This window comes from Planococcus sp. TJ-302 (genome assembly GCF_058268455.1).
In genome coordinates this window covers 57,014-111,669 of the sequence record NZ_JBZDOI010000003.1, presented here as the reverse complement: position 1 = coordinate 111,669, position 54,656 = coordinate 57,014, and the positions used below count along the sequence as shown (strand labels likewise).

At 47.3% G+C, this 54,656-nt stretch carries 61 protein-coding genes and 1 other annotated feature (1 of these 62 cut by a window edge); of the genes, 20 read left to right on the top strand and 41 right to left on the bottom strand.

The features are described 5' to 3' along the window. Both AC4EHB_RS13400 and AC4EHB_RS13395 read left to right on the top strand, forming a co-directional pair. Positions 1 to 166 carry the 3' portion of a bifunctional transcriptional activator/DNA repair enzyme AdaA gene (locus AC4EHB_RS13400; protein WP_490976252.1) on the top strand. Its footprint begins 434 nt before the window's first position, so only the last 166 of its 600 coding nucleotides appear in the window; its start codon lies beyond the left edge, outside the window; the stop codon is at positions 164 to 166. After that, complete coding sequence (locus tag AC4EHB_RS13395; protein ID WP_490981817.1) at positions 150 to 677, top strand: methylated-DNA--[protein]-cysteine S-methyltransferase; 528 nt, start codon at positions 150 to 152, stop codon at positions 675 to 677. The genes AC4EHB_RS13400 and AC4EHB_RS13395 overlap by 17 nt, the downstream gene beginning before the upstream one ends. Positions 678 to 703: 26 nt before the next feature. Here the strand turns inward: AC4EHB_RS13395 and AC4EHB_RS13390 are convergent, their stop codons facing one another. From AC4EHB_RS13390 to AC4EHB_RS13380, 3 genes are all read right to left on the bottom strand, one after another. After that, complete coding sequence (locus tag AC4EHB_RS13390; protein ID WP_490976254.1) at positions 704 to 1,273, bottom strand: TetR/AcrR family transcriptional regulator; 570 nt, start codon at positions 1,271 to 1,273, stop codon at positions 704 to 706. 103 nt (positions 1,274 to 1,376) lie between these two features. Continuing rightward, on the bottom strand, positions 1,377 to 1,967 hold the full coding sequence (locus AC4EHB_RS13385; protein WP_490976255.1) for a DUF4825 domain-containing protein: 591 nt from the start codon (positions 1,965 to 1,967) through the stop codon (positions 1,377 to 1,379). Positions 1,968 to 2,067: 100 nt separating this feature from the next. Further along, on the bottom strand, positions 2,068 to 2,463 hold the full coding sequence (locus AC4EHB_RS13380) for a hotdog fold thioesterase (RefSeq protein ID WP_490976256.1): 396 nt from the start codon (positions 2,461 to 2,463) through the stop codon (positions 2,068 to 2,070). Between the two features lie 399 nt (positions 2,464 to 2,862). On the opposite strand from AC4EHB_RS13380, the gene AC4EHB_RS13375 reads away from it, so the two are divergent. Further along, positions 2,863 to 4,116, top strand: a complete 1,254-nt coding sequence (locus AC4EHB_RS13375; protein ID WP_490976257.1) for a C40 family peptidase — start codon at positions 2,863 to 2,865, stop codon at positions 4,114 to 4,116. A 72-nt stretch (positions 4,117 to 4,188) separates the two neighbouring features. Here AC4EHB_RS13375 and AC4EHB_RS13370 read toward each other — a convergent pair whose 3' ends face one another. Then, complete coding sequence (locus AC4EHB_RS13370) at positions 4,189 to 5,370, bottom strand: acetyl-CoA C-acetyltransferase (protein WP_490981922.1); 1,182 nt, start codon at positions 5,368 to 5,370, stop codon at positions 4,189 to 4,191. 26 nt (positions 5,371 to 5,396) lie between these two features. Continuing rightward, on the bottom strand, positions 5,397 to 6,899 hold the full coding sequence (locus AC4EHB_RS13365; RefSeq protein ID WP_490976258.1) for a class I adenylate-forming enzyme family protein: 1,503 nt from the start codon (positions 6,897 to 6,899) through the stop codon (positions 5,397 to 5,399). Between the two features lie 314 nt (positions 6,900 to 7,213). On the opposite strand from AC4EHB_RS13365, the gene katA reads away from it, so the two are divergent. Continuing rightward, the gene (gene katA, locus AC4EHB_RS13360; protein ID WP_490976259.1) at positions 7,214 to 8,680 is read left to right on the top strand and encodes a catalase KatA; all 1,467 of its coding nucleotides are present in this window, start codon (positions 7,214 to 7,216) and stop codon (positions 8,678 to 8,680) included. Between the two features lie 100 nt (positions 8,681 to 8,780). On the opposite strand, the gene AC4EHB_RS13355 is transcribed toward katA, so the two are convergent. Next, complete coding sequence (locus AC4EHB_RS13355; protein WP_490976260.1) at positions 8,781 to 10,178, bottom strand: protoporphyrinogen oxidase; 1,398 nt, start codon at positions 10,176 to 10,178, stop codon at positions 8,781 to 8,783. 157 nt (positions 10,179 to 10,335) lie between these two features. Between AC4EHB_RS13355 and AC4EHB_RS13350 the strand changes: the two genes are divergently transcribed. After that, positions 10,336 to 10,896 (top strand): nitroreductase family protein, encoded by a 561-nt coding sequence (locus AC4EHB_RS13350; RefSeq protein WP_490976261.1) that lies wholly within the window; start codon positions 10,336 to 10,338, stop codon positions 10,894 to 10,896. 162 nt (positions 10,897 to 11,058) lie between these two features. Here the strand turns inward: AC4EHB_RS13350 and AC4EHB_RS13345 are convergent, their stop codons facing one another. The 3 genes from AC4EHB_RS13345 to coaW form a co-directional block, all read right to left on the bottom strand. Further along, on the bottom strand, positions 11,059 to 11,433 hold the full coding sequence (locus AC4EHB_RS13345; RefSeq protein ID WP_490981816.1) for a VOC family protein: 375 nt from the start codon (positions 11,431 to 11,433) through the stop codon (positions 11,059 to 11,061). A gap of 353 nt (positions 11,434 to 11,786) precedes the next feature. After that, positions 11,787 to 12,434 (bottom strand): hypothetical protein, encoded by a 648-nt coding sequence (locus AC4EHB_RS13340; protein ID WP_490981815.1) that lies wholly within the window; start codon positions 12,432 to 12,434, stop codon positions 11,787 to 11,789. 474 nt (positions 12,435 to 12,908) lie between these two features. Continuing rightward, positions 12,909 to 13,712: a type II pantothenate kinase gene (gene coaW, locus AC4EHB_RS13335; RefSeq protein WP_490976264.1), complete on the bottom strand. Its 804-nt coding sequence runs from the start codon at positions 13,710 to 13,712 to the stop codon at positions 12,909 to 12,911. Positions 13,713 to 13,992: 280 nt separating this feature from the next. Here coaW and AC4EHB_RS13330 point away from each other — a divergent pair, with 280 nt between their 5' ends. After that, on the top strand, positions 13,993 to 14,778 hold the full coding sequence (locus AC4EHB_RS13330) for an alpha/beta fold hydrolase (protein ID WP_490976265.1): 786 nt from the start codon (positions 13,993 to 13,995) through the stop codon (positions 14,776 to 14,778). A 371-nt stretch (positions 14,779 to 15,149) separates the two neighbouring features. Then, positions 15,150 to 16,358, top strand: coding sequence for a metal-dependent hydrolase family protein (locus tag AC4EHB_RS13325; protein ID WP_490976266.1), 1,209 nt, complete (start codon positions 15,150 to 15,152; stop codon positions 16,356 to 16,358). Positions 16,359 to 16,475: 117 nt separating this feature from the next. Here AC4EHB_RS13325 and AC4EHB_RS13320 read toward each other — a convergent pair whose 3' ends face one another. From AC4EHB_RS13320 to AC4EHB_RS13310, 3 genes are all read right to left on the bottom strand, one after another. Then, positions 16,476 to 18,011 (bottom strand): solute symporter family protein, encoded by a 1,536-nt coding sequence (locus tag AC4EHB_RS13320; protein ID WP_490976267.1) that lies wholly within the window; start codon positions 18,009 to 18,011, stop codon positions 16,476 to 16,478. After that, positions 18,008 to 18,412 (bottom strand): DUF485 domain-containing protein, encoded by a 405-nt coding sequence (locus AC4EHB_RS13315; protein WP_490981814.1) that lies wholly within the window; start codon positions 18,410 to 18,412, stop codon positions 18,008 to 18,010. The genes AC4EHB_RS13320 and AC4EHB_RS13315 overlap by 4 nt, the downstream gene beginning before the upstream one ends. A gap of 189 nt (positions 18,413 to 18,601) precedes the next feature. Further along, positions 18,602 to 19,597, bottom strand: a complete 996-nt coding sequence (locus AC4EHB_RS13310) for a S8 family peptidase (protein WP_490976269.1) — start codon at positions 19,595 to 19,597, stop codon at positions 18,602 to 18,604. A gap of 227 nt (positions 19,598 to 19,824) precedes the next feature. Between AC4EHB_RS13310 and AC4EHB_RS13305 the strand changes: the two genes are divergently transcribed. Next, positions 19,825 to 20,904: a saccharopine dehydrogenase family protein gene (locus AC4EHB_RS13305; RefSeq protein WP_490981813.1), complete on the top strand. Its 1,080-nt coding sequence runs from the start codon at positions 19,825 to 19,827 to the stop codon at positions 20,902 to 20,904. Positions 20,905 to 20,977: 73 nt separating this feature from the next. On the opposite strand, the gene AC4EHB_RS13300 is transcribed toward AC4EHB_RS13305, so the two are convergent. From AC4EHB_RS13300 to AC4EHB_RS13290, 3 genes are all read right to left on the bottom strand, one after another. Further along, complete coding sequence (locus AC4EHB_RS13300; protein WP_490976271.1) at positions 20,978 to 21,727, bottom strand: ABC transporter permease; 750 nt, start codon at positions 21,725 to 21,727, stop codon at positions 20,978 to 20,980. Further along, positions 21,724 to 22,455 (bottom strand): ABC transporter ATP-binding protein, encoded by a 732-nt coding sequence (locus AC4EHB_RS13295; protein WP_490981812.1) that lies wholly within the window; start codon positions 22,453 to 22,455, stop codon positions 21,724 to 21,726. Before AC4EHB_RS13295 ends, AC4EHB_RS13300 begins: the two co-directional genes overlap by 4 nt. 62 nt (positions 22,456 to 22,517) lie before the next feature. After that, positions 22,518 to 23,009, bottom strand: coding sequence for a ferritin (locus AC4EHB_RS13290; RefSeq protein WP_490976273.1), 492 nt, complete (start codon positions 23,007 to 23,009; stop codon positions 22,518 to 22,520). A 265-nt stretch (positions 23,010 to 23,274) separates the two neighbouring features. Between AC4EHB_RS13290 and AC4EHB_RS13285 the strand changes: the two genes are divergently transcribed. Genes AC4EHB_RS13285 through AC4EHB_RS13275 form a run of 3 tightly spaced genes read left to right on the top strand, consistent with a single transcriptional unit; the run spans position 23,275 to position 25,698 of the window. Further along, positions 23,275 to 24,036, top strand: coding sequence for a GTP cyclohydrolase II (locus AC4EHB_RS13285; protein WP_490976274.1), 762 nt, complete (start codon positions 23,275 to 23,277; stop codon positions 24,034 to 24,036). After that, a complete protein-coding gene (ribD, locus tag AC4EHB_RS13280) occupies positions 24,023 to 25,126 on the top strand; it encodes a bifunctional diaminohydroxyphosphoribosylaminopyrimidine deaminase/5-amino-6-(5-phosphoribosylamino)uracil reductase RibD (RefSeq protein WP_490976275.1) in 1,104 nt (367 codons plus the stop codon). The genes AC4EHB_RS13285 and ribD overlap by 14 nt, the downstream gene beginning before the upstream one ends. Then, positions 25,123 to 25,698, top strand: a complete 576-nt coding sequence (locus tag AC4EHB_RS13275; protein ID WP_490976276.1) for a 5' nucleotidase, NT5C type — start codon at positions 25,123 to 25,125, stop codon at positions 25,696 to 25,698. Before ribD ends, AC4EHB_RS13275 begins: the two co-directional genes overlap by 4 nt. A 69-nt stretch (positions 25,699 to 25,767) precedes the next feature. Here AC4EHB_RS13275 and hxlA read toward each other — a convergent pair whose 3' ends face one another. From hxlA to AC4EHB_RS13190, 17 genes are all read right to left on the bottom strand, one after another. Continuing rightward, positions 25,768 to 26,400: a 3-hexulose-6-phosphate synthase gene (gene hxlA, locus AC4EHB_RS13270; protein ID WP_490981811.1), complete on the bottom strand. Its 633-nt coding sequence runs from the start codon at positions 26,398 to 26,400 to the stop codon at positions 25,768 to 25,770. Between the two features lie 50 nt (positions 26,401 to 26,450). Beyond that, positions 26,451 to 27,287 (bottom strand): SDR family oxidoreductase, encoded by an 837-nt coding sequence (locus tag AC4EHB_RS13265; protein WP_490981810.1) that lies wholly within the window; start codon positions 27,285 to 27,287, stop codon positions 26,451 to 26,453. 11 nt (positions 27,288 to 27,298) lie between these two features. Next, the gene (gene uxuA / locus AC4EHB_RS13260; RefSeq protein WP_490981809.1) at positions 27,299 to 28,357 is read right to left on the bottom strand and encodes a mannonate dehydratase; all 1,059 of its coding nucleotides are present in this window, start codon (positions 28,355 to 28,357) and stop codon (positions 27,299 to 27,301) included. A gap of 13 nt (positions 28,358 to 28,370) precedes the next feature. After that, complete coding sequence (locus AC4EHB_RS13255; protein ID WP_490981808.1) at positions 28,371 to 28,991, bottom strand: bifunctional 2-keto-4-hydroxyglutarate aldolase/2-keto-3-deoxy-6-phosphogluconate aldolase; 621 nt, start codon at positions 28,989 to 28,991, stop codon at positions 28,371 to 28,373. 11 nt (positions 28,992 to 29,002) lie between these two features. Then, positions 29,003 to 30,022 (bottom strand): zinc-binding alcohol dehydrogenase family protein, encoded by a 1,020-nt coding sequence (locus AC4EHB_RS13250; RefSeq protein WP_490976281.1) that lies wholly within the window; start codon positions 30,020 to 30,022, stop codon positions 29,003 to 29,005. Positions 30,023 to 30,033: 11 nt separating this feature from the next. Further along, on the bottom strand, positions 30,034 to 31,305 hold the full coding sequence (locus AC4EHB_RS13245) for a TRAP transporter large permease (RefSeq protein ID WP_490976282.1): 1,272 nt from the start codon (positions 31,303 to 31,305) through the stop codon (positions 30,034 to 30,036). Next, positions 31,305 to 31,802, bottom strand: a complete 498-nt coding sequence (locus tag AC4EHB_RS13240; protein ID WP_490976283.1) for a TRAP transporter small permease — start codon at positions 31,800 to 31,802, stop codon at positions 31,305 to 31,307. The genes AC4EHB_RS13245 and AC4EHB_RS13240 overlap by 1 nt, the downstream gene beginning before the upstream one ends. A 66-nt stretch (positions 31,803 to 31,868) precedes the next feature. Next, positions 31,869 to 32,873, bottom strand: coding sequence for a TRAP transporter substrate-binding protein (locus tag AC4EHB_RS13235; protein WP_490976284.1), 1,005 nt, complete (start codon positions 32,871 to 32,873; stop codon positions 31,869 to 31,871). 35 nt (positions 32,874 to 32,908) lie between these two features. Continuing rightward, positions 32,909 to 33,934, bottom strand: a complete 1,026-nt coding sequence (allD, locus tag AC4EHB_RS13230) for an ureidoglycolate dehydrogenase (protein WP_490981807.1) — start codon at positions 33,932 to 33,934, stop codon at positions 32,909 to 32,911. A gap of 10 nt (positions 33,935 to 33,944) precedes the next feature. Then, complete coding sequence (gene hxlB, locus AC4EHB_RS13225; protein WP_490981806.1) at positions 33,945 to 34,490, bottom strand: 6-phospho-3-hexuloisomerase; 546 nt, start codon at positions 34,488 to 34,490, stop codon at positions 33,945 to 33,947. A gap of 15 nt (positions 34,491 to 34,505) precedes the next feature. After that, complete coding sequence (locus AC4EHB_RS13220; protein WP_490981805.1) at positions 34,506 to 35,462, bottom strand: sugar kinase; 957 nt, start codon at positions 35,460 to 35,462, stop codon at positions 34,506 to 34,508. Between the two features lie 22 nt (positions 35,463 to 35,484). Then, positions 35,485 to 36,489, bottom strand: a complete 1,005-nt coding sequence (locus AC4EHB_RS13215; RefSeq protein ID WP_490976287.1) for a LacI family DNA-binding transcriptional regulator — start codon at positions 36,487 to 36,489, stop codon at positions 35,485 to 35,487. A 340-nt stretch (positions 36,490 to 36,829) separates the two neighbouring features. Continuing rightward, positions 36,830 to 37,195 (bottom strand): nuclear transport factor 2 family protein, encoded by a 366-nt coding sequence (locus AC4EHB_RS13210; protein ID WP_490981804.1) that lies wholly within the window; start codon positions 37,193 to 37,195, stop codon positions 36,830 to 36,832. A 114-nt stretch (positions 37,196 to 37,309) separates the two neighbouring features. Continuing rightward, complete coding sequence (locus tag AC4EHB_RS13205) at positions 37,310 to 37,609, bottom strand: hypothetical protein (protein WP_490981803.1); 300 nt, start codon at positions 37,607 to 37,609, stop codon at positions 37,310 to 37,312. 86 nt (positions 37,610 to 37,695) lie between these two features. Continuing rightward, complete coding sequence (locus AC4EHB_RS13200) at positions 37,696 to 38,625, bottom strand: NAD(P)/FAD-dependent oxidoreductase (RefSeq protein WP_490981802.1); 930 nt, start codon at positions 38,623 to 38,625, stop codon at positions 37,696 to 37,698. Between the two features lie 126 nt (positions 38,626 to 38,751). Further along, positions 38,752 to 39,861: a histidinol-phosphate transaminase gene (gene hisC / locus AC4EHB_RS13195; RefSeq protein ID WP_490976291.1), complete on the bottom strand. Its 1,110-nt coding sequence runs from the start codon at positions 39,859 to 39,861 to the stop codon at positions 38,752 to 38,754. A gap of 117 nt (positions 39,862 to 39,978) precedes the next feature. Then, the gene (locus AC4EHB_RS13190; RefSeq protein WP_490981801.1) at positions 39,979 to 40,863 is read right to left on the bottom strand and encodes a DMT family transporter; all 885 of its coding nucleotides are present in this window, start codon (positions 40,861 to 40,863) and stop codon (positions 39,979 to 39,981) included. Between the two features lie 148 nt (positions 40,864 to 41,011). On the opposite strand from AC4EHB_RS13190, the gene AC4EHB_RS13185 reads away from it, so the two are divergent. Then, on the top strand, positions 41,012 to 41,740 hold the full coding sequence (locus AC4EHB_RS13185) for a SurA N-terminal domain-containing protein (protein ID WP_490976293.1): 729 nt from the start codon (positions 41,012 to 41,014) through the stop codon (positions 41,738 to 41,740). A 50-nt stretch (positions 41,741 to 41,790) separates the two neighbouring features. On the opposite strand, the gene AC4EHB_RS13180 is transcribed toward AC4EHB_RS13185, so the two are convergent. Then, the gene (locus AC4EHB_RS13180) at positions 41,791 to 42,069 is read right to left on the bottom strand and encodes a DUF6509 family protein (protein WP_490976294.1); all 279 of its coding nucleotides are present in this window, start codon (positions 42,067 to 42,069) and stop codon (positions 41,791 to 41,793) included. A 167-nt stretch (positions 42,070 to 42,236) separates the two neighbouring features. Between AC4EHB_RS13180 and AC4EHB_RS13175 the strand changes: the two genes are divergently transcribed. Together AC4EHB_RS13175 and AC4EHB_RS13170 are read left to right on the top strand one after the other, a co-directional pair. After that, the gene (locus AC4EHB_RS13175; RefSeq protein ID WP_490976295.1) at positions 42,237 to 42,884 is read left to right on the top strand and encodes an SDR family oxidoreductase; all 648 of its coding nucleotides are present in this window, start codon (positions 42,237 to 42,239) and stop codon (positions 42,882 to 42,884) included. 93 nt (positions 42,885 to 42,977) lie between these two features. Continuing rightward, positions 42,978 to 43,358 carry a nucleotide excision repair endonuclease gene (locus tag AC4EHB_RS13170; RefSeq protein WP_490981800.1) on the top strand — a complete coding sequence of 127 codons (381 nt, stop codon included), beginning with the start codon at positions 42,978 to 42,980 and terminating at the stop codon, positions 43,356 to 43,358. A gap of 64 nt (positions 43,359 to 43,422) precedes the next feature. On the opposite strand, the gene AC4EHB_RS13165 is transcribed toward AC4EHB_RS13170, so the two are convergent. Then, positions 43,423 to 43,845 (bottom strand): GNAT family N-acetyltransferase, encoded by a 423-nt coding sequence (locus AC4EHB_RS13165; protein ID WP_490981799.1) that lies wholly within the window; start codon positions 43,843 to 43,845, stop codon positions 43,423 to 43,425. 121 nt (positions 43,846 to 43,966) lie between these two features. Between AC4EHB_RS13165 and AC4EHB_RS13160 the strand changes: the two genes are divergently transcribed. Next, on the top strand, positions 43,967 to 44,821 hold the full coding sequence (locus AC4EHB_RS13160; protein WP_490981798.1) for a dimethylarginine dimethylaminohydrolase family protein: 855 nt from the start codon (positions 43,967 to 43,969) through the stop codon (positions 44,819 to 44,821). 42 nt (positions 44,822 to 44,863) lie between these two features. Here AC4EHB_RS13160 and AC4EHB_RS13155 read toward each other — a convergent pair whose 3' ends face one another. Together AC4EHB_RS13155 and trpE are read right to left on the bottom strand one after the other, a co-directional pair. After that, positions 44,864 to 45,454 (bottom strand): anthranilate synthase component II, encoded by a 591-nt coding sequence (locus tag AC4EHB_RS13155; RefSeq protein WP_490976298.1) that lies wholly within the window; start codon positions 45,452 to 45,454, stop codon positions 44,864 to 44,866. Then, positions 45,451 to 46,791 (bottom strand): anthranilate synthase component I, encoded by a 1,341-nt coding sequence (trpE, locus tag AC4EHB_RS13150; RefSeq protein ID WP_490981797.1) that lies wholly within the window; start codon positions 46,789 to 46,791, stop codon positions 45,451 to 45,453. Before trpE ends, AC4EHB_RS13155 begins: the two co-directional genes overlap by 4 nt. Positions 46,792 to 46,862: 71 nt before the next feature. Next, positions 46,863 to 47,075: a binding site (T-box leader), on the bottom strand. A gap of 208 nt (positions 47,076 to 47,283) precedes the next feature. Here trpE and AC4EHB_RS13145 point away from each other — a divergent pair. From AC4EHB_RS13145 to AC4EHB_RS13135, 3 genes are read left to right on the top strand one after another with little or no spacing between them, the layout of a single operon-like run. Continuing rightward, positions 47,284 to 48,549, top strand: coding sequence for an ABC transporter substrate-binding protein (locus tag AC4EHB_RS13145; RefSeq protein WP_490976300.1), 1,266 nt, complete (start codon positions 47,284 to 47,286; stop codon positions 48,547 to 48,549). Positions 48,550 to 48,553: 4 nt separating this feature from the next. After that, positions 48,554 to 49,429, top strand: a complete 876-nt coding sequence (locus AC4EHB_RS13140) for a carbohydrate ABC transporter permease (RefSeq protein WP_490981796.1) — start codon at positions 48,554 to 48,556, stop codon at positions 49,427 to 49,429. A gap of 18 nt (positions 49,430 to 49,447) precedes the next feature. Beyond that, complete coding sequence (locus AC4EHB_RS13135; RefSeq protein ID WP_490981795.1) at positions 49,448 to 50,257, top strand: carbohydrate ABC transporter permease; 810 nt, start codon at positions 49,448 to 49,450, stop codon at positions 50,255 to 50,257. 69 nt (positions 50,258 to 50,326) lie between these two features. Here the strand turns inward: AC4EHB_RS13135 and AC4EHB_RS13130 are convergent, their stop codons facing one another. From AC4EHB_RS13130 to AC4EHB_RS13120, 3 genes are all read right to left on the bottom strand, one after another. Then, positions 50,327 to 50,758, bottom strand: a complete 432-nt coding sequence (locus tag AC4EHB_RS13130) for a DUF2269 family protein (RefSeq protein WP_490976303.1) — start codon at positions 50,756 to 50,758, stop codon at positions 50,327 to 50,329. Positions 50,759 to 50,763: 5 nt separating this feature from the next. Further along, positions 50,764 to 51,111: an ASCH domain-containing protein gene (locus tag AC4EHB_RS13125; RefSeq protein WP_490976304.1), complete on the bottom strand. Its 348-nt coding sequence runs from the start codon at positions 51,109 to 51,111 to the stop codon at positions 50,764 to 50,766. 165 nt (positions 51,112 to 51,276) lie between these two features. Further along, positions 51,277 to 51,900: a cell wall hydrolase gene (locus AC4EHB_RS13120; protein WP_490981794.1), complete on the bottom strand. Its 624-nt coding sequence runs from the start codon at positions 51,898 to 51,900 to the stop codon at positions 51,277 to 51,279. Between the two features lie 270 nt (positions 51,901 to 52,170). On the opposite strand from AC4EHB_RS13120, the gene AC4EHB_RS13115 reads away from it, so the two are divergent. After that, on the top strand, positions 52,171 to 52,542 hold the full coding sequence (locus AC4EHB_RS13115) for a PaaI family thioesterase (RefSeq protein ID WP_490976306.1): 372 nt from the start codon (positions 52,171 to 52,173) through the stop codon (positions 52,540 to 52,542). Positions 52,543 to 52,584: 42 nt separating this feature from the next. Here AC4EHB_RS13115 and AC4EHB_RS13110 read toward each other — a convergent pair whose 3' ends face one another. Then, a complete protein-coding gene (locus AC4EHB_RS13110; RefSeq protein WP_490981793.1) occupies positions 52,585 to 53,115 on the bottom strand; it encodes a dihydrofolate reductase family protein in 531 nt (176 codons plus the stop codon). A 133-nt stretch (positions 53,116 to 53,248) separates the two neighbouring features. Between AC4EHB_RS13110 and AC4EHB_RS13105 the strand changes: the two genes are divergently transcribed. Continuing rightward, positions 53,249 to 53,749: a metallophosphoesterase family protein gene (locus tag AC4EHB_RS13105; protein ID WP_490976308.1), complete on the top strand. Its 501-nt coding sequence runs from the start codon at positions 53,249 to 53,251 to the stop codon at positions 53,747 to 53,749. 34 nt (positions 53,750 to 53,783) lie between these two features. Here AC4EHB_RS13105 and AC4EHB_RS13100 read toward each other — a convergent pair whose 3' ends face one another. Next, positions 53,784 to 54,638, bottom strand: a complete 855-nt coding sequence (locus AC4EHB_RS13100) for a GAF domain-containing protein (protein WP_490976309.1) — start codon at positions 54,636 to 54,638, stop codon at positions 53,784 to 53,786. Positions 54,639 to 54,656 lie beyond the last annotated feature (18 nt).

Sequence of the window (54,656 nt, the reverse complement as noted above, 5' to 3'; positions counted from 1 at the left end):
GCAGGCCAGCGATTTGCCGATCGCAGAAATCGCGAGCACCGCTGGATTCGGCAGCACCGCTTACTTTATTACCTTTTTCAAGAAAAAGACCGGGCTTACGCCAGCCCGGTACCGGAAATCATTTCATATAACAGAAAGGGACATGCCCAATGGACACTCTGATTGAATGGTCAATGCTTGAAAGCCGCCACTGGACACTTTATATCGCCAAAACCCGCGACGGGCTTTGCTATGTTGGGTCGCCAGGAGAATCTTTTGAACATTTCAGCGAGTATTTAAAAAAACGCTTCCCCGGCTGCCACTTAGAAGAGAGCGGGCAAGCATTGGAACCCTACCGCAAGCAATTGCTTGACTGCATCAGCGGTGCCGAATCTTCTTTCACCTTGCCGATTGATGCCAAAGGCACACCCTTTCAGCGCGACGTCTGGAAGGTATTGCAGCAGATCCCTTTCGGACGGACCGTTCCATATTCCGAAATCGCCGGGCTCGTTGGCAGACCAACTGCCATACGGGCTGTCGGTACAGCAATCGGCGCGAATCCTGTGCTCATTGCCGTGCCATGCCACCGGGTCATCGGCAAGAACGGTGCCATTTCAGGATACCGTGGAGGTTTGGAGCTGAAACGATTTTTGCTTGAACTTGAAGCCGGAAAAAACCCCTCAAATCCTTTGATTTGAGGGGTTTCCATTAGCGCTGGACACAGTCATTTCTTCTCAGCGAGCATGCCATTCAAGATAAAGTCTGTATGCATAAATGCAAGCTCAGTCACAGACAGCGTACCTGAAGGATTAAACCATTGATAGCTCCAGTTGGTGACGCCAAGTATTGCGAAAGTCGCCATTTTCGGCTCCAGCCCGATGCGGAATTCACCGCTCTTAATCCCTTCTTTGACAACCGCCTCGATCTTGTTCCGGAACTCAGCGCGTTGGTGCCTGATAATAGCTGCATTCTCTGGAGACAAATGGCGAATTTCACGGTAATAGACTTTGCCTATTTCACCTTGCTCCTCGATATCCCGGATAAGCAGTTCCACAACCTTCACCAGTTTGCCTTTCGCATTTTGCCCGCTTTCCAGAATCTGATTCTGCCTTCTGAGCAAGTCGGCGATATAAGAAGACTGGATATGCATCAACAGCCCTTCTTTGCTTTTAAAATGATAATAGAATGACCCCTTTGTCACTCCGACCCTGTCCACAATGTCCTGGATAGACGTCGCACTAAACCCTTTTTCCACAAAGAGGCTGATGCTTGCCTGGATTAGTTCCGCTTTCATAACACCACACTGCCTTTCTCTGAATCCCGCTGCATATTTTATCCCATTACCTATCGGAGTACCCTCTTAGGCAACAAAAAAACCGCCTGACAGACAGGCGGTTTCAGTTTGAAATATAAATGACCGGATGCTCAGAGAAAATTTTTTTGCGCACTGCGCCGGATTCGACCCATCCCTCAATCTCTCTGCGATTGTCTTCAATGAAAACTTCCACCACTTCCTGGTCCCAGGCCTCGTCGCCTGCTGGGAAATCCAGGAACTCTTCGGACAGGATTTCCACCATTTCTTCTCTCTCAATGGCGAAAGAAAAATCGTCGATGCGGAATGAGTATGAACTGGAATTTGGCACAAGAAGCGTTAGGTAGACTGTATTGTATAGGAAGTTTTTCTCCATGCCTTTATTGTCATCGAACCAATAAGCCAAGATATCGCCTTGCGGCAGCGAACCTTTTTTAGTGCCGTATGTAATTCGGACCTTTTCACCTTGCAAATTCAATTCCTTCAGCGTTTCGGCACCGGGTAATTCCTGGACAATGCCCAAGACCCGTGAGTTATCCCCTACATAAGTTGCGCTCAACTCCGCCAGGTCATTTTCTTTCACAGTTTCAATTGTGGTGATTTCGGTTCCCGCTTCCGCTGAACACGCTGACAGCATGAATGCCGCAAGTATTGCTATCCCTTTTGCCCATCGCATTTCCCGTACCCCCTGTCGCACACTCTCTTACTTTAACTATACGTGCGACTTCCAGAAAAGTTCCAAAAAATTTCAGAGAATTCGGCGAAAGAAAAATCCCTTACCGGTTTTTTAGCATAATAGCGACTGTGCAACGGGAAACGCAGATCAATTTTTCTTCTTCATCCACGATTTTAATATCCCACACCATCGTACTCCGCCCTTTATGGAGCGGTGTGCCTATTGCTGTTACGACTCCAGAAGCTTTCCCCCGGATGTGGTTGGCGTTGATTTCCAGCCCTACAGCAATTTCACTTTCCTGATCGATTAAATTCCACGTTCCGACACTCGCCACTGATTCTGCCAGTACGACAGATGCCCCGCCGTGAAGCAACCCGAACGGTTGATGCGTTGATGCATTTACCGGCATTGTTGCAATTACACGTTCTGCGGAAGTCTCAGTGAATTCTATTCCCAGCGTGCCAATGATTGTTTGTTCATAAGGTTTCAATTCCATGCCTAACACCCTTCCTTTTTATGGTTATTCTCAAAATACCATACCGATGCTCATTTTCCCAGGAGTGAATTTTATATAATAAAAAAACAAATATTTAATAATATGATAAAAAAGAGGACTTTTTGTTCATTTTTGTTTTTCTCACGTCTTTTTTTCGATCCGTTTGATATCCAATTAGAATATCTGTGATTTATTTTCTACTATAAATAACGAATTACATTTAAAGACCTTTAAATTTGTATTTTTTTTACTTTAAACCCCTATTATCTATTTGTAACACAATTGTAATATTAAATCATATTGCCTATTTCTTCTTATAAATATACAATGAACTAGACTATTAGATGCTCGTATATTTTACTATTTTCTGAAACTAAGATGATGGAATGGGGAGAATTAATGAAGAAAATTGCTTTTTCAGTGCTTGCTACAGGTTCTTTAGCCTTATTTTTAGGTGTTACAGATGCAGATGCCAGCTCTTACACGATTAAACCTGGAGACAGCCTTTGGAAAATCGCTTCTTCCAACAAGGTAACTGTAGCAGATTTGAAAAAATGGAACGGCTTAAGTTCTGATGCAATATACGCTAATCAAGTGTTGAAATTAGCACCTGCAGCAACGGCTGCTTTTTCAAACAGCCCGGCCACAGCCCAGAAGCCCCAAACAGCATCGAGTTCCGAATACATAGTAAAATCCGGGGATACACTTTCCCGAATCGCAACTCTACATAAAACGAAAGTCAGCGACATCCAGAAATTAAATGGCCTTACTACACATTTAATTTTTCCAGGACAAAAGCTGAAAATAGCCGGGGCAGCTGCAACCTCTGCTAAACCTGCAACTCCGGCTCCGACTCCAGCAATTGCGCAAGCTCCAGTTGCTTCTTCGGCTTCTTACAAAGTTGTTAAAGGCGATACGTTGTCAGGCATAGCGAGCCGCCACAAAGTTTCCGTTTCTCAGTTGATGAGCTGGAACAGCCTTTCTTCAAGCACGATCCGGATCGGCCAAGTTCTTAAGCTCCAAACGGCTGCTGCGGCAGTCAAACCTGCGCCAGCAGTTGCTGCCCCAGCTCCGGCTCCAGTGGCTTCAGCCGGAACATACACGGTCGCTAAAGGAGATACGTTGACGGGCATCGCCATCCGCCATGGCATTTCAGTGACACAGATCATGAACTGGAACAGCTTGACGTCGAGCACAATCCGAGTCGGCCAAAAACTGAATGTCCAAAATACAGTAGTCGCTACACAACCGACGCCAAAACCTGTTTCCAATCCTGCACCGGCGCCTTCTGGCACTGCCGGGAATCTGATTTCAATCGCCACTTCCCAATTAGGCACACCATATGTTTGGGGTGGAGCATCCGTAGGCGGCTTTGATTGCAGCGGCTACATCTATTACGTATTCAACAAAGCAGGCATCAAAATTCCACGCACCAATACAACAGGCTACGATGCGCGTTCATATGATATCAGCAATCCGCAAGTGGGCGATTTGGTGTTCTTCGCCAATACATACAAACCAGGAATTTCCCATATGGGCATTTATATTGGCAATAACAACTTTATCCATGCCGGTGGGGACCGCGTCCAAATCACCAGCCTGAGCGATTCCTATTGGGGCAAAAAATTCGACAGCTTTAAACGCTTCTATTAAATAAAACCATAAAAAAATCCGATGCCGCTTCCTAAAAGCGGCATCGGATTTTTTAGTTTATCGAATGGCAGATCAAGTACTTTCAATCACGACAGCAATGCCTTGTCCGCCGCCTATGCACAAGCTCGCTACCGCGTATTTCGCTCCGCGGCGCTTAAGTTCGTAAGCAGCCGATAACAGGATGCGAGTGCCGCTCGTGCCCACCGGATGGCCAAGTGCCACCGCGCCGCCGTTGACATTGACTTTATCACGGGAAAGCCCAAGCTCTTTTTCGACCGCCAAATATTGGGCGGCGAATGCTTCATTGATTTCGAACAAATCGATGTCCTCAAGAGACAAGCCGGCACGTTCGAGTGCTTGTTTGATGGCAGGGACCGGACCGATTCCCATAATGGTCGGATCGACTCCTGCCACTCCCCAAGAAACGATGCGCGCAATCGGCTCCAGGCCGTGGCGATCGACAGCTGTTTGCCCGGCAACAACGACTGAAGCTGCTCCGTCGTTGATGCCTGAGGCATTGCCCGCTGTGACGGTGCCATCTTTTTTAAATGCCGGACGCAGCTTCGCAAGCGTTTCTGTGCTTGCCTCGGGTTTGATGTGTTCATCTTTATCAACCACAACGGTTCCTTTGCGGGTCTTTACTTCGACTCCGACGATTTCTTCTGCAAATACGCCATTCTTTGTGGCGAGCGCAGCCCGCTGGTGTGATTCGACTGCAAAAGCATCTTGTTCTTCGCGTGAAATAGAGTATTGCTCCGCCAATTTTTCGGCCGTCATCCCCATTCCGGCGCCGGTGTATTGGTCTGTCAGCGTAGCCGTCAGCATATCCTCGAATTGCATATTGCCCATTTTCGGGCCATTAAAGCGCTGGTTGAAATTGGCATAAGGCGACATCGACATATTTTCGGCGCCTCCGGCAAGGACCATATCGGCCTCGCCGAGCAGAATATTTTGAGCCGCTGTTACGACAGCTTGTGCACCCGAACCGCATAGGCGGTTTAGTGTCAATGCCGGAACTTCTTTCGGAATGCCCGCTTTTAGGCCGATATGGCGCGCCAAGTAAGCAGCGTTGACGCTTGAATGGATGACGTTGCCGTATACGACGTGGTCGATGTCTTCTGCTTTTACATTGGAGCGTTTCAGCGCTTCTATTGCTGTTGCCGTACCCAGCTCCGTGGCGCTGACATTGGCGAACGATCCTCCAAACCCTCCGAATGCGGTTCGTGCTCCGTTTACCAAATATATATTTCCCATCATTTCATTTCCCCTTCCCAATCCACTCATTTTGTTTGTTCCGCCGGTTTGCGCAACGTATGTTTCAGTACTTTTCCTGAAGCGTTTCTTGGCAATTCATCCATAAACTCCACTTCCAGCGGCACTTTGTATTTTGCCAACTGGGCGCCGCAATACGCTTTGACTTCTTCTTCGCTGATTGCCTGTCCTGCTTTTACAACGGCATAGGCTTTCGGCACTTCGCCGTAAACTTCATGCGGTACTCCGACAACCGCCGCCTCCAGCAGCTGTGGAATCTGATAAAGCACTTCTTCCACTTCCACCGGGTAAACGTTCTCACCGCCGCGGATGATCATGTCTTTCTTGCGGTCCACTATATACAATAAACCCTCCTCATCGAATTTCCCTAAATCCCCGCTGTAAAGCCAGCCGTTTTTAATGGCTTGGCGAGTCGCTTCTTCGTTGCGCAAATAGCCTTTCATCACTTGAGGGCCTTTAACCGTTATTTCACCCACTTGCCCTGCAGGGAGCGATTCTCCGAACTCGTCGACCACCCTGATTTCTGTCAGCGGCAGTGCTTCTCCCACCGAACCGATTTTTTCCAATGCCAAATGGTCTTTCAGCGATGAAGCGGCGGGCGCATTTTCTGTTTGCCCGTAGCAATTTTGGACAGCCACTTCCGGAAACGCCTCTTTCAGCTGTTTCACAAGTTCATAGGGCATCGGTGCAGCACCGTAGCAGAACAAGCGCAGCGAAGACAATTCCCGGCTTTTAATATCCGGGCGGTTCAAAAGAATGCTGTACATCGCCGGTACTCCGAAGAACATTGTCGGCTGCTCTGATTCCAGCGTTTGCAAAGTTTGGTCCGGCGAAAACGCTTCTTCGATGACGAGCGAACCGCCTTTTGCCGTAACCGGTGCTACGAATACGTGGCTAGCCGCGCAGTGGAACAAAGGCGTTGAGATTAGCATGCGGTCATCGGCGGTGACGGACAGCGCCTCCGCCCAAATGTCTGCGGTAGCGCCGAGATTGGCATTGGTCAGCATGACCCCTTTCGGTTTCCCGGTAGTGCCTGACGTGTACATGACCACCGCTGTATCATCTCCAGCCAGTTTGACAGGTTTGAATTCTGGCTGCTCACCCGCCATTAAGCGATCGAACGGACCGCCTGCGCCGATTTTCAGCACATCTTGGAATTTGTGTTCGCTCTTTTTGATCACTTCTTCGATTTTCTCTTCGTAAATTAGCGCTTTCGCCTGCGAGTTCGAAAAGATATACTCCACTTCTGGAACGGCCAGTTTTGTATTGATCGGCATGGCGGTAAAACCGCCCAATTGGATGCCGAAATAGCACACGAGAAAGAAATCCGAATTCAACGCATACAAAGCGATGATGTCTTCTTTTTCATAGCCTTTTTGCTGGAAATAAGCCGCCACGCCTTCGGCTTTCCGGTAAAATTCACGATACCTCATTTCTCTGCCTTGGAAAGAGGTATAAACTTTGTCCGGCTGCGTTTTTGCGTATTCAGCAATGCTTTCTGTAATGAACATGCGCTTCATCCCCTTTGGAATCGAATAGCCGCTTCCTCTGCGTTTTGCGGCGGCGGACCAATTGTAAGTGCTTACAAAATATAGTTTTCTGAAAACTCTTTCTATCCTAATCTTATCGGCTTTTATTTTGGATTGCAACGAGATGCTTACCCTGCAGTTTAAAATTCAAATCTTCGTTTAAAAATTTATTTCATTCCATTTCTAGTCACACATTATTTATAATGATTATCATTAAGGATTGATTTTAATGTAGAAACTGTTATCATTGATAAGGTAGTGTTTAATACAAATCCAGAGAACGAGGTGTTCGATTCATGAGTCAAGACAAACAAGGTCTTACAACTAACTGGGGCGCCCCAGTCGGAGATAACCAAAACTCACAGACAGCCGGACAACGCGGACCTGTCCTATTGCAAGATGTTCACCTTCTTGAAAAATTAGCCCATTTTAACCGTGAACGTGTTCCTGAGCGCGTCGTCCACGCCAAAGGTGCAGGCGCACATGGTTATTTCGAAGTGACGAATGACATCACCAAATATACGAAAGCCTCTTTCTTGTCGGAAGTCGGCAAAAAGACGGAAATGTTCGCACGCTTTTCCACAGTAGCCGGTGAAAACGGTTCTGCGGACACCGTGCGCGATCCGCGCGGATTCTCTTTGAAATTCTACACGGAAGAAGGAAACTACGATTTAGTTGGAAACAACACGCCGATTTTCTTCATCCGCGATGCAATCAAATTCCCGGATTTCATCCATACTCAAAAACGCCATCCACAAACCCATCTAAAAAACCCTGACGCAGTGTGGGACTTCTGGTCGCTATCACCGGAATCACTGCACCAAGTCACTTATTTGATGGGTGACCGCGGAATTCCTGCGACGCTTCGCCATATGCATGGATTCGGCAGCCATACGTTCAAATGGACGAACGCTGAAGGTGAATCGGTATGGGTGAAATACCATATGCTGACGGAACAAGGCATCAAAAACATCACACAAGACGTGGCAGATAAAATTGCGGGCGAAAACCCCGACTACCATACGGAAGACTTGTTCAATTCAATCGATCAAGGAGATTTCCCTGCTTGGAAGATGTACGTACAAATCATGCCTTTGGAAGAAGCCGACACGTACCGCTTCGATCCATTCGATGTGACGAAAACGTGGTCGCATAAAGATTACCCGTTAATCGAAGTCGGCCGTATGGTCTTGGACCGCAATCCAGAAAACTATTTTGCGGAAGTTGAACAGGCGACATTCTCACCTGGCACATTGGTACCGGGGATCGATGTATCACCTGACAAAATGCTGCAAGGCCGTTTGTTCGCCTACCACGATGCACATCGCTACCGTGTAGGCGCCAACCACCAGATGCTGCCGATCAATGCGCCGAAAAACCAAGTCAATAATTATCAGCGCGACGGCCAGATGAACTTTGGCAAGAATGGCGGAGCTTCTGTCTATTACGAGCCGAACAGCTTCAGCGGCCCCCAAGAAACAGCTGCTGTTAAACCTGCTCCGCTTGCTGTTGAAGGATTCACTGATTCTGTCACTTATTTGCAAGACGATTTCTATACACAGCCTGGCGACCTGTACCGCCTGCAAAGCCCTGAAGAACAAGACCGGTTGGTCGCTACGTTCGTCGGCGGTTTAAGCGCTGTAACGTTAGAAGAAATCAAAATCCGCCAAATCAGCCATCTTTACAAAGCTGACGCTGAATTCGGCGCTCGTGTTGCTGAAGGATTAGGCCTTAAAGTGCCTGCCTTCTCTGAAACGTTATAATCAATTAGCCCAACCATTCTCAATTAACTGCCGCTCCTCATGGATGCGGCAGTTTTTCTATACAAAAAAGGAAGCGGCTTTTTAAAGGCCGTTTCCTTTTTTAATTTTGCTGCTGCAAACTATTTGCGATAGCTTGCGCCAAGTCTTTGCCGTTTTGGATGCACGCCCCGATGCCGACTCCGTAATACGAAGAACCTGCCAAATGGACATTCGGAACCACGGCTGCCATCTTCATTTCCAATGCATCGACCGCGGCTTTATGGGCCATATGGTAATTGGGCATAAGCCCTTTCCAATCGGTCACTTCGACCGTTGTCGGCTGCGCTTCGATATCCAGGCTTTTTTGGATATCGGACAATGCCACTTTCACTAGTTCTGCATCGGACAATGCTGTCAATCCTTCGTATGCCGGATTCGAACTCTTATAAAAGAGCCTGACAAGCAGGTGGTGGCCGCGTGAAGTATGGCTCCATTTCCGGCTGGTCCACGTACAGGCGTTGCATAAGATGTCACTGCCTTCCGATACGATAAAACCGGTGCCGTCTTTAGGCAGGTTTTCATCCGCAATATCAAATCCCAGGTAGACGCTGATCAGCGAAGAATTCGTCAATTTCTGGAATTCCTCGTCCAGCTCCTCAAGCCCCAACACTTGCTGGGCCACTTGGTGCGGTGTTGCCAAGACAACAAAGTCAGCTCCGATGACGTTTCCTCCTGCGAGCTCAATTACATACCCGTCACCTTGTTTGACAATAGCGGAGACCGGGTCCTCTTTCACGATTTTCGTATCATGAAGCGTTTCTTCAAGCCGATCAATCAATACCGCCATTCCTCCATCAAAAGAAATGAATTTCTTGTTTGCTGCTCCCTGGAAATGGGCTTTATTGGCTTCAAATCCTTTGATGATGCTGCCGTAGTCATTTTTGTAATCCACCAGATAAGGCAAGGTCGTGGCCAGCGTCAAATCGTCCAAGCTGCCGGAATACACGCCAGACAATACAGGGGCGATCTGCTTCTCTACCAGTTCCTCGCCTAGAAACGCCTTCAGGAATTCCCCGAGTGAACTATTGCGTGTGAACGTCTCGTTTGTGCTTTCAAAATCTTTCAGCGCTTCCAGCTTGCCCTGTTCCGACACAAGCGTAGAACTGAACAACGCTTCTTTGTCCATGGGAATCCCGAAGACACTGTCTGCTGGAATTGCATGCAATTTGTTATTGGCATATAGATAAGAAATCCCCGTGCCGTTGTAGACGACTCTTTCCTGCAGCCCCAATTCTCCTACAAGCTGCAGAACACTTGCATGGCGGGCGACGATCGAATCCGCTCCCGTTTCCATGATGAACTCGCCATTGTCCACAGTGCGTATTTTGCCGCCCAGCTGGGCCTCTCCTTCAATCAGCACAAGATCCAATTCAAGGTTCTGGTCCTGCTTCAGCTTTTCCAAATAATGCGCGGCTGATAATCCGGTAATGCCGCCGCCGATGATTGCCACTGTCGCCATATCCAATCCACTCCTTACTATGGTTTCTATTCTATCAACAATTCCCTTTTGCCGCAGGAGATATTTTGTCTTTTTTAACACGCTTTTATTGCGTTTCCTTCTGCAGACTGGTTTGATTAAGATAGAAACATTTAAGTGGACAGAGGAGGACGCACTCATGATAAATGCTATAGACCAAAACATTATCGGACGCCGGTCAATAAAGAAATTCAAGCCGGACCCGATTGATCCTGAAGAAATCATCGACTTGCTGAATGTCGCCAGATGGGCACCGAACCATATGCTCAATGAACCTTGGCGTTTTCAATTATATACCGGAGCGGGCAAAGAGAAATTCGTCCAGGCTTTCCTGGATGCCATGACCCAAAAAGATGGCACCATTCCGCAGACAGCGCTGAACAAAGCGCAGTATTTCCGCTCTATACCGGTGCACGTCGTGGCCATTATGCCAGTCGATCCGCGGCAGCGCCGTTGGGATGAAGATTACGGCGCAATTTCTTCGCTGCTGCAGAATTTCCAGCTTGCAGCCTGGGAACGCGGCATCGGCATGATCTGGCGCTCGAACGACTGGGTCTACAATCCGGTATTCCGTAATGCAATTGGGATTGCGCCAGCTGAAAAAATAGTGGCCACGATGATGATCGGCTATCCGCAGCACGTGCCGGAACAAGGCCAACGCACCGACATCCGCAACAAGCTGACGATTATAGACAAATAAAAGATGGCGTTCAGACGCCATCCCAGACTAGAGACTAAAGAGGTTTTGGGATGAATTTTCCAAAAGCCTCTTTTTTCCATATAAAAAAGACCATAAACGCCTCGCATCGATCGAGTTTGTCTACAGCCTGAAAGAGTTCCACGAGTCCTTGTTGCGTTGAATCTATTTTTCCATTACCGCAAAATAATTATCTTCATTGTCCGCAAAGTTGAACACTTTGCCTGAAGGCATTTCTACAATTTCTCCGACTGTAATGTTCTTACCGGTAAACTCCTTGAACAGCTTTTCGGCATCTTCCGTGAAAAACATCAAAGAAGGAGTGCCTAAATTTAATCCAGGCGACATTTTTGCGACTGTTTCTTTGTTATGCAGAACGATGCTCGTTTCAGCACCCTCTGACGGAGCTATTTCAATCCATCTTATTCCTTGGCTGTTCTCATCAGCGACTACAGCAAACCCCAATTTTTTTGACCAAAAATCCACTGCTTCGTCTTGATTGTTGACGTACAACATAACCTGGCCAACTTTACTGATCATTTCTTCAGCTCCTTTAAGTGTCATGGACTCGTATTTATTTTATCTTAGTCTATGTTTCAGAACATTTAAATAGTCTTTAGCTTTTTCCTGGATATTGACATGGTCGTACTTATCATAAAAAAACTTTCAAAGCAAAGGTAACCCGTTCAGATGAGAGAAGCAAAACCTTCTATTAGCATTTAAAATCGCAACAATTCCCCCTACAAATAAACACCTTATAATAACTCAAAAAAGTATTCTAATTCGTAAGGTTTTCAAAACCTGAAATCTGCGAAACTACGCGCCATTTTTTCTTATGCAGTAACTTCATATCGTTCATCTTAAATGAAACAAACGCCGTCTAAAGGTGGCGTTCAGTTAGTCTTTTTTTGTTCATTGTTTGTTAGCACTTGATGCAGCCCATCCTCATACCCATCCAAATATTCGATCTTCCCGATTTTTCCTTTTTCAGGGGCAATTGCATCCCCCTCGAAATTGAATTGACTAGATTCTCCATTCTCATCTGTATATTCTACTTGGAAAGTGAAGGCGTATAGCGTTGGTCCGTGTTCGCTTTGAGCTATTTCAATATTAGAAGCGTTCAACTCATAATCTTGATCAAAACCAGAATACATAAAAGCAGGAACTGCATTTATGAAGTTATCATACCCGTTCTCTGTAAAGTAGGATGCATAGGTTTCTTCCATATAGCTCATTAATGCTTGATATTCGGCTGATTCCAGATAGGCTTCATAATCATCCATATATTCTTCTGAAATTTGCGCTTCCATCGCGGCATCCAATAATTCTTTATATTTCTCATCTTGCCCATCGAATTCCTCTTCGATAACAGCCCGAATCGCTTGTTCATTTTTATCGGCCGTCTCTTCCGCTTCTGCTCCATTTCCCTTTGCTGGACCATTGGCTGAACAACCCATAATCAATAAACTGGTGAAAATCAAAAAAAGAATGCCGAGAGCTTTTTTCATAGATGAGTGTTCGTTGTTTCTTAAAAAATCCATAAAATGACCTCCTCATAAATTTAGTAAAATAACTCCAATTTTTCTTCAAACAAATGTGTTCATAGTAGTAATACGGATGAAACTTTAAACAGTTTCTCTTTCCTTACAATTAAATTCCATTTATAGATTTCTATGAAAAAAATAAACTTTCTCTTTTTCAAATTAGGGTTAACAACTGAATTGGCAGTCATTTCAGGAAGGTTTTAACACCTTACAATAAATATTGTATGTCAATTGAAAGTACGGTTAATTCAATTGTTTAAAAGGGTGCGATTTAATATGGAACGCTTTAGATGACAGCAAAGAAAAGACCGCTAATTCAGTTGCGAATTAACGGTCTAATAGCTGCTTTAGTTTTGATTTTGCGCCTCTCAACTGAACGGATTAAAGCAAATTTTCATGGTCTTTATTGGAGAAAAAGCATTGTGGCAGCGAAATGAAAAGAGCTGTCGAGAGACACTCGACAGCCATTTTTCAGATTAAACTCTTCATCGCTCCGACTGCTCCGGAAAATTCACCGTTCTCCAGGAACAGCGGTATAGAGCCCCTTAAAATCGTATAGCTTTCCACTACTTGTTTGAGCAGCGCATTTTCAATAAACGACGACCCAATATAAATAATAGTTGAGCTGCTGCATTGGCGCGCCGCTTGGACGCTGACAGTGCTGACCGTTTCCCCGACAAGTCCGATGACCGTTGCCAGCAATTCCTCGACCGACAATTCGCTGGATATCGAAAAAAGATCTTGGCCAAAATTGCTGGCTGTCAATTCGCCGGATATCGGCGGTTCTTTGCCTTCATAGATATGCTTTACTTTTAAATCAATCCGCTCTCTGGATCCTTTGCTTGCCAGCCGCACAATTTCATCGAAATCGGTCAAGCCTGTCAGCAAATGGCTCAGGCCAATCAACGTGCCGCCGCCGACTCCCGTCCCACCTAGCCGTTCATGGGTATTGTTCTGAATGCAATGGATAGAAGTCCCGGTGCCTACATTTGTCACCAAATACGCGTCATCGTTGCGCCCCATCTTTTCAAGAAGAAATTGGACGCCTAAATGCGTCGCTTCGAATTCGACCATTTCATTTGTTTCTTTCGTTAAAAAAGAACGCAAAACGCCTGATTTTCCCCCAGTTACACAAATATCCGCTTGGCCCAGCCCATTTATCCAATCAGCCACCTGTTCCATTTCCGCAATCGGATATTTCGCAAAGTGAATTCCCCCCGCTTCCGCATAAGCCACTTTGATCAGCGTCCCGCCTGCATCAATTCCAACTATCATTTTTGCACCTGCTCCTTCTGGAAACTCCAGCTAATGTGAATTATATCTCAAGAAATTTTACCACAATAATGGTATTCGCGAAATTTTTTTGCCGGATAACGATTGGGCCAGTAACTTGCAGAAAATCCTCATACCAGCTTTTACACGAGGTTTTTGTTTTACATCACTGGCAGTCAGGGTATAGAGGTGAAACTGCAAAGAAAGCCGCGGCTTTTTCAATCTTGTATCCCGTTTGCCTCAATCACTCAATTTATCACCTCATTAAAAAAGGAGCTTGCCAATGCCATATGCTGTTATCGATGATTCCGTCTCTTTGTATTACGAGATAAAAGGGCAAGGCCAGCCAATTGTCTTTGTCCATCCGCCTGTCATGGGCCACCAGGTGTTCATGCATCAGGAAATATTGTCCCATCATTACCAGACCATCTTTTACGATCTCCGGGGCCACGGCCGTAGTTCCATCGGCAAAGATCCGCTATCGATTCTCTTGCTGGCCAACGATTTGAAAAAACTGTTGGATTCTATTGGAATTGAAAAGGCGGTTATTTGTGGATTTTCGAATGGAGGTACCATAGCGCAGGAATTCGCTTTGCTTTATCCGGAACGGACAGCCGCTTTGATTCTTACCAGCGCTTATCCAAAAGTGGACCATTTAGGCTTGAAAAGCTTGATTGTTTTCGGAATGGCCATGTCCAAACTTCACCAGATTCCGCTGCTCGCCAAAATGCAGGCCAAGACGCATAAGTATTACCAAAGCGACGAAAAGAAGTTTTTCGATTATGCCAAAAAGGCCAATGCCAAAAGCGTATACGAATTTTGCAAAGAGGGATTGAAGTATGATTCCACCCATTCGCTTTACCGGTTGACCATGCCGGTGCTGATGATCTATGGTTCTCAGGAAAAACCGATGCACCATCATCAAGACGCTTTTCTGCGATCAGTGCAACACGTGGAAGTAGTCTATATAAAAGGTGTCTCTCACGAAACACCACCAAAGAAATTTCCGGAATTCAATGAAATCGTCCATCGATTCCTGCAAAATCTAAACAAGCCGTCTGTCCTTTAATAAAAAGGAGACGGCTTGTTTTATGTTCTTTTCATCTTTTGGCTGTCTGAATCGGCCGTGTTCACGTGGACATTGGCTTCGGAGAAATTTTTCTCGCTGGCTTCTTTTACAATAAGGTGAGGAGAAACCTCTTAACAGCTTAATTCATCTCGCTTCAGAGGGAATATAAAACTATAAAATAATCATTTTTATAGCTCAAAACTTCTTTTGAGGCCACCCCTAACTTATTCCGTGTCTTTTTGTGCCCTCTTCTATATAGTAGAAGAGGTAAAAATGAAAATATTTCAATAATTCAAATTACAAAGAAAGACATATTGCTGCTTGGCTCCGCAGGAAACATCGCTTGACCATAAAATGAAGGAGGAATTCCATTGTCTTTGAAAATTGAAAATGCCACGATTTATACAGGAAGAGGCGAGAAGCTGTTACAGTCAGCCATCGTCATTGAAGAAAACAAGATTGTTGCTGTCGGTGAAGAGGCGGCCAAAAGAAGCGCAGAAACCGTTATCGACGCACAGGGAAAAACCATTTTACCGGGCTTTTTCGATATGCACATTCACCTTGGCATGGATGGCATAGCTGATCCATTCGCTCAAATTGCTACTGACAGCCAGGCTACTTCTGCCTATCGCCACCAAGCCAATGCGCAAAAACAGCTGAAATCAGGAGTCACCAGTGTCCGTAACCTGGGTTCTAAGTGGCATATTGATCTGGCGTACCGCGATGCAGTCAATGCAGGTCTTATATCGGGCCCGACTGTTTACGGTTCTGGCCAGCCAATCGTCATGACTGGAGGCCACGGCTACCCTCTCGCTTCTGAAGCTGATGGCGAAGACGAAGTCCGCAAAGCGGCTCGCCAAACATTGAAGCAAGGCGCTGACGTGCTGAAACTGATGGCGACTGGCGGGGTTATGACGCCTGGAGTTGACCCGGGTTCGCCGCAGTTGTCTGAAAAAGAAATGCGGGCAGCTGTTGAAGAAGCACTCCACGCTGGAAAGACCACCGCTTCACATGCCCAAGGTACTGTAGGTATTCAGAATGCCGTACGTGCCGGAATTACAACCATTGAGCATGGCATCTTCCTAGACGATGAAACCATTGAATTGATGATCAAATATGGAACTGTGCTTGTTCCTACCCTTGCCGCACCTTATTATATTGTGAAAAATGCCGATTCCGGAGCGATACCTCCGCATGCCGTCAAAAAGGCTATTTATTGCTATGAGGCCCATAAAGAAAGTTTCCGAAAAGCAGTCCAAGCCGGAGTGAAAATTGCTGCCGGCACAGACGCTGGCACTCCTTTCAACTTGCACGGCGACTTTGCCAAAGAGCTTGAATTGATGCATGAAGGCGGGATGAATATCCGTGACATCATCGCTTCCGCTACTTATGATGCGGCCTCAGTCCTGAATGTCCAAAACGAATTCGGTTCACTGGAAAAAGGAAAAATAGCTGATTTCATCATCTTGTCCGAAGATCCAGAAGAAACCCTTTCTGCTTTCCGTGCAGTCGAGACGGTTTATAAAGGAGGAGCAGTTGTGCATGGCAATCACCACAGAGAAACCATCCCGACTAAATAAAAGACGTGGTCAGCCAAAAAATTGAATATAGTGTTTGCCTATAAACTTTCGTGAATTTCTTACTTTAGCTAAAACAAGCCGCCTTCCTAAATTACAGGAAGGCGGCTTGTTTTGATCCTATAACTGTCTGAAGCCGCCTGTGTTTGCGCGGACATTGACTTCGGAGAATTTCTTCTCGTTGGCTTCTTTCGATAACAAGGTCCCGACGACTCCACCGAGGAATCCAAGCGGAATGGAAACGATGGCGGGATTGGTCAGCGGGAAGAGCGGAGTGCCTGTAATAATGGCTGCCCCGGCTTCCGGGTTCATGACGCTCGGGCCAATTGACACCAGAACAAGCGCGGACACCAGTCCAGTAATGATGGCCGAAACTGCTCCGGTCGTATTGAATTTCTTCCAGAAAATCGTGTAAACGATAACCGGTAAATTGGCGCTAGCTGCGATACAGAACGCCAGCGACACCAGGAACGCCACGTTCAGGCTCTGGGCAAAAATGGCCAGGATAATCGAGAACACGGATACCCCGACAGACGCGTAGCGGGCCGCAAGCATTTGCTGCCGTTCTGTTGCTTGTCCTTTTTTGATGATCTGGCCGTAAATATCATGGGCAAACGCGGATGCCCCGGTCAGCACCAGGCCGGCCACAACGGCAAGGATCGTAGCAAAGGCTACTGCGGAAATGAACGACATCAGGATATCTCCGCCCAAAGCTTGCGCAAGGAGTGGTGCCGCCATATTGCCGGCAGGGTTGGTATTGATGATGGTTTCAGAGCCCACGAATGCCGCAGCACCAAAACCAAGGAAAATGGTCATAACGTAGAAAATGCCTACTATCCACGTTGCCCACATAACAGAACTCCGCGCCGTTTTTGCGTCACGCACCGTGAAGAAGCGCATAAGGATGTGCGGCAGACCAGCTGTACCGAGGACGAGTGCCAGCATTAGCGAAATGGTATCCAAAGGTATTTTGTATTTTACACCAGGATTGAGGAACGCTTCTCCGTGCGGTGTCGCCGTTTTTACTTGTGCGAACATCTCCAGGATGCTGAAGTCGAAACGCTGCAAGACCAGGAACGACAAGATGACTGTACCGATCATCAGCAGCACTGCTTTGATAATCTGCACCCAGCTCGTCGCGGTCATACCGCCAAACAGGACATAGATCGTCATCATAATCCCGACCAGCAAGACAGCCCATAAATAATCGATACCGAATAATAATTGGATCAACGCGCCGGCACCGACGAGCTGGGCAATCATATAGAAGATGACAATTGTGATAGAGCTGAGCGCCGCAGCGCCGCGCACTTTCTTCGCGTTAAAACGCGCATTGATCATATCCGCCAGCGTGTATTTCCCCAAATTGCGCAGGGGTTCCGCTACGACGAATAAGACTACCAGATAGGCCACTAAGTAACCGATTGAAAACAGGAAGCCATCAAAGCCAAATAACGCAATCGACCCGGCGATTCCTAAGAATGATGCCGCAGACAGATAATCCCCGGCAATCGCCAGACCGTTTTGCCAGCCGGTCAATCCGCCTCCTGCTGTGTAGAAATCACTCGCTGAATTGGTGCGTTTCGCTGCAAAATACGTTATGACGAGAGTCATCGCAACGATGACTAAAAAAATGATAATGACAGTTGCGTTCATCGGTTTTCCTCCTCGTCATAATTGAATTCTTTTAATGTATCGTGCGCCATTTCATCAAATTTCGCTGCGCGTTTCATGTATACGGTGACAAGAATCCACGTCATGGCGAAAAGGCCGAAAGCAAATACCCACACCCATGAAATATCGCCGATGAAAGGCGCACTTAGCCAATCGGTATAGGAAATGATGAGGTTGAATAATAGATACAAGCCTAAAAATAAGATCGTCGTCGAAATCAAAAATGCCTTTTTCTTCTTCATCAATTCCCGGAAACTGGCAGATGCCTCGATTGCTTCGAAATCCGGGACATGCCCCGCCTCTCTTCTATTCCCTGCCATCTTCGCCTTGTCCTGGCCCTTTGCAGGAACTGAAGCGTTATTCCCCGTTGCCGTTTTCGCCATAATCAACACCCCTTTTTTACTTATACTTTCAGAACATACAAACTATTAAAACATTTAACATTTACCAAGTCAATGTGTTAAATGGTATAGATGGCATTTAATACCATTTCGATTAATGGAATACGACACGCCAAAAAGCCCCGTTGCCATTGTCAGCAACCGGGCTCTAATTTACGCTTTTGCTGCGCCTTAATTTTCGCGCTGGTTTTCTTGGCCGAACGAGGAATTGAACAGTTTGAACAATTGTTCAAATTTGCTCAGGATGTCCAATGCCAGCAAGCCGTTTCCTTCCGCTGTCTTCGGATAGCCGAGCGGCACTGTGCGGCGTACGAGCTGAGCGTATAATTCCGCTTCCGTCAGCTCACGCGCAAATTCCATTTCTGCAATGTTCTTGATCAAGACCAATGCGCCAGAAATATGGGGCGTCGCCATCGAAGTCCCTGATAATGTCGCATATTGGCTGCCAGGATAAGCAGAGTAGATGTTGATGCCCGGTGCAACAATATCGATTTCGTTGTTCGTATTGCTGAAAGGAGCTATTTTTCGGCTGAAGTCGACTGCCCCGACTTGAATGACTTCGCCATAGGCACCGGGATAAGCGAATTCATCGGTCGAGTGGCTATCGTCTCCTTCGTTGCCAGCGGCACAGACAATTGGAATGCCATTGTCGACCGCTCTTTTCACAGCATCGTGAAGTTCTGGGACGTTATCTGGTCCACCAAGCGACATCGAAATGACCGTTGTTTTTTCGCCATTCGGTCCGCGCCAGTCAATAGCATAATGGATGCCGCTGATGATGCCTGCGTAATCCCCTGACCCTTCACCATTCAGCACTTTAAGAATCAGCAGCTGTGTTTCCGGGGCAACTCCCACGATTTTTCCATTAGGGCTCAAGGATGCGGCAACTGTACCTGCTACGTGGGTTCCGTGGCCATTATTATCAGAAAAGTCATTAACATCGCTATTAAAGTCAGCAGTGAAGTTCCGGCCGCTGATGATCCTTCCCTGAAGATCGGGATGGTCCGGTTGGCATCCCGTGTCCAATATCGCTACAACCGTACCTTTGCCGTGCTTGGCCTGTTCCCAAACCGCAGGTGCTTGGATCATCCGCACACCTTCTGGAATTTGCGGGGCTGCTGAAACGATTGCTTCCACCCGAAAAGGGATCAAATGAATATCATGCATAAAAGCGCCTCCTTTTTCATTCATTCTAATGCTGCTACCTGTCCGCCTGTCCGCTGCTTCTAAATCTACTTTCTCTTGCTCTTAGTTCTGTTCTATTTTTCCTTGAAATCCCCTTTTTATTTCCCGGGAAACATTTCTGCAGTATTTTTGCAGGCTGCATAGACAGGCTGCCAAAAAGGTTTTTTAGCCCCTCGGAAAGAATAGTTAAAGAAAGAGGGGGTTTTAAAATGAATGGAAAATGGCTGATTTATGGTGCATATGGCTACACAGGCGAGCTGATTGTGCAGGAAGCGGTGCGCCGGGGGCTGCATCCCGTGATTGCTGGGCGCAATGCTGAAAAACTGGTAGCATTGGCTGCACAATTCCAGTTGGAAACACGAACCTTCCCTTTGGACGGCAGTGCCCATGAACATTTGCAGAACATCGATCTCGTGCTGCATTGTGCAGGGCCTTTCAGCGAAACGAGCAAACCGATGATCGAAGCTTGTCTGGCGTCAGGCGCTCATTACTTGGATATTACCGGGGAAATCCCCGTCTTTGAACATACACATGCCCAACACGAACGGGCCATTGCTGCTGGCGTCATCCTTTGTTCCGGGGTTGGCTTCGATGTCATCCCGACAGACTGCACCGCTTTGAAACTGAAAGAAATCCTGCCGGACGCCACGCAGCTGGCACTGGGCTTCGACTCGGATTCCGGCATATCTCCAGGCACCTATAAAACCGCCGTCCGGGGCCTTGGTTCTGGCAGCGCTGTGCGCCGGAACGGACGTCTTACCGCTGTGCCTCTTGGCAGCCAGCATCGCCGGATCGACTTTGGAAGGGGCACCAAGTCTGCCATTGGGATTCCTTGGGGCGATGTCGCCACAGCCTTTTATACAACCGGAATCCCAGATATTTCGACATGGATTCCAATGCCGCGGGCAGCCGTTTTCGGCGCACGCCTGTCAAACGTCTTGCGCCCTGTACTCGCATCAGGTCCGGTGCAGCAAAAACTCAGCGCTTGGGTTGAACAAAACGTCAGCGGCCCTGACGAAACGCTGCGCAAAAATTCGCCCGCTTTTATATGGGGCGAAGCATCCAATGCGGCAGGCATCCGGAAATCCGTGCGCATCCAAGTAGCGAATGTTTATGACCTGACCGTCTATGGCGCTTTAGAAACGGCGGGACGCCTATTGAACGGCAACTTCCCTGCCGGCAGCTCGACTCCAGCCCGCTTATTCGGCTCGCAGCTCATAGAAGCTCTTCCCGGTTCTGGGAAATTTGAGATTGATACGTTCTACCCTTCTCCAACAAATAAAAACTGATGTGCACAAAAAACAGACCATAGGCGATGCCCAAGTTTAAGGGCACGCCTATGGTCTGTTCGGCTTTGTATGATCAGCTTTTTAAAATCTGCATTCGTTTATTGAATAATGTCGGATAAGACAGGAAACCAAGCATGATGCTTGTCACGGATGCGGTCGTCAACAATAAGAACATAATCAATAGCTGGAATTGGACGGCTTGAATCGGATCTGCCCCTGCAATGATTTGCCCGCTCATCATTCCGGGCAGCTGGACGAGCCCGACAGTCTTTTGGCTTTCAATCGTCGGGATCATGCTGGCTTTGATCGATCGGATCAACTGCCTGTGGATCGCCTGTTTCGGCGTTCCGCCAAGTGACAGGATTAATTCTGTCTGGTCTTGATGCGATTCCACTTCTGCCGTAAAGCGGTTAAGGAAGAGAATCGACAGCACCATCGAGTTCCCGATGACCATGCCGCTGATTGGGATAATGTACTGGGCCGTAGGCGGGGTAATATTAAAACCGATAAGGATTCCTTGCGTCAACACTTCCACAAACACTAGCGTAGCGGCAACCTTCAGCGTAATGCCTTGGATCGAAGCCCCTTTTTTCTGTGCATTATGGGTGGCTGCAACGATCATTAGCGTGACCATCAGAAAAACATAGATCAAGCTGCTAGAATCGAAGACAAATTTCAAGACATAGCCGACGGCCAGCAATTGAATGATTGAACGCACTGTGGCAACCATCGTATCTTTTTCCAAACCCAATTTAAAGGTTTTTGATAAGATCAGCGGGATCAGCACAAAAATCAGCGTTAAAGATAACGTGAAATAACTCATCTCGCTTCCCCCTTCACAAAACGCCTGACTTTTTCATTATGCGGGTCGTTCAATAATTCGCTTTCTCCGGTTTCAATGACTTCGCCGTCCATCATCACCCATGTGTAATCTCCGATTTCGAGTGCCTGTTGCAGGTTATGCGTGATCCATATGATGGTGGTGCCGTATTTATCATTTATTTTCACGATCAATTCCTCTATTTCCTTCAATGAAGTGCGGTCCAGCGATGAAGTGATTTCATCCAGCAGCAGCACCTTGGGTTTGTTGACAAGCGTTCTGGCAATCGACACTTTCTGGCGTTGTCCGCCCGATAGGTCTTTCACATTGCGGTTCAGCAAATCTTTTGCCAGCCCGACGTCTTCCAGCAACGCTTCCGCCTCCTCGACGGGCAATTTCTGGTTCTGCAAATCCAATGGCAAACTCAAATTATCGTAGACAGTGCCGCTGACCATCGGCGCACTTTGCAGCGCGATACCTACCAAGCGCCGCAAATCTACTGGATTGTACTGGTTGACCGCTTCACCTTTAATGTACAGTTCGCCTTCGTCCGGTGATAACAGGCCATTGCATAGTTTCAGCAAAGTCGTCTTTCCGGCGCCAGAAGGCCCAACCAGCGTCGTTATTTTTCCTTCAGGAAATGATCCGGTTATCCCTTTTAAAATGTGGAAATCCCCAATGCTAAATCCGACATGATTAAAATGGACAGCCGGCTGGTAGTCGATTGTCATGCAAATCACTTCCTTTTCAAAATGAAGCGGCACACAAATTGATGTGTACCGCCGCGCTGCGCTTACAATTCCCGTTCAGCGAATTCGTCGTCCATTTTCAGGAAATACTCTCCGCCTTCTTCAATATGCTTCATGCGGATGATGATGTCCCGGAAGGTTTTTTCTTCCTCCATCTGTTCTTCGATGAACCAATCCAAAAACGATAGAGACGCGTGTTCTTGAAGTTCATTTGCAAGGGTGACGAGCGCGTAAATATTGCTGGTGACGTCTTTTTCCTGTGCAAGAGAACTTTCCAATACGTCCAGTGCGTCTTCGAAATGGTTTTTAGGTTCATGCAAGGCTTGAAGGACTGGCTTTTCATCCATCGCCGTTAAATAATGGTAAAATTTCATCGCATGTTGATGTTCTTCCTGTGATTGAACTAAATAGAAATTGGCGAATCCGTGGTACCCTTTTTTCGAAAAATAAGCCGCCATGGCCGTATATGCATGCGCCGCCTGTAATTCGTTATTGAATTGGTCATTTAAAGCCAAAGTCAATTTTGCTGGTAACATGATTAATTCCTCCTCTTCCTTATTTATAATCATTCTAATATAGATAATATAACACACCCCAATCCTCTCTGCCAAGCTAATGAGAATTTATTAAGTTAAATGAGAATTTTAATCATTTAAATTGTCTTTCTTCATAATACTAACGATAATAATTATCATTTGAAGAAAAATAGAATAAAAACAACACTTATAACTTACTTTTAGTAAGTAGTTAGAGTATAATAACCGTTAGATGAAAAGAAACGTATGTAAAGGGGGAAATCCGATGACGGCGATGAAACTTGAACCGGCAGTATTTTCGGTATTAAAAGATAAAATCCAATTGATCAAAATGGACGGCGAAGCGATTTACTTGGTAGGCCCGATCCGCCTGCCTGTGAGCCTTAATGGAGCGACCGTGGAATTCCAGTGGTATAGCTGGCTAAAGCACGATGAAGTGACAGAGGATTATGGCAGTATCATTGAAAAATTATCTTCTTCGAACTTGGCTGAATATCAACAGTCGAGTGTGCTTGTCCACGGCGATTTTAAAAACAGTGAAGAGGCGCTAATACGCATGCATTCGATTTGCCACACCGGCGATATTTTCGGCAGTAAACGCTGTGACTGCGGCTTCCAGCTGAAGCAATCGATGCAGCAAATCATCGACCACGGTTCGGGTGCCTTGTTCTACCTTGCTAACCACGAAGGGCGCGGCATCGGCCTGTTCAGCAAGGCGATGGCGTATGTCCTGCAGGAGAACGGCTACGATACAGTCGAAGCGAATGAAAGCTTGGGCTTTGTCGATGATTCCCGGAATTACGAAGACGCCATTGCCGTATTAAAGCAATTGCGCACGAAAGCTGTTACCTTGATGACTAATAACCCGAAAAAAGTATCTGCGCTTGAAAATTCCGATCTGGCGATTGCTGGAAGAGTGGCTCTTTGGGGTGACAAATCGGAATACAACGAGAAATACCTGCAGACAAAAATCAACCGCTCCGGGCATTTGGAAGAACTGGAGGACGAGGCACATGCCGCAAGATGATTTTTACATGGCGCTTGCCATCAACAATGCCAAGACAATGAAAGGCCAGACAGAACCGAATCCGCTCGTCGGATCGGTCATCGTCAACGGCGGCCGGGTTGTCGGAATCGGCGCTCATCTGAAAGCGGGTGAACCGCATGCCGAAATTCATGCGCTTCGCATGGCCGGGGATGCCGCATACGGCGGCACCATCTACGTCACCTTGGAACCTTGTTCACATCACGGCCGCACCGGGCCTTGCGCGGAAGCAATCGTAAACGCCGGCTTGAAAAAAGTCGTGATTGCTACGCTGGACCCGAATCCTTTGGTTTCAGGCAACGGCGTGGAGATACTCGAAAAAGCAGGAATCAAAGTAGTCGTCGGTGTATGCGAAGAAGAAGCGCGCCAGATGAATGAAGTTTTCAATCTCTTCATCACCGAAAAAAGACCATTTGTCACATTAAAGGCTGCTTCGACCTTAGACGGCAAAATCGCTACCCGCTCGCTCGATTCAAAATGGATTACATCAGAAGAAGCGCGGCTGGATGTCCATCAGCTTCGGAGCGAAAACCAAGCGATCCTTGTCGGTGTCGGAACTGTCGTCGAAGATGATCCTGAACTGACGGCGCGCATACCGGATGGCCGCAACCCGCTCCGGATTGTCCTGGATTCGTCGCTGAGGATTTCCCTCGACTCGAAAATCATTACGGACGGACTTGCTGAGACATGGATTTTCAGTGCCCAAAAAGTCGATTCCGAGAAAAAAGCAGCATTGGAACAGCTTGGAATTTCCGTCTTTGAAACCAGCGGCGTGAAACAAGTCGACGTCCGCGATGTCGTCCGCATTCTGGGCGAAAAATCCATTTCTTCATTATTTATTGAAGGCGGCGGTACAATCAACGCGGCATTTCTTGAAGCGGGCTTAGTGGACAAGACGGTCTTCTACTTTGCACCGAAGCTAATCGGCGGCAAACAGGCGCCTACTTTCATCGAAGGCATGGGCCATGATTTGATGAAAGACGCCGTTGAATTGGAACGCGGCGAATTTGTTAAAATCGGGAAAGACTTTAAGTTTACAGGCTATCCTGTCAAAAAGGGGCAGACATCATGAAATTCGGATTTGACATAGATGATACATTGATCAATTTACGGGGGTACGCTTTCGGAATTTACCAGGAAAAACTTGGCCAGAAAGTCCAGGCATCACATTTCCATCAGCTGGATCGGGTGGAAATCCACAGCCTCTTCGGTATGACCGATGAAGAAGGGCATCATATGTGGAATAGCGTGTTGGAGGAATTGTATTATACGGAATGTCCGATTTACCCGGGAGCGATTGAACTGCTTCAAAAACTGGAACGCCAAGGGCATGAAATCTTTTACTTGACTGCCCGCCCTGGAAAACATGCAGAACGCACAAAAGCTTGGATGAAACAGCAGGGCTTTCCGGTGGCAGACGCCCGTTTTTACTGCGGAATGAAAGATGCTGAAAAAGTGCACATCATTGAAGAGCTCGAACTCGATTATTATTTTGACGACAAGCCTGCGGTTGTTGAACATTTAACGCGCGAATCGCTGACGGTAGTGATGAAGGACCAGTCTTATAATCGCCACTTGGAACATCCGCGCATTAAAGAGTGGAATGAATTTGAACAATTGATTGAAAGCAAAACGAAATCGTAAAGCGTTCAAGAATCAATAAGACCAGCCGGAAGATTTTCCGGCTGGTCTTATTTTTTGAATGGCTCAACGTCATGTTGCAGAATCAACGATCTCCCGGATCTGTCGAGCCGCTTCTCTCGGATTCTCGCTGCCAGTGATGGCCCTGCCGACGATCGCTATTTCAACGGAACTGCTGAGCAGCTCCTTTACAGCATTTTTGTCCAATCCACCGGCTACAGCGATTCTGGCTAAAGGCACGCCGGACACCAGACCCAAAGACGCTGCTCCGGCAGCCCGCCCTTGTTTCTGGCTGTCTTTCCCGATGTGGACGCAAAACAAGTCGGCACCCAAATCCCTTAGCTTCTTCACTCTTGCAGGGTCTTGAATTTCCAATAAATCGATCATGACAGCTTTCCGGTACTGTTTGGCCGCTTCCAAAGCGCCGCGGACCGTTGCGTCACCGGCAAACCCCATGACGGTTACAATATCCGCTCCGGCGCTGAATGCTTGTATAGCTTCACTTTTTCCTGCATCGCAGGTTTTCATATCGGCAAGCAGCACTTTCTCCGGATATAAGTGCTTCATTTGCCGAACAATGTCCAGCCCATATTCTTTAATGACCCCTGTTCCAATTTCAATCAGATCAACAAATTCATAAGTTTCCCCGACCAGCCGAAAACATTCTTCTTTCGGCAAACGGTCCAGGGCAAGCTGGATTTTCATCTTTATCCTCCTTATAGAAAAAACCACATCCATAAGAATGTGGTTTTTTGTTATACTCCTGAATACGCCAGAAATCCACCATCTACAGGTACCGTAATGCCCGTAACGAATCCCGAGTAATTTTCATCAAGGAGCCAGAGCATGGTGCCCACCAACTCGACTGGTTTACCGAAGCGTTTCATTGGTGTACTGTTCATGATTTTCCCCGAACGCGGAGTCAGCGAGCCATCCGCATTCGTCAGCAAATCCTTATTTTGCGATGTCAGAAAAAATCCTGGCGCGATTGCATTGACCCGGAGGTTCTGCTCAGCAAAGTGGACAGCCATCCACATCGTGAAATTATTAATGGCTGATTTCGCTGCACTGTAAGCTGGAACTTTTGTCATCGGTGAATACGCACTCATCGAAGAGATATTCAAAATCACTGGAGCTTCCTGCTTCAGCAGTTCCTTGCCGAATACTTGGCTCGCGAGGAAAGTGCCTGTGAAGTTGCTGGCAAATACACCGGAGAAACCGTCTTCCTGCAAATCGAAGAACGTCTTTCCTTGTACATCTTCCTCGTGTATTTCTATATCCGTGATGGCATCTGGGTGGTTTCCACCCGCGCCGTTAATCAGGATGTCTATGCGGCCGAAGGCTTCTAGAATCTGTTCTTTCGCCTTCTCCAAAGAAGCGCGGTCGAGCACATCCGCTGCAACAGCAATCGCTTCGCCGCCACTGGCACGGATTTCCTCAGCAACAACTTGCCCTTTTTCAGCCGTCCGGTTCAAGACGGCGACTTTTACGCCTTGGGCTGCCAACTGGCGCGCCATTTCAGAACACAAGACTCCGCTGCCTCCTGTAATGACGGCTGTTCGCCCGTTGAGATTTTCATGAGAAGAAAACATAGCGTCCTCCTTTATTTTGATTGATGTGCATCCCATAACCCTAACAAATACATGATGCCTAGGGCACGGTCATAAAGCCCGTAGCCCGGCCGGCATTCTTCGTTCCAAATATGGCGTCCATGGTCAGGTCGTGCATAGCCAGTGTAGTTCTGGTCCGACAGCTGTTTGACAACGCCATTCAAGTCGATCGAGCCGTCTTGTGTATAGTGGGAAGTTTCGATGAAATCCCCGTTTTCGAATATTTTCACATTGCGCAGATGGGCAAAAGGCGAATGCTTCGCAAATTTCGAAGCCAAATCCACCATGTCGTTCTCGGGGTTTGCACCCATAGAACCCGTGCAGAACGTAATCCCATTTGACGGAGAATCCGAAATCGAAATCAGCCGTTCCCAGCTCCTCTCGCCGGTCATGATGCGTGGCAGCCCGAAGATCGACCATGGTGGGTCATCCGGATGGATCGCCATTTGAATCCCGCTTGCTTCTGCTGTAGGCAGTATCGCTTTTAGGAAATACTCGAGATTTCCCCATAATTTTTCTTCATCCACGCCTTCATAGGCAGTAAACAATTCCTGGATCCGTGCCATTTTTTCCGGTTCCCAGCCTGGCAATGTCAGATCCGAGGCAGAAGCCACCGTTTCGATCAATTCGGCTGGATCTAAAGATTCGATCTTCTGCTTTTCCAAGAACAACGCTGTCGAACCGTCAGGCAGCGGATGGTAGAGAGAAGTACGCGTCCAGTCGAAAATCGGCATGAAATTGTAGCAGATGACTTTCACTCCCGCTTCTCCCAGATTGCGGATCGTTTCTTTGTAGTTTTCGATAAAGCGGTCTCTCTCAGCGTCGCCGAGTTTGATGGATTCATGCACATTGACGCTTTCGACGACATCTGCGTGGAAGCCGAATGATTTGATGTACTCGATTTCGGATTGAATTTCTTCTTTGCTCCATACTTCTCCAGCGGGTTTATGGTGGAGTGCCCATACAATCCCTTTGGTTCCTGGAATTTGCTTGATTTGCTCTAATTGGACACTGTCATTGCCGCGTCCATACCAGCGGAACGTCATATTCATAGAAATCCTCCTTTTATGCTAATTTTCCGAGATAGTCTTTAACCAACTGAACCACTGCTTCTTTGCCGGAAGAACGGTAGGCTTTTGTCAAATCGCTGCCGATTCCGACAGCCACCGCCCCAGCATCAAGCCAGGCATTCATATTGTTGATATTGATGCCGCCAGTCGGCATAATCCGCACATTCGGCAATGGCCCGTTGACAGAGCCGATGAACGAAGGTTCAAACCCGTTGGCCGGGAACAGTTTCAAAATATCGCAACCTGCTTCTGAAGCTTGTACCATCTCTTTGATGGTCATGCACCCCGGAAGGTACGGTACATTATAGCGGTTGCATGTGGCGGCAATATCCGCATCGAAGTGTGGGCTGACGACGAATTTCGCACCGTGCAATAAAGCATGGCGTGCTGTTTCGGCGTCTAAAACAGTTCCGGCGCCGACAAGCGCTTGTGAATTGCTTAATTGTTCGAACACTTTGGCGACATTCGGCGTGGTGTAGGTCAATTCAACCGCCCGCAACCCTCCTGCAACTGCAGCTTCTGCAACTGCAATCGCTTCTTCTGCATCTTTCCCGCGGATCACTGCCACTACTTTCGAATCGAGCAATTGCTGATAAATCTCCATTTTTGGAATCATGTCACTGCTCCTCATTCAAAGACAATTAATGCTTTACGCACTTTGTCCGGATTGTTTTCAACGAAACTGAAAGCTTCCTGCACATCATCCAACGCAAATTTGTGAGTAATGAGGCCATCGGATTGAAGCGCTCCACTATTCAGCAAATCCACTATTTTGCCAAACTGGTTTGTTTGGAGTCTTGAACCGACAATCGTGATTTCCTTTTTCGTAATGGGCAATTGCGGAATAGAAGATGGCCGTTCATCAAAACCGAGAACGACTACATACCCTGCAGGGGAAACCAAGTCAATGCTTAACTCCACTGTTGCCGGCATGCCTACTGCATCAATGACCACATTCGGGCCTTCTCCATTCGTCAGCTCCAATATGCGGTCTTTTACAGACACTTTACCGGCGTTGATTACTTCGTCCGCGCCGCTTTTTTTAGCGAAAGCCATACGCTCTTCACTCAAATCAGTCATATAGACTTTAGCTCCGGCAATTTTTGCCAGCTTTAAAATACAAATGCCGATGGGTCCACAGCCTTGGATGAGTACAGTATCCTCCGCTTCGACATTTCCGCGCCAGACAGCCTGCGCGCCGATTGTATAGGGTTCAGCTAAAACGATTTCATCCCAACTTAAGTCTTTATTTACCGCATGGAGCTGTTTTTCCGGTAAAACTACATATTCGCGCATACCGCCGTCTTCGTGAACCCCGAAGACAGACAGTTTCTCACAGACATTCGGGCGGCCTTTACGGCAAGCATAGCACTCGCCGCAATAATTGATCGGTTCGACCACTACATGATCGCCTGGCTGAAGCCCTTTCACTGCACTGCCCACTTCCGCTACTTCGCCGGCCACTTCATGGCCGACGATGCGCGGGTATGTTGCCAAAGGATTGGTGCCGTGGTAAATATGCATATCCGAGCCGCAAATTCCGACACGTTTGATTTTTATTAAGACGTCGTCAGCTTTCTGGACCGTGGGACGTTCCTGTTCTATGATCCGTAATTCATGCGCTTTTGGTACTTGTACTGCTTTCATCATATAACCACCTATTCAAATAGACTTGGTAAGAACAATGTAATTTGTGGTACGAAGGCAACCAGCATCAAGACTATAAGACTTACACCAATGAATGGAACAAGCTCGCGCGCCGTCTTCCCGATAGAAACTTTTCCGATCTGCGAAGCGACAAAGAGACAAACGCCGACTGGCGGAGTTACAAGCCCGATGACCAAGTTCAACACCATCATAACCCCGAATTGGATTGGATCCATGCCAACTGTCAAAGCCACCGGAAGCAATACCGGGAACAAGATGACAAGCGCTGCAATCGTCTCCATGAACGTTCCGACAAACAATAACAGCAAATTGATCAACAAGATGACGATAATAGCATTTGTTGAAATGCCAAGGATGGATTCTGCCACCAATTGTGGAATTTGTTCACGCACCATAATCCAGCCGAATAAATTCGCGAATCCAACAAGAAGCATGATCGAAGCTGTTGCTGTCATCGAGGACAGCATGATTTCCGGAATTTTTTTGATCGGCAGCTCTTTATAAACGAAAATGCCGATGACAAAAGCGTAAAGCACTGCAATAATGGAAGCTTCTGTCGGCGTAAAGAAGCCGCCTAAAATTCCGTATAGGATGATGACTGTCATCAGAAGTGCCCAAAAAGCGCCAACGAAACTTTTCCCAATCGCTTTTGCTGATTGGCGTTCACCTTTTGGATAGTTCCGTTTAACGGAAATGATATACGTTGGAATCATTAGCCCAAGACCTAGAAGAATTCCCGGGACCGCTCCTGCCAAAAACAAATCTCCAATTGATAACGAAGCAAGTGTTCCGACAATAATCATCGGCAAAGAAGGCGGGATAATCGGTCCTACAGTAGATGAAGAAGCAGTAACCGCTGCGGAAAACCCAGCGCCGTACCCTTCTTTTTTCATCGCTGGGATTAATATCGATCCGATGCTTGCTGTATCAGCTAAAGCCGTTCCTGAAATCCCTGCAAAACCCATGGAAGCTCCGACGTTTGCGAGCCCTAATCCTCCACGGATATGGCCAAACAAATCGTTGGCAAATTTAATGATGCGTTCGGTGATACCGCCTGCATTCATCAAGTTCCCCGCCAGGATGAAACCTGGGATACAAAGAAGAACAAATGAATTCAAACCGCCGAACATTCTTTGCGGAATGATATTGAGCGGAATTTCGGCAAGGAAAAGGTAAAGCAACGATGCAAGCCCCAAGCTAAACGCAACTGGAACCCCTAAAAAGATAAGTACTATAAACGATACAAATAACAGAGTAGCCATTAGTAATCATCGCCTCCGTAGTTCTGGCTGTAATCTTGCTTGTTTTTCACCAGATCGATAATTTTCAACACTGCATAGAACACTAAAAATACAGACATAATTAGCAGCGATGCATGGATTACCGACATTTGGAATGGCATAGTTGCCGACCGTTGGTTTTGCCCAAGCATCGTGAAACTGTATCCCTCTTTCACCATGATTAAGCTTAATAGGATAATCGTTAAATAAATCGCCACTTCATAATACCTTCGGAAGTTATCCGACATTTTATTAAGAATCATATCCACATTGATGAATTCGTTTCGCATCAAAGCCAACGGTGCACCAAAAGCAATGCCGTATAGGAATAAATAACGCGTCAACTCTTCTGTCCAAATAAATGAAAATGGAGCGAAACGTGAAATGATTTGAACAGTAACAATTATGATGACCCCCGCGAAGCTGGCTATTGTTAAAAAAGCAAGCGTTCCATCGATTAATTTTCGAAACATCGACATCCGATTCATCCTTCCCTAATGGAAAGGCACATTTAGCCAGATGGCTAAAAGTGCCTTATGCCCATGTTATTCTGCAGCTAGGATCTGTTCGTACAACTCCAATTGTTCAGGTGTTAAAGAAGATTCAACCGCAGGCGTCATCGCTTCACGGAACGCATCTTGGTCAACATCTACGAACTCCATACCTGCATCCACCAATTCCTGCTCAATTGTGGAAATTTCAGATTCATACAATTCCTCGCCCAAAGCCTGCGCTTCTGTAGCGGCATCTTGTACGACTTGTTTCAAGTCATCAGAAAGTGCATTGTATTGCTCGTTGCCCACCAGAATGTAAATCCATGAATATACGTGCTCTGTGCGATTCACGTAATCCTGAACTTCCGCCAATCCACCGCTTTGGATCAAGTCAACTGGATTTTCCTGTCCGTCGATTACCCCTTGCTGCAAGCCAGTGAATACTTCATTAAAGTCCATTACCTGTGGAGACGCGCCTGCTGCTTGCCAAACATCCAAGAACAATGGAACGTTTGGTACCCGCATGCTGAATCCTTTTAGGTCTTCTGGAGTTTTGATCGGTTCACTTGAAGTTAAGTTCCGCGGCGCACGTGTGTGGTAGTAAAGCGCCGTCAAGCCTGCTTCATCGCTGATTTCTTGTTTGATCTGCTCTCCGATTTCACCTTCTACAACAGTTTGGACGTGTTCAAGATCCCGGAATGCATAAGGCACAGCCATCAAAGCCGCATTCGGTGCCCAATTTTGCAAGGTTTCACCTGAAATTACCATATCGGCAGTTCCTGCTTGAATCGAGTTGATCGTATCTGTTTCTCCGCCCAACGAGTTGTTCGGATAAATCGTGATTTCCATCTGCCCATCGGAATTTTCTTCTACTAGTTCTTCGAATTTCTGTGCAGTTTTGTGCCAGATGTGGTTTTCATCTGCCAAGTGACCAAATCGCCATTCAATTGTTTCGCCTGAAGCTGATTCGCCTCCGCCTTCGCTTGCATTATCTGAACTGCATGCACCCAAAACTAAAACCGATGCGCAAATTCCTGTTAACCATTTTTTCTTCATGTTATTCTCCCCTTTGAATGTAATATTTTGTTTTATCATTTCTTGGAAGCCGGAGCCTTCAAGTAATCATACGTTGTCGCAGCAATACTGATGCCTTCAGCCAAATTCCGTTCTTCGTTCTTCTGTTCGATTTCTCCAGGCACCAGAACTCCAGAAAACCCTTCTGCCGCCGGAACTTCCCGGACTTCTTTCATCATTCGATCCATTTGCTCCAAAAACTGGTCTGGGTCAGTGAAAAAGGACGGGTTGATGGCACAGAAATAATGCCCCAGCTTTCTTTTTTTATCCAGATCCCCATACATTTGGTTGATGTGAGGGCCGAAAGCCATACCGGCCAGCAAGCCGGAGAAGATATCAACAATCATGGCTAATCCATAGCCTTTGGGCCCGCCGAATGGCGAAAGGGAAATCACTTTGGAAGGATCCGCCACACTTTCCCCCGTCTCATCGACGCCCCATCCTTCGGGGATGCTTTTACCTTCTTCTTTATGCTGCAAGATTTTGCCTAAAGCGACAGTCGATGTTGCCATATCCAGGATGAACGGCTTTTCGGTTTTTGCCGGGACGCCGTAAGCGATCGGGTTGGTGCCGAGAAACGCCTCTTTTCCGCCGAAAGGAACCATGATTTTGTCGGTATGTGTCATGGCAATACCGATCAGGCCATGCTGCGCCGCTTCCTGGACAAAATAACTGAGCGCTCCGCAATGGCTGCTGTTCATCGCAGTGACCATGCCAACTCCGTTCTCCTTGGCCATTTCGATTGCATACCCCATGGCGACATCGCCTACCAAGTGGCCGAATCCGTCATCCCCATCTACTACGCCAGTGACAGGGCCCGTCGCTTTAAACGAAATTGCCGGATCCGGCTTGATGCCCCCGGCTTGTAGGCGGCTCACGTAATGCTCAGTTCGGAGCGCTCCGTGGGAATTGACCCCTCTTAGATCGGCATGGATCAGAACTTCAGCTATTTTAGCAGCGTGTGCTTGCTGTACGCCCGCAGAAACTAATTTGCTTTGGATAAGTTCTTCAACTTCTTGATGGGGAACCGTTACAGTCGCCATTCTGTCCCTCCTACTCTAGGTTTGTGTGGTTCTTGATGACATTGTCATTTGCAAGGACCGCATAAGGGCCGTCGATGATTGCAGCATCGAGTACCAAATGGACCGCTTGGTCGAATTGATTGCCTAAGGGTTGGATGGTAGAAGGTTCTTCTGCTCTCCGCTGTTTGGTGGCAGCAGGTATTAAGAGTCCACTGCTGCACCAATCCTCTTGCATTTTCATTTTAGTTGCCGTAACCAGTGCGATATGGGCGCCTTGTTTCAATGCGCTTTGGCAAAGGCCGTTCAGGTGAGCGGAACTGCCAGATCCTGAAATGAGCAGAAGCACGTCCTCTTTTTGAATCGATGGCGTAATGGTTTCACCCACAACGTAGACGGTTTTGCCGCAATGCATCAGCCTCATCGCAATCGCTTTCCCGATCAATCCCGAACGCCCTTCACCGAAAATGAAAAAACGGGAATCCCTCGAGAGCAATTGAACCAAAGAAGCATATTGCGTTGCATCGATCCCTTTCAGAACTTGCTCCATTTCATCCAGAACCGTAAAAGGTGTTTTCATCGCCCAAGCCCTCCCTTACCGTTCGACGGCTTTTTTATTGGCTACAAAATTTTGTACATCCTCTAAATAAGGCAATCCTTCGTTGTCTCCGGAAACCGTCGTCACAAGTGCTCCGACCCCATTGGCGAATTGCAGCAGCGCTGTTGTATCCAACCCTTTTAAAACCCCATAAATGTAGCCCGCATCAAAACCGTCTCCCGCTCCAACTGTGTCCACCGGATTGACTGAAAATCCTGAAGCGGTAATCCAATTGCCGTCCCGGTAAAGCAAGGAACCATTCTCGCCATTTTTAATGACTAAATCTTTTATGTTAAAAATTTCGCTATAGCGTGCCAAGTCTTCGAGCGACTCTTTTCCGGAGATCATCTGTATTTCATCAAGGCCTGTCAGGAGGATATCGATATCCGGGAATATCGCTTCATAAGCGGTACGGGCTTCTTCAATGCTCCAGAGTTTCAGACGGATGTTCGGGTCGAACGCTATCAGAATGCCTTTTCGTTTAGCGATCTCAATCACTTTTTTAGCTACTGAAAGATGCTGCTTGTTGATGGCCAAGTAGACGCCTGTCAGGTGGACTGCCTGTATGCCTTCAAAAAGTTCTTCTGTGATGTCTTCAGGTGTAATGGCAGTAACTGGCGATGGCTCCCGGTAGTAATACGTCTTTCCGGCTCCGCCTTCATGGATTTCTTTAAAGTTCAACGAAGTCGGTATGCCTTCGACAAATTCCACCGCTGTCACATCCACTCCCTCGCCGCGTGCAAAATTGAAGATCACTTTTCCGAAATCATCTTTGCCTAAGCGGCTGATCCATCTGCTCTTAAGGCCTAACCGGGCACAGCCGATTGCAAAATTCAGTTCCGCCCCTCCGACTTTCCGTTCAAAATGAGTGACATACCTCAATGGCCCGGTTGATGTGGGGTTCATCGTAATCATGGCATCTCCTATTGTTAATACTCCAAATTCACTAGACACTTTGCTACACTCCTTACTTGCTTTAAATGGATTCTCTTTCAACTAAAATCGGAGAATACCGCCGTTCTTCATATTCCTTTTCAAACACTTTGCTCTCAATAAGCTTTAAAAGCGTCTCTGCCGCATCCTTGCCGATTTCAAATGTCGGCTGTTTGATGACAGTTATCGGAGTGGCAACAATCTCCAAGAACGGTGAATCATCTATTGTCACAATGCCCACATCTTCTGGAATCGACAACTGATTCTTTTTCACAAATTTCAGCAGTTCAATCAACGCCAAATCATTTGTTGCAAAAAAGGCTTCCGGCCGGTCTTTCGAATTCCATACTTCTTGCAATTTTTCACCAATTTGATTGCGCTCTTCAGCGATAATCCAATCCTCTCTAAGAATAAGGCCGAGTTCTTTAACCGTTTTCTTAAACCCACTGATGCGTTCCACTCGTGGCGTCACTTTACTAGCAATCGAAGTAGAAACGAGGCCGATTTTTTTATAACCTTTCTTTACAATTTGCGAAACCGCTATCTGTGAAGCGCTTTCATTGTCTAGGAGAAGCATCGGGAAAATTGGCTGGTTGATCTTTCTGTCCACAAAAACGATTGGAAAACCCGCTTTTTTCAGCTGCTCGTACAAATCGTCGTTGCCGTTTGTCGGGAAAATAATTAGTCCATCGACTTGCTTAGCTATTAGCATATCGATATAGGCTCTTTCTTTTTTTGGCTGATCATCTGCATTGCATACAAATAAATGAAAGCCGCTTTTTTCGCAAAAATCTTCAATGGCTCGAATGATTTCAGTAGAAAATGTGTGAAGAATATTTGCTACAATAACACCGATTGTGCCGGACTTTTTCTGTTTCAAACTTTTTGCTGCATAATTCGGAATGTAATCCAGCTCTTTAATAGCTTGTTCGACCCGCAATTTTGTTGGTGCTGCCATAAACTCAAATCGGTTATTTATATACTGGGACACAGTGCTCTTTGAGACTCCGGCTTTTTCAGCCACATCTTGCATCGTTATTTTTTTCACCAGTTCACCTCGCTACTAAACCGGTTTAGTAAATCGGTTTAGTGAAAGTATAAATGAAAGCCCTTCCAAAATCAACCCCCTTATTCAGAAAATTTAAAGTTTATAAACAACCCCTTTTTCCACAGCTTGCACCTGGGTTCAGCGCAATGAAAAAGCTACAAAAATTTTTTCTTCTTAGTGAATTAGCTGATCACTCACCGTAGTCATGTGGGACTAATCTTTTACCTGCCACGTGGAGTTGTCGCGCATCAAACATTGGGATAAGTTGGAGTCCATCCTTGCCGAAAGCCGAAACTGAAGAAAAAAATCCCTCGCCTGATTTCTTTCAGGCGAGGGATTTTCAAATTTTATCTTCCTCGCTTAAGCCACTGCTGCCAAAAGCATCATCAAGTGTATCGTAGCGCGCTATTTCGCATACTTTATTGTTTTTTACCTCCATATAGGTATAGATGACCACTTCTCCCCGTTTGTCATCCCACGTGCCTACCTGCTCATAAATTACTTTGTCCTTTTTTGCGTAACGGTTTTGGGTCGCCAAGTGGATGTGAGAGTTTTCCACCCATTGCTTAAGCGTATCATGCCCGACTACGCTGCCTGCTGGGCCGATCATTTCTATATTGTGGTCGGAAACCGCCAATACGCCGGCGACATCTTTGGCATTCACCCGTTCAACCCATTGGTCAGCCGTTTCAATGATGTTCTCCATGCCTTGTCTCCTCCATCCCATTTTCCGATACTATTTTCTGAATTTTAACACAAATTTGTGTTTTTGGCAGTAAAATATTGAGCCAAAACAAAAAGCCCAAAATTTCTTCAGGCTTCAATAATAACTGTTCTTCAATTTTTTAAAGGTTTTTATGAAATGATCCGGATCTTCATGAACCCTATAAGTAATGACCCCTCTATGCGTATGCAGATACAGCAAATTGGCATCTTGCGAAAACGATTTATAAGAAACATCCCAGACGTTCAGCAACTTGAAAACGGATGCTGAAGCGACCACTTCATCTTCAAATAATTGAAGACTGTATTCATTCTGGACAATTCGCATTTTGCCAGCTTCGATGAATCGTTCCGTATCGATGTAAACGATCGATGACAATACCCCTGCTTGAGACATGCTAAGCCGCCTCCCCGGTTGCTCTTTTTATAAAGTTTATCGCACCCTTTACGCAATGCGCAATCAAGTCGGGCCGGCAAACTGGATTACTCATCGTCTTCTTCAGGGAAATCGGTGTCGAAGTATTCATTTGTCAGATCTCCATTTATACCGATTGCTGCGGCGCTTCCTTCCCCTGCCGCAATGATGAGCTGTGACGGGACAATCAATGACGCATCACCCGCGGAATAGACGTTCCAAACGTTGGTACGGCCATAACCGTCCGTCAGAATGCCGCCGTGGGCATTCAATCTGCAGCCGAGCTTTTTGGCAAAAGGAGTTGCATGGCTCCAGTGCGGCGTGACAAATCCGCCGCTTCGGTCAATTAAGGTGCCGTCTTCAAGGCGGACGCTGCGCAACTGCCCATCTTCCCCTTCAAGGCCGTTGATGGCTTCTTCGTATACAAGGATCCCTTTTGCTTCCAGCTTATCGCGGTCTTCCAATTCCAGCCGCCCTACCCCATCCGTGAAAACCACCAAATCCTTGCTCCACGTAAAGACTTTCTTCGCCAATTCAAATACATTCCTATCCGCTATGACCGCAAGAGGCCCGTCCCGAAGCTCCCAGCCGTCGCAATAAGGGCAACTGAACAAGCTGGTGCCATAATAATTTTCAATATCGGGTATATTGGGCAGCTCTTCTTTCAGCCCCGTTGCGAGCAGAACTTTGATGCTGTGATAGACTTCCCCTTTTGCTGACGTCAATACATAATGGGTGTCTGTCACATGTTCGATATCGGCAATCCGGTCTTTCTTTAGCTCGACACAATCATATTTGGCTATTTCTTCATATGCCAGCTGTTTAAATTCCGATGGCTGGATGCCGTCCCGGGTGATAAATCCATGGGACGCCCGGGTCACCAGGTTGCGGCCGTGATTGTCATCGAAAATCAATGTCTTCCTCCTCGATCTTCCAAGCACCAAAGCGGCGTTCAAGCCTGCGGGCCCGCCTCCAATTATTACACAATCGTATCGCATGTCAGCCATCCTCCATAACTTGCTTTATCCTATAAATTTTCCCGGTTTCGGCTGCTGATAAACAAAATGGAACGACGCCAGGCATAAAAAAAGCGCTGAATCCAAAATGGATTCAGCGCCGCTATTTTATGCCTGTTTGGCCAATAAGCCATTCAATACTTCAATGAAGAATCTGTTTTCTTCCGGTGTACCGACCGAAACACGGATAAATTCAGGCAAGCCCCACGTTTTGCCGTAGCGGACAATGACACCTTGCGCCATGAGGGCTTTATATATTTCCTCGCCGTTCGGGCCGACTTCCACCAAAACGAAGTTCGCTTCGCTTTCCGTATACTTCAGACCCAGTTCTTTAAACGTTTTATAAAAGAGCTCGCGCCCTGCTTTATTAGCTTCACGGGACGCGTTCACGTGTTCCGTATCCGTAATTGCAGCTGTAGCGGCTGTTTGCGCTAAAGCATTGACGTTAAACGGCTCTTTCACTTTCAGGACCGATTGGATGATTTCTTCCGGCGCGATGCCGAAGCCCACGCGCAGTCCCGCAATGCCGTAAATTTTCGAGAAAGTCTGCAGTACGATGACTGGGTAACCAGCTTTGGCGAATTCAACGCCTTCTGTGTATTCCGGCACATCAGCAAAGTGGCTGTAAGCCCCGTCAATAACAACTAAGATATCATTCACTGCGTCGAGCACTTTTTCAATATCCGCTTTGGCCATGATTGTGCCAGTCGGATTGTTCGGCGTACAGATATAAATGATTTTGGTTTTATTCGTAACGGCAGCCAAAATGGCATCAACGTCAAACTCAAAGTTCTCCGCGAATGGCACCGGCACCACTTTTGCCCCCATGATGTGCGCGCCAAAATCGTATTCACTGAATGAAGGCGACGGCACGATGATTTCGTCCCCTTGTTCCAAGAATGCTTCCGAAACGAGCGTGATCAATTCGTCCGCACCGTTTGTCGGGATGATTTGCGACGTTGTTACACCGTATTGCTCGGCGATGGCTGTTTTTAAAGCCGTTGCATCAGCATCGGGGTAGCGGTTCAATTCCGCCAAACTCTTTTTGATGGCTTCTACTGCCTTCGGAGATGGGCCTAGCGGATTTTCATTTGATGCCAATTTGATGACGCGGTCCAAGCCCAATTCTTTCTGTACTTCCCAAATTGGTTTACCCGGTGAATAAGGCTGGATTGTATCCAAAGTTTTACGCGGTAAGATGTTTTTTCTGATTTCCATATGAGCGCCTCCCGATGATGGTTTCCATTGTTTGAATGTTTATTTAAATACAATTATAACTATACCAGTCATTGGGCATTTGCGGCACCTGAAATTACCTGCATTCCATTCAGCAGGCTACGGCAGCCCTTGCCTGCGGGGGCGCTTATTGACCAAGTAGATGCTGAGAATGATTAAACAAAGCCCCAATGCCAGTGTATTGGTAACTTCTTCATCCATAAACACAGCACCAGCCAGCACGGCAATAAGCGGCACCAAAAATGTGAAGGCCGCTACCTTGCTGGCCTCGCCATTATTCATCAAGTGAAAATAGATGACAAAGGCAATCGGCACTCCCAATGTCGCACCGAACCCAAGGCCGATGAAATAAGGCAGGTTCCAGATGATATCAGAACCCTCCTCAAAAAAGCTTCCTACAGCGAGCAGCACTGCACCGCCAATCAGAAATTGCATTGACACCATCCACATCGAATCAACCCGCTTGCCCACCTTTTTCACATATATGACGCCCAGCGCCCAACTGAGCGCCGCCGACAGCGCCATGATTATGCCGACCACTGAAATGGCGCCTGTTAAGCTGTCCGCGCTAATTGCCAATATGCCGAAAAAGCCGACCAGAAGTCCCGAGAATTTCAAAATGGTCATGTTTTCGCCCAACCACAGCCAAGCAAAAACACCAATCAGGACTGGCTGGCAGTAGACCACAACCGAAAACAGTCCACCTGGCAAGTATTCCAGCCCTGCGGTTTGCAATCCGTAGAAGAGCACCGCATTGAACAATGCTGAAATGCAATATGCCGGCCAATTTTCCCGCCACCTTATGCGTTTCCATGCAGGCAGCAAGACAATAGCCAAAAGCAGCCCGCCTAAAAACGAGCGTGCTCCAGCAAATAAAATCGGCGGGGTGTAGTCGAGCGCCATTTTGTAAATCGACCAGCTGACGCCCCAAATGAGCACCAGAAAAACCAATAAAGCGGTGGCGCGGGTGAAGTATCTACTCAATTCACTATCCCCAATCAACTGTTTTCTAGCGCTGCTTCCATTATACAGAATTGGCCGTTCCTCTTGGCGGCAGTACCGAACTATTTGTAACCTGCTGTTAAATATGGTTAACTGTAACGAGACAAAGTGAAGAGGAGTTTTTCCTAATATGATCAAGAAAATGAAATTCGTATTTGCGCCCCTGCTGCTAGCAGCCGTGCTTGGCGCATGTTCAGATAATGAAGAAACTGCACCGAAAGAAGATACAGCAAAAGCCACAGAAGAACAGGCTGCTGCTGAGCAGAAGACAGAGCTTGAACTGCCGGCCGAAGAAGATGTAGTGGTTGTAGTCAACGACGAAGAAGTATTGGGCAATGTCTATAATAGCGTGGCGCGCCAATTAGAAACTTCAATGGCCACGCAAGGCACAGACATGAAAGAAGAAGAAAATGCCACAATGGTGAAAGACCAAGCGATCGATGTCATTGTTGGCAATAAACTGATTTTGCAGGATGCCGCCGATAAAGGGCATAAAGCAGATGATGCTGTAGTAAAAGAACGCCTTGAAGAGCTTAAGGGACAGTTTGAAAGCGAAGATGCCATGAATAAGGCACTTAAAGAAAGCGGTTATACGCTCGAAGACATTGAAAAGCAGCTCAGCGAACAGATTACGTATGAAGCATATGTTGCCAAAGAATTGAAAACCGAAGAAATCACGGATGAGGAATTGACAGCGGCTTACGACCAATTCAAATCGACATCAGAAGAGGAAGCTCCGCCTTTCGAAGAAATGGAGCCAATGATCCGCCAGTCGCTTGAACAGGAAAAATCTCAGGAAGCTGTTGCGAAACGCATTGATGAATTGAAAAAAGATGCAAAAATTGACGTGAAAATCTAATGATCAAGCCCCCCGGCCAAATTGGCCGGGGGGCTTTTTATTGTGTTTTTTTATAGTTTTTCCTGGCAGAACGCGAGGACTTCTTGCTCTTCGTCTTCTTCAAGTCCGAATTCCAAAATTTCTTTGGAAAGTTTATCCACAAAATTATAATGCGCGATTCGAGCGCCATTGTCGTCAACTGCTAAGATCACACGCAGCTCAAGGCCGCCAGCCGTGTAAAGCTCGTCATCTTCATCAACTTCAACATCCACCAAAAATTCATAACGGCTCCCTACCATGATGCCGGTCGGGTCTTGTATTGCGTGAAAACTAAAATTTGCAAAATCCATTGTAACACCTCCATTCCCTTATTTTAGCCTGTCTGCAGTTTTTTGGATAGCGTAAGCCGAAAAAAATGGGAAGGCGCATTTCACTATCCTTCACAAAACGTCCGTTTACCTTAAGTCGTCGAGGGAATACTTCTAGAAGACACAGATTACAGAAGGAGTGAAAATACATGAAAGTATTGGTAATTGGAGCAAACGGCCAAGTAGGCCGGCACATTGTAAAAGAACTATCCGATTCTTCGCATGAAGCCATTGCGCTTGTTCGAAAAGAAGAGCAAGCTGCGCACCTGAAGGAATTGGGAGCAGCTGACGTGGTCATCGGCGATTTGGAAAAAGATTTCAGTTCGGCATTCGACAACGCGGACGCCGTCATCTTTGCTGCAGGGTCCGGCCCTTCCACAGGAGCGGACAAAACACTTACAATCGATTTATGGGGTGCCGCGAAAGCAGCAAAATACGCAGAGGATAAGGGCGTGAAGCGCTTTGTTCAGCTCGGCTCGATGGGTTCGGCAGATCCGGATTCCGGCGGCGAAGAAATGAAGCCCTATCTGGTGGCTAAACGCACCGCAGACGATCTTCTCCAGGCAACCGGCCTGGACTACACAATCGTCCGCCCAGGTGCCCTTTCCAATGAAGAAAAAACAGCACATATTGAAGTCTCCGCTGGCGGATTCACGTCAATCGGCGACCGCTCGATTCCGCGTGCCGACGTTGCGCACATTCTCGTGGAAGTGCTGGATCGTCCCAACACATACCGGAAAACATTCGAAGTACTGCAAGGCAGCAATGAAGCAGGCGCAGAACTCGATTCCCTCTAAACATATGCCAGTACAGGCGCAGAAAAGAGCCCATGGATTTCTGCGCCTTCTTGTGGTACTATAAGCATTACGATAATAGAGGACGTGATAAGTATGATTAATATTCAACCACCAAAAGCGGATGTGACAATCACACAACGCAAACAGGAAATCATCGGCGACGAGGCTGTCGTCAAACCGCTTTACGGGTTTATCGACCTGCATGAGATTCCGCGCGACAAGGGCGGTATCATCCAGTTCTTCAACCATAGCGGCGATTTATTGTTTGTTGGGAAGGCCCGCAAACTTCGCCAGCGCGTTAAAAAGCATTTTGAAGACAGCGTATCACCATTGAAAAACCACCGCGATGAAGTTTACCGCATCACGGTATCGGTCGTTGAAGACCCGATGGAGCGCGACATTTACGAAACATATTTGATCAACACCCAAAAAGCGAAATACAACGTCGACAAAGTGTTTTACCAAGAGCAATAGCATGTTTTAACCCCCAGCATCGAATCGATGCTGGGGGTTGTTTTTTTCTGTAGAAAAACTCTTCCTAGTCCGCCAGCCGCTTCTCGAAATAATACTGGCTGTGCCCTTCTGGATGGTCATGGAGCACGCCGAACTCCCGGAATCCTTGTTTCTTGTAGAACTCCGGCGCCTGAAAACTGAAAGTATCGACTACCAGCAGCCGGTACTGGCGCTCACGGGAATATTGCTCGATGGCCTGCATCAATTGTTCGGCAATCCGCTGGCCGCGGCATTGCGGGTCCACCCATAAGAAATCGATGTGCATATGTCCCCAATACGCTGTTCCGGTTATGCCGCCGAGGATTTCACCCCCGCTGCCGCGGACAACAAACCCGATTGGCCCGCCAAGTGCACGCGCATTTTCGCCCAGCTTTTGCATATTATGCTCAATTACTTTCGAGCGGATAAAGTCCCGTTCCTCTTGCCCATTCGACTGAATGATTTCCATTTTCAATTCCCCCTGATTGCCCTTTATAGATTCCCTTCCATTATATCGCTGATTAATGTTTTAAGCTTTATTTCATTAGGGAATGGTACCTTATCAAAGAGCTTTTTGGGAGGAACCCGTTATGTCATCTCATCCAAAAGAAACCCCTTCTGCCTCGTGCAGAAGCGAATATGATCCGCTGCGCCTCGTACTGCTTTGTCCGCCTAAATACATGGAAATCAAGGAAATCATCAACGATGTGCAAAAGCGTTATCAGCAGGAGAACATAGACGTCGCAACGGCGATGTTCCAGCACCGCCAGTTTGTTGCGGCGCTGCAGGAATACGGAGTGGAAACTGCAATGCTCGAGCCTTCTGACCATTTTCCTGAACAAGTTTTCACACGCGACATCGGGTTTACGATAGAAGATACAGTATTCATCGGTGATATGGCCGCATCTATCCGCCAAGGTGAAGAAGAAGAATTGCAGAAATGGCTGGCCAAGCGCCAGATCCGTTTCCAATCTCTTGGCAGCCACCGCGTTGAAGGCGGCGATGTCCTCATCGACCAAGATACGATTTTTGTCGGCATCAGCAGCCGAACCTCAGAAAAGGCGATTCAGGAGCTTGAACAAAAGCTTCCTTCGTTCCAGGTCATTCCTGTCCATTTTGACGAACGTTATTTGCATTTGGATTGTGTCTTCAATATCTTGTCGCCGACTGAGGCGCTGATTTTTCCAGAAGCGTTGAGCAGCGAGACCGTCTCCATGCTCGCCGAACGCTACACCTTGATCCCCGTCAACCGCGAAGAACAGTTTGCGCTTGGCACGAATGTTTTGTCGATTGGCGGCCGCCGTGTTTTCAGCCAGCCGCAGAACAGCGAAGTAAACGCCCAATTGCGGCAGCACGGCTTTCACGTTATCGAAAACGATTTTTCCGAAATCATCAAATCCGGCGGTGCGTTCCGCTGCTGCACCATGCCTGTCATCCGAAAATAAATAAAAGGCGGCCCGTGAAATCTCCCGGGCCGCCTTTTTGCTTTATTGACTAGCTGTTTTTTCTGCAATCAGTGCCAAAAACGCTTTTACTAAGTCCGCACCGGCTGGTGTGCCGATTGACTCTGGATGAAATTGAAATCCGTAAACCGGATGGTTTTTATGCTTGACCGCCATGATAGAGCCGTCGTCAAGAGCGGTCGCTTGCACCTCCAGGCAGTCCGGCACCGTTTCTGCGCTCAATGCCAGCGAATGATAGCGCATCACAGGAAGCGGCTCTGGAAGACCGCTGAAGAGGCCCCTTCCGTTATGTTCAATGTCGGACACTTTTCCGTGCCTGATTGCCGGCGCCTCAGCGACTTCTCCGCCAAAAGCGGCTCCGATCAGCTGATGGCCCAGGCACACGCCTAGAATCGGTATGGAATCGCAGGCCGCATGGATAAGCCGGATCGATTCCGGCAAAGCGTCCGGGTGGCCAGGCCCGGGCGACAAGATAATCGCGGATGGCTGTTTGGCGATGATCTCTTCTGCACTGAGCACGCCATAGCGCACCACTTCGACCTCGTGGCCTGCTTCAGCCACTGCCTGATAAATGTTATAAGTAAACGAATCAAAATGATCAATCAACAAAATCATCCGAACACCTCCGTCAAGGAACGCGCTTTATGAAGCGTTTCTTCGTATTCCGATTGCGGATCCGAATCATGGACGATGCCGGCACCCGCTTGTACATGGACCTGTTCGTCTTTGACGACGAATGTGCGGATTGCGAGCGCCACATCCAAATTCCCGTTGAAACCGATATAACCGACCGCTCCGCCGTAAACGCCTCTGCGCTCCGTTTCAAATTGCTGGATCAATTGCATCGCCCGGACTTTCGGAGCTCCGGATACCGTGCCTGCAGGCAGACAGGAGACGAGTGCGTCAAGCGGATGCATCGCTTTACTGAGTTCTCCAGTGACTTCTGAAACAAGATGCATAACGTGCTGATAGCGTTCAATAGCCATGTATTTCGGAATTTTCACTGATCCGATCGCCGCTACCTTGCCGACGTCATTGCGGCTGAGGTCTACGAGCATCCTATGCTCCGCCTGCTCTTTTTCATCATTGGCCAGCTCTTCAGCAAGCGCAGCGTCTTCCGCTTCCGTACGGCCGCGTTTGCGCGTCCCTGCAATCGGGTTCGTAATCATATGGCCGCCTCGGACTGTCAGCAAGCTTTCCGGTGAAGCACCGACGACCGCATAGCCGTCGAAATCAATAAAGAATTGGTAAGGCGACGGATTCTGCTTGCGCAGCTTGCGGTATAGCTGGAAGGCATCTCCCGCGTAGGCCGCAGACAAGCGCTGCGACAGCACCACTTGAAAGATATCGCCTTTCCGGATATGCATTTTCGCCTGCTCCACCTGCTTGCGGAATGCTTCGGCGTCAATTTTCGAACTGAAAGCCAACGGCGGCTGATGCATTTCCGCTCTCTCCGTTTCCAGCTCGCGCAACTGCGCTTCAATCTCTTCGACTTTACCTTCAAATGAAATAATCGTAGCATCATGCTTTACATGGTCGAAAACGATGATTGTTTCGTAGAGCTGGAGATGGATATCGGGCATCTGCAAGCTATTCTCTACGGCTGCCTCGACCGGTTCGTAGACGCCAATTGCGTCGTAGCCGATATAGCCGAGCGCGCCTCCCGTAAACGGCAGCCCTTCGACAACTGCTTCCCGCACCGGCATCAGCCTTTTTAAAAGTTCAAGTGGTTTTCCAGTATGCAAAGTTTCCTTGCCAGACCTGAAATCCATTTCCCTCAATGTTTCCCCTTCTCCGATATAAGCCTTAGAAGGGTCTGCCCCAATGAAAGAATAGCGGCCTGTAGCCGTTGTTTTCAGCGAACTTTCCAGCAGGCATTTGCGAGGTCCTGCTAAACGGTTGAACACCGCAATCGGCGTCAATGAATCTCCTTCGATCTTTTTCATTTTCATCTCTGCTCATCTCCTCTGCTTGTCGATCTTCTTGGCTAAAACAAAAAAGCCCCCAGCAAAGGATATCCCTTGCTGAGGGCGGATTTAACCGCGGTGCCACCTCATGTCAAAGCTGAACCAGCTTTTCCTCTGACCCCAGTAACGCGGGGGAAACGGGCCTCCCTACTCCAACTTCAAGGGGCCACTCATAAGTCCATTCACATGTGCGCCCCGCCAGTTTCCACCTGACACTGGCTCTCTTTGAGAGGCTTTCACATGCTACTCTTCTTATTCGGCGATTTGCTCAACTATGCTCAACTCAGCTGTACATCGGCGGTGCCCATCCGGCACCTTCTGCCTTAATCCGTACAAAAAGGTTGACCTCATCTTATGAAATCCAGCCGATTTTGTCAACTGAAAGCAAAATAATATGATAATTCTGTTTCTGCAAGCCATTTTAAGGTAATCTAATACTAAGCGAGTCCATTAACTAAATGAGGGGGCAACAAAAAGATGAAAAAACATTGGTTTTTAGCAACCGCATTTTTAACTTTACTGCTGATCTTATCCGGATGTGCCGGAGAAAGCGGCGGGGATGGCGCCGAAAGCGGCGGAGACTCTGGCGACAAGACGAAAATCAGCTTCATTCATTGGCGCGGCGAAGATAAAGCGGTCCTTGATGAAATCATCACTGAATTTGAAAGCGCTAACCCTGACATCACGGTGGAAATGAACATCTATCCATCCGACCAATACCAAGGCACTGCCCAGCGGATGCTTGCAGACGGTGCGACAGGAGATGTCTTTACCTCATTCCCTGGCGCACAGTTCGAATCGATTCAAAGCGCCGGCCTGTTTGAAGATTTGAGCGGCGAGGAGTTCATCGCTAACTTTGATGAAAACCTTATTGCAGTCGGACAAAAAGACGGCAAGCAATACGCGGTCCCTTATCAGCTCGTTTTCAATATGCCCGTCTACAACAAAGGCATGTTCGATGAGCTAGGATTGGAACCTCCGAAAAGCTGGACAGAGTTCCAGGAGATGGCTGATACCTTGCTTGAAAATGGCATCACGCCGATTGCCTTCCCTGGCGCGGACATCGGACCGAACCAATTTATGAACAGCATGATGATGAACAATGCCCCTGATGAGGAAATTTTCGCCAAATTGCAAAGTGGCGAAGAGTCTTTGACAAACGAATGGTGGGTTAAAACTCTGGAAGACTTCAAATTATTGGCTGACAAAGGCTATATTCAGGAGAATGCCTTAGGCACCAATGCAGATGCTGCAATGTCGATGGTAGCCAATGAAGAAGCTGCCATGATTGCGACTGGTTCTTACCATATGGCTTCCCTCTTGAAACTGAATCCCGACTTGCAATTGGATTTGCTGGCACCGATTACAGTAGAAGAAAGTGAAGCGGTCTACGAAGGCATCAACACTGCGACTTTCATGCTCGCAGTCAACAGCAAGTCAGAGAAGAAAGAGCAAGCGAAGAAATTTATCGAGTTTTTGAGCCAGCCTGAAGTTGCATCTAAATATGCAAACGAAACTGGCCAGCATTTGACGGTTACTGACGTCACCTACGAATCAGACGCGTTGAAAAATACCGCTTATTGGATTGACGAAAAGAAAACACGATTCCAGCCGCGCTTTTTGATCACCAACGCGCAAATCGAAGCAGCCGTACTTAGCTCGATTGAAAATGTCCTGGGCGGAGAAGAACCTGCAGCTGCAGCTGAAGCTGCCCAAAAAATCGTAGACGAAAACAAGGAATGAGATTATGAGAACACCTAAATCCATCTATCTATTTTTCTTGCCTGGCCTCCTCTTATACAGCGTCTTTTTTCTGTATCCGACGGTCAGTGCATTATTCTATTCTTTCACAAATTGGGACGGCTTCAGCGATGCGTTTCAATTTGTCGGCATCGACAATTACCAGCGCGCTTTCACAGCGGATTCGATTTTCCGGAAAACCATCGGCAATAACTTGAAATTCATGTTTGTCGTTGTCATTTTTCAGACGCTTGTCGCATTGGCGTTTGCCTTAATCATGTTAAAAAATACAAAAACCACTATTTTTCTGCGTGCGTTGTATTTTTTTCCGACGATCCTGTCTTCGGTGTCTGTAGCGTTCATCTGGGCGTTCATCTACGACCCTTCCCTTGGAATCCTTAATCGCGGCCTGTCGACCATCGGCCTGGATTTCCTGGCGCAAAACTGGCTCGGAAATGCCAACATCGCCATCTACTCGCTGGCAATTACACAGGTCTGGTTCCATGCGGGCCAGATGCTCATCATTTTCGTTGCCGGCTTGCAGGCGATTCCGCAGGAAATGTATGAAGTGGCGAAAATTGAAGGGGCCAGCAAATGGCAAACGTTCCGCCAAGTCACTTGGCCGTTGCTTGCGCCTTCTGCAACCATTGTTGTGGCTTATACGACCATCCAGTCATTCAAAGCGTTCGATTTGGTGTTTGCAATGACCGGTGGCGGCCCCAATTATTCGACAGAAATCATCGCCACCTATATCTACGGCGTTGCGTTCGAAGGCTATCAATTCGGCTACGCCAGCGCCATTTCGGTCATTTTCATGATCATCATCGCCTTTATCACGTTTCTGCAATTCAAAGCATTGCGATCGGATCGGGTCTCTTATTAATGAAAGGAGGAAAACAGTGTGCTTTTCCGAAGGTTTTCCCTCATCGTCTATGCTTTGTTAATTTTGATCCCGTTGTTGGTCGTAATACTGACGTCAGTCAAAACCCTCCAGGAGACATTCGCCAATCCGCTTGGCTTTCCTGAAGGCGGCATCAAATTTGATAATTACATTGCGATTTTCCAAGAACAAACGATGGCCGGTTATTTTATGAACAGTACGATTGTGACACTTTTTTCTGTCACACTGACTTTGCTTTTCGCGTCAATGATCGCTTTTGGCATCACACGGCTCAATAGCTGGATGGGCAACGTCATGTTTATCTTGTTCACGCTTGGCATGATGGTGCCTGCGCAGGTCATCATGGTGCCGCTGTATTCGCTGATGCTCGATTTCGGGCTGACGAACAGCCTGGTGGGATTGATCTTGGTCAACATCTCATCCACGCTGCCGATAGCGGTATTCATCCTCACCGGCTTTATGAAAACTTTGCCAAAGGAATTATTTGAGGCTGCCACCATTGATGGCGCGGGCAATTGGCAAATGTACACGAAAGTCGCCATTCCGCTGTCGCTGCCGTCTTTGTCGGCCACTGCCATCTTCCTGTTTGTGATGCATTGGAACGACCTGCTTTACCCCTTGCTGTTCATCACGGACAATGCGTACAAAACCCTGCCTCTCGCATTGCTCGAGTTCCAAGGCCAGTATTCGACAAACTACCCGATGCTGTTCACCGGCGTCATCATCGCTTCTGCACCGATGGTCATCGCTTACGTCTTCCTGCAGCGTTTCTTTGTTGCCGGCATGACAGCTGGAGCAGTAAAAGGCTAATCAAAGACGACAATAGAAAAAGACAATGCCTGGTGCAAATTCGCACCAGGCATTGTCTTTTTTCGCTTCTTACCAGAAAGCGGGTTTCGCCACCATCAGCCACAGCATCAATCCCAGCAAGAGAACGTAAAGCCAAATTGATCGGTTCAGCTTACGCAGCAATGCCTTGCGGTCTGCGTTCGGCTCCTCGAATTTCCGCAGCACCGGCTTAAATGCCCGCGCCAGAAAGAAAATGGAACCGACCATTACAGCGAGCGTCAAGGCGATCCAGGAATCCGCCCATGCCCAGCCGCTTTGCCAGATGAGCAAGGCGCCGGTGGCCACCAGCACATGCCCGGCATGTTTGACGAGCCGGACAGCTGATCTAAAAGTGGCAATCTGCGATTTTAGGACAACCTCTTCCACGCCCTCCATCCGCTTCACCAGCGGAAGCAACACAAAAAACGGACCAATCGATAAAATCGCACTGAATATGTGGAGATATAAAATCACGGTATACATATTATCTATTTCTGTATCTCTTTAAATTCATGGACCCAGACGCCCATTTCAGGAAGCCACGGCATCCCCGGGTGGAATTTCAAAATCGATTGCTTGTAACCCTCAACGCTATCAAAGCCTTCTTGGCGCGCTTTCTCCTCGTTCAAATCTCCAAGTGTTTCCGCATATACCCGCTCTACGGTGAATTCGCGCCCTTCCAGCACCATCACTTCTCCGATATCTGCGTAGCGGCCATTGCGCCGCGTAGCTGTTTTCAAGCCAGCCAGCACTTTTTGCACATCTTTTTCATTTGTTACTAAACGTTCAATGGTGCAGGTTTTTGGCGGCAGCCCGCCTTTTGTATGATCAGCCATCTTTTATTCCACCTTCCATTCGTTCTGTCTCCATTATATACATTCCAACCATGCAAAAGTCATTCCCACACAGAACATCCCTTGTGTCAGAATGAAAAAGCATAAAAAAGCCACCGGTTTTCCCGGCAGCTTGCCAGCTGGAACTTCCAGCCCTTCTACTTTTTATTAATTTGCAAAGTAATGCTTGCCGATTTTCTTAATGACCGAACGTGAATAAATCCATGAATCTGTAACACCGGCAGGGTTGTAATAATACGTCGCGCCGCCTGACGGATCTGATCCCAACATCGCAGCCCGCGCCGCTTTATAAGCTGTTGAGTTCGGGTTCATTCGATATTGGCCATCGCTTACTGCGGTAAACGCATTAGGCTGAAAAATGACATTGTATGTAGAGTTCGGGAACTTACTTGAAGACACGCGGTTCAAAACAACAGCTGCCACAGCCACTTGGCCGGTATAGCTTTCCCCACGCGCTTCTCCGTAGACAGTACGCGCCAACATCTCCACTTCTTTCATTTCACTGCGTGTCATCGGGCCGGTAAAGCCGGTCGCCGGAACGCCAAAATCACGTTGAAAACGAATGACCGCGTTTTTAGTAATGGAACCATAGTACCCGGTCGGATTAGTATCGAAATAACCAAGTTTCTTCAACTGGCTTTGCAAGGCAGACACTTCATGGCCGCTGACCCCCGTATGCAAATCGGGTGCATGGGCTTGCGCGTCCGTTTGAGAAAAACTTAAAAAGAATAAAGTCATTGATAAAAATGCAAGCTTCTTGAAAATCTTCATGTTTTTGCTCCCTTCTATTTAGGGAATAGTTAGACAATCCCTTCCATTCAGTATAAAGATTGACAGTAAAGGAAGAAACCCGACAGACCTACTTGATTTCAAACATATGGAACGTTCTAAAGTCGTATGCTTTCTTGGAAAGGGACAATTTTCCATCATTTTTGCAATATTTATATGAGAAAAGCCTTAAGTGAGGCTTTATTAAAAAGGAATCCCTTAGCTTTAAAGCGAATACCTTATCACACACGAATGTCCCAAGGAGGTAATGCCATGTTCATTCCACAGCCTTTTGATGAATTCCTTGAAGTGAAATACGAACGGATCACCGACACGAGCGTTAAATTGACGTTGCCCATAAAGCCGGTTTTTACTGCCAGTTCCGGATTCATACACGGCGGCATCATTTCTACGCTCGCTGACGCAGCGCTCCGCAACGCCGTTTCGCCCGATGAAAACGGCCGGCCGAAAGTCGTCGCCATCGATTTGAATGTGACGTTTTTAAAGAAATCAAAATCCGGGACCCTGATCGCGCGCGCATTTGCCGTAAAAGAAGGTGCGAACCTCACACACGCAGACTGCATTATCCACGATGACCACGACCACGTCATCGCAAAAGCGAAAGCGATTTTGTTTAATCAATAAAAAGATCCGAAAGCGCGATGCTTTCGGATTTTCAGTAATGCATTATTTCCTTATAAGGTGCAGCTGGGCGAATTGGCCGGTTTGTTTTGCGCTCAATAACGTAAACTCCGTCTCCATGTCCATCGGCTGAAACAGCGGAATGCCGGCTCCGATTAGCACCGGGGCATACGAGATGATCAGTTCATCGATAAGCCGCTCTTTCAGAAAAGCGTGCAGCAATTGGCTGCCGCCAATGACCCAGATGCCTTTTCCGGGTTCTTTCCGGAGCCGCTCCACAAAATCGGGAATCGCTTCATCGGTAAAAGTGACATGCTCATCAGCGCCAGATGCCGATTTGGAAAATACATATGATTTTTTATCGGGATACGGATACTTGCCGTTCTCATGTTCCATCACCCAATCATACGTGCGGCGCCCCATAACGACAGTATCAATCGTTTCCATATAGTCGGCATACCCTGCGTCCCCGTCCATTTCCACTTTGAACAGCCAGTCCAATGAATCACTTTTTGTCGCAATAAAACCGTCCAGGCTTGCCGCAATGTAACAGCTGACTTTCCGCTTACTTGTCATCTCGTTGCCTCCTTATTTTTGTTCAATTTCAATCACCTGCTTCTATTTTGCCGTTTTCCTTTTTTATAATCAATGGCTTCCGCTTTGCTCTTTTGGTAAAGTGTAAGAAATCCACTCTGAGGGAGGCTCTCACATGAAAAAGATCGTCATTGTATCGGATACGCACATTCCCATCCGCGCTAAAAAGCTGCCGCAGGTGTTGGTTGCTGAATGCCAAAAGGCTGACTTCATCATTCATGCCGGAGACTGGCAGACGATGGATGTCTTTTACGAATTATCGGCCTACGCGGAAACGGACGGAGTCACTGGCAATGTCGACCCTTGGGACATTCTCGACAGGTTCGGCAAGAAGAAGATTTTCGAGATTGAAGGCTTAAAAATTGGCGTTATCCACGGCGACGGCATTCGCAATACGACGGAACAGCGGGCGTTTGAAGCATTCGCTGACGACAATGTCGACATCATCGTATTCGGCCATTCCCATATCCCCGTTATGCGCGATGCAGGCGGCGTGACGCTTTTCAATCCTGGTTCCCCTACGGACAAGCGGCGCCAGCCCCAGTACTCGTTCGGTCTGCTGGAAATCAGCGACTCCTGGCAACTCCGCCATGTATTTTTTGACAAAGAACAATAAAAAAAGTGGATCGGGCATCGCCCAATCCACTTTTTTATTGTTCTTTTCTTTTCAGCACGAAGCCGAGCTTGCTTAACGCGGTTTCAAGATTCGCTTCAATGATCTCACCTTTTAAAGCCTCTGCGAAATGTGGCACTTTTAATGCCATGAATGGCTGTATGCCGGTAATGACCGGTGTGACACCTATGATTTTCAACGCACTGACAAGCATCAGTAAATACTTGCCCACTTCCGAGTTGAGTTGTGTGACGCCAGAAACATCTATGATCAAATAATCCATTTCTACGCCGCATTTCTCCAGCACATCCTCAATAATCGCCTGTGCACGCCGTGGCGTGATATGCCCGATTACTGGCAGGATGGAGACGCCTTTCGTAACAGGCACAAGCGGAGAGGAAAGCGACTGGATTTGTTCGTTTGCTTTCTCGAGCTCCAATACATACGTCAAAAGCGCTGACATCATTTCAAACGCTTGCTGATGTTCTTCTGTAAAGTCGAAGGGCTGGTTATCCAGTCCGCAAATCGTGCCATAGATGTCGCCATTTTCATAATAAACCGGAATTCCCATGAAAGAGCCGTTATTGAATTGCGAAGCGATCTTGAGCTTTCCAGCATCTCCGCTTTTTGAGATATCGTCAATCTTCAATGGCTCATCGCCATAATTGACGCTCAGGCTGCAAAAAGTCTGTTCAAAAGGCGTGGAGCTGCCTTCTTGCACCAACTCTTCTCTGGTGTTGACCGCTTTGATGATTTTATTGGTGATGCCGTCGTTTTTCGCAATAAATAAGGTATTGATGTTCATTTGCTTGCTGAGCATATGCAAGATGTGTTCAGCAGCCTCGTCAAAATTCTGGAAGCTCCTCAGCTTTTTCATATCTTTCAAAGACATTTTCTCTTCCTCCTTCAT

What these genes read in the sequence shown, in the direction of transcription:
- AC4EHB_RS13395 (WP_490981817.1), top strand. Translation starts at nt 150, where the DNA reads ATGGACACTCTGATTGAATGGTCAATGCTTGAAAGCCGCCACTGGACA.
- AC4EHB_RS13390 (WP_490976254.1), bottom strand. Translation starts at nt 1,273, where the DNA reads ATGAAAGCGGAACTAATCCAGGCAAGCATCAGCCTCTTTGTGGAAAAA.
- AC4EHB_RS13385 (WP_490976255.1), bottom strand. Translation starts at nt 1,967, where the DNA reads ATGCGATGGGCAAAAGGGATAGCAATACTTGCGGCATTCATGCTGTCA.
- AC4EHB_RS13380 (WP_490976256.1), bottom strand. Translation starts at nt 2,463, where the DNA reads ATGGAATTGAAACCTTATGAACAAACAATCATTGGCACGCTGGGAATA.
- AC4EHB_RS13375 (WP_490976257.1), top strand. Translation starts at nt 2,863, where the DNA reads ATGAAGAAAATTGCTTTTTCAGTGCTTGCTACAGGTTCTTTAGCCTTA.
- AC4EHB_RS13370 (WP_490981922.1), bottom strand. Translation starts at nt 5,370, where the DNA reads ATGGGAAATATATATTTGGTAAACGGAGCACGAACCGCATTCGGAGGG.
- AC4EHB_RS13365 (WP_490976258.1), bottom strand. Translation starts at nt 6,899, where the DNA reads ATGTTCATTACAGAAAGCATTGCTGAATACGCAAAAACGCAGCCGGAC.
- katA (WP_490976259.1), top strand. Translation starts at nt 7,214, where the DNA reads ATGAGTCAAGACAAACAAGGTCTTACAACTAACTGGGGCGCCCCAGTC.
- AC4EHB_RS13355 (WP_490976260.1), bottom strand. Translation starts at nt 10,178, where the DNA reads ATGGCGACAGTGGCAATCATCGGCGGCGGCATTACCGGATTATCAGCC.
- AC4EHB_RS13350 (WP_490976261.1), top strand. Translation starts at nt 10,336, where the DNA reads ATGATAAATGCTATAGACCAAAACATTATCGGACGCCGGTCAATAAAG.
- AC4EHB_RS13345 (WP_490981816.1), bottom strand. Translation starts at nt 11,433, where the DNA reads ATGATCAGTAAAGTTGGCCAGGTTATGTTGTACGTCAACAATCAAGAC.
- AC4EHB_RS13340 (WP_490981815.1), bottom strand. Translation starts at nt 12,434, where the DNA reads ATGGATTTTTTAAGAAACAACGAACACTCATCTATGAAAAAAGCTCTC.
- coaW (WP_490976264.1), bottom strand. Translation starts at nt 13,712, where the DNA reads ATGATAGTTGGAATTGATGCAGGCGGGACGCTGATCAAAGTGGCTTAT.
- AC4EHB_RS13330 (WP_490976265.1), top strand. Translation starts at nt 13,993, where the DNA reads ATGCCATATGCTGTTATCGATGATTCCGTCTCTTTGTATTACGAGATA.
- AC4EHB_RS13320 (WP_490976267.1), bottom strand. Translation starts at nt 18,011, where the DNA reads ATGAACGCAACTGTCATTATCATTTTTTTAGTCATCGTTGCGATGACT.
- AC4EHB_RS13315 (WP_490981814.1), bottom strand. Translation starts at nt 18,412, where the DNA reads ATGGCGAAAACGGCAACGGGGAATAACGCTTCAGTTCCTGCAAAGGGC.
- AC4EHB_RS13310 (WP_490976269.1), bottom strand. Translation starts at nt 19,597, where the DNA reads ATGCATGATATTCATTTGATCCCTTTTCGGGTGGAAGCAATCGTTTCA.
- AC4EHB_RS13305 (WP_490981813.1), top strand. Translation starts at nt 19,825, where the DNA reads ATGAATGGAAAATGGCTGATTTATGGTGCATATGGCTACACAGGCGAG.
- AC4EHB_RS13300 (WP_490976271.1), bottom strand. Translation starts at nt 21,727, where the DNA reads ATGAGTTATTTCACGTTATCTTTAACGCTGATTTTTGTGCTGATCCCG.
- AC4EHB_RS13295 (WP_490981812.1), bottom strand. Translation starts at nt 22,455, where the DNA reads ATGACAATCGACTACCAGCCGGCTGTCCATTTTAATCATGTCGGATTT.
- AC4EHB_RS13290 (WP_490976273.1), bottom strand. Translation starts at nt 23,009, where the DNA reads ATGTTACCAGCAAAATTGACTTTGGCTTTAAATGACCAATTCAATAAC.
- AC4EHB_RS13285 (WP_490976274.1), top strand. Translation starts at nt 23,275, where the DNA reads ATGACGGCGATGAAACTTGAACCGGCAGTATTTTCGGTATTAAAAGAT.
- ribD (WP_490976275.1), top strand. Translation starts at nt 24,023, where the DNA reads ATGCCGCAAGATGATTTTTACATGGCGCTTGCCATCAACAATGCCAAG.
- AC4EHB_RS13275 (WP_490976276.1), top strand. Translation starts at nt 25,123, where the DNA reads ATGAAATTCGGATTTGACATAGATGATACATTGATCAATTTACGGGGG.
- hxlA (WP_490981811.1), bottom strand. Translation starts at nt 26,400, where the DNA reads ATGAAAATCCAGCTTGCCCTGGACCGTTTGCCGAAAGAAGAATGTTTT.
- AC4EHB_RS13265 (WP_490981810.1), bottom strand. Translation starts at nt 27,287, where the DNA reads ATGTTTTCTTCTCATGAAAATCTCAACGGGCGAACAGCCGTCATTACA.
- uxuA (WP_490981809.1), bottom strand. Translation starts at nt 28,357, where the DNA reads ATGAATATGACGTTCCGCTGGTATGGACGCGGCAATGACAGTGTCCAA.
- AC4EHB_RS13255 (WP_490981808.1), bottom strand. Translation starts at nt 28,991, where the DNA reads ATGATTCCAAAAATGGAGATTTATCAGCAATTGCTCGATTCGAAAGTA.
- AC4EHB_RS13250 (WP_490976281.1), bottom strand. Translation starts at nt 30,022, where the DNA reads ATGAAAGCAGTACAAGTACCAAAAGCGCATGAATTACGGATCATAGAA.
- AC4EHB_RS13245 (WP_490976282.1), bottom strand. Translation starts at nt 31,305, where the DNA reads ATGGCTACTCTGTTATTTGTATCGTTTATAGTACTTATCTTTTTAGGG.
- AC4EHB_RS13240 (WP_490976283.1), bottom strand. Translation starts at nt 31,802, where the DNA reads ATGTCGATGTTTCGAAAATTAATCGATGGAACGCTTGCTTTTTTAACA.
- AC4EHB_RS13235 (WP_490976284.1), bottom strand. Translation starts at nt 32,873, where the DNA reads ATGAAGAAAAAATGGTTAACAGGAATTTGCGCATCGGTTTTAGTTTTG.
- allD (WP_490981807.1), bottom strand. Translation starts at nt 33,934, where the DNA reads ATGGCGACTGTAACGGTTCCCCATCAAGAAGTTGAAGAACTTATCCAA.
- hxlB (WP_490981806.1), bottom strand. Translation starts at nt 34,490, where the DNA reads ATGAAAACACCTTTTACGGTTCTGGATGAAATGGAGCAAGTTCTGAAA.
- AC4EHB_RS13210 (WP_490981804.1), bottom strand. Translation starts at nt 37,195, where the DNA reads ATGGAGAACATCATTGAAACGGCTGACCAATGGGTTGAACGGGTGAAT.
- AC4EHB_RS13205 (WP_490981803.1), bottom strand. Translation starts at nt 37,609, where the DNA reads ATGTCTCAAGCAGGGGTATTGTCATCGATCGTTTACATCGATACGGAA.
- AC4EHB_RS13200 (WP_490981802.1), bottom strand. Translation starts at nt 38,625, where the DNA reads ATGCGATACGATTGTGTAATAATTGGAGGCGGGCCCGCAGGCTTGAAC.
- hisC (WP_490976291.1), bottom strand. Translation starts at nt 39,861, where the DNA reads ATGGAAATCAGAAAAAACATCTTACCGCGTAAAACTTTGGATACAATC.
- AC4EHB_RS13185 (WP_490976293.1), top strand. Translation starts at nt 41,012, where the DNA reads ATGATCAAGAAAATGAAATTCGTATTTGCGCCCCTGCTGCTAGCAGCC.
- AC4EHB_RS13180 (WP_490976294.1), bottom strand. Translation starts at nt 42,069, where the DNA reads ATGGATTTTGCAAATTTTAGTTTTCACGCAATACAAGACCCGACCGGC.
- AC4EHB_RS13175 (WP_490976295.1), top strand. Translation starts at nt 42,237, where the DNA reads ATGAAAGTATTGGTAATTGGAGCAAACGGCCAAGTAGGCCGGCACATT.
- AC4EHB_RS13170 (WP_490981800.1), top strand. Translation starts at nt 42,978, where the DNA reads ATGATTAATATTCAACCACCAAAAGCGGATGTGACAATCACACAACGC.
- AC4EHB_RS13165 (WP_490981799.1), bottom strand. Translation starts at nt 43,845, where the DNA reads ATGGAAATCATTCAGTCGAATGGGCAAGAGGAACGGGACTTTATCCGC.
- AC4EHB_RS13160 (WP_490981798.1), top strand. Translation starts at nt 43,967, where the DNA reads ATGTCATCTCATCCAAAAGAAACCCCTTCTGCCTCGTGCAGAAGCGAA.
- AC4EHB_RS13155 (WP_490976298.1), bottom strand. Translation starts at nt 45,454, where the DNA reads ATGATTTTGTTGATTGATCATTTTGATTCGTTTACTTATAACATTTAT.
- trpE (WP_490981797.1), bottom strand. Translation starts at nt 46,791, where the DNA reads ATGAAAATGAAAAAGATCGAAGGAGATTCATTGACGCCGATTGCGGTG.
- AC4EHB_RS13145 (WP_490976300.1), top strand. Translation starts at nt 47,284, where the DNA reads ATGAAAAAACATTGGTTTTTAGCAACCGCATTTTTAACTTTACTGCTG.
- AC4EHB_RS13140 (WP_490981796.1), top strand. Translation starts at nt 48,554, where the DNA reads ATGAGAACACCTAAATCCATCTATCTATTTTTCTTGCCTGGCCTCCTC.
- AC4EHB_RS13130 (WP_490976303.1), bottom strand. Translation starts at nt 50,758, where the DNA reads ATGTATACCGTGATTTTATATCTCCACATATTCAGTGCGATTTTATCG.
- AC4EHB_RS13125 (WP_490976304.1), bottom strand. Translation starts at nt 51,111, where the DNA reads ATGGCTGATCATACAAAAGGCGGGCTGCCGCCAAAAACCTGCACCATT.
- AC4EHB_RS13120 (WP_490981794.1), bottom strand. Translation starts at nt 51,900, where the DNA reads ATGAAGATTTTCAAGAAGCTTGCATTTTTATCAATGACTTTATTCTTT.
- AC4EHB_RS13115 (WP_490976306.1), top strand. Translation starts at nt 52,171, where the DNA reads ATGTTCATTCCACAGCCTTTTGATGAATTCCTTGAAGTGAAATACGAA.
- AC4EHB_RS13110 (WP_490981793.1), bottom strand. Translation starts at nt 53,115, where the DNA reads ATGACAAGTAAGCGGAAAGTCAGCTGTTACATTGCGGCAAGCCTGGAC.
- AC4EHB_RS13105 (WP_490976308.1), top strand. Translation starts at nt 53,249, where the DNA reads ATGAAAAAGATCGTCATTGTATCGGATACGCACATTCCCATCCGCGCT.
- AC4EHB_RS13100 (WP_490976309.1), bottom strand. Translation starts at nt 54,638, where the DNA reads ATGTCTTTGAAAGATATGAAAAAGCTGAGGAGCTTCCAGAATTTTGAC.